The following is a 50,178-nucleotide window of genomic DNA, read 5'->3' on the forward strand; positions in this document are numbered from 1 at the left end:
TCCAACACCCCACCCCGCGCCGAGCTCCCCGCCCACCCCGCTCGTCATAGACGTTGGCCTATCCAGATGACTTCGATCGCCGAAAAGTCATCCGGATAGGCCAACGTCTATTGCGGACACGGTGCGCCACGCCGTCACCGTGGCGCGGGGACCGATAGTTTCGGGGCCGTGGACGAGCCAGGGCAGTTGCGGGAGGCTGGCCGTCATGTCTGTGACGCGTACCGCTGAGGTCTTCGTCGATCCGCACTTCACCATCGGTGAGGTTGATCCGCTGCTGTTCGGCTCGTTCGTCGAGCACCTGGGCCGGTGCGTGTACACGGGGCTGTTCGAGCCCGGCCATCCCGCCGCCGACGCCACCGGCCTGCGCACCGACGTGCTCGCGCTGATCCGCGAGCTGGGCGTGACCATGGTGCGCTATCCGGGCGGCAACTTCGTCTCGGCATACCGCTGGGAGGACGGGGTCGGCCCGGCCGACCTGCGGCCCCGGCGGCTGGACCCGGCCTGGCGCACGGTCGAGACCAACCGGTTCGGCCTGGGCGAGTTCATGGCGTTCACCCGGGCCGCCGGGGTGGAGCCGATGATGGCCGTGAACCTGGGCTCGCGGGGCATCGCCGAGGCGGGCGACCTGCTGGAGTACTGCAATCATCCGAGCGGCACAACGCTGTCGGACCTGCGGGGCGCGCACGGCTCACCGGAGCCGTACGGCATCCGGTGGTGGTGCCTGGGCAACGAGCTGGACGGGCCATGGCAGGTCGGGCACAAGACCGCCGACGAGTACGGCCGCCTGGCCGCCGAGACCGCCCGGCTGATGCGGCTGATCGACCCGTCGGTGCGGCTGACCGCCTGCGGCAGCTCCGGGTCGGGCATGCCGACGTTCGGCGAGTGGGAGTCGACGGTGCTCACGCACGCGTACGACGAGGTCGACTACCTGTCCCTGCACGCCTACTACGACCCCGACGCCACCGATCAGGCCTCCTACCTGGCCAGCGCGGTGGACATGGAACGGTTCATCACCGACGTGATCGCGCTGTGCGACGCCGCCCGCGCCCGCCGCCGCTCAGCCAGACGCCTGTCGCTGTCCTTCGACGAGTGGAACATCTGGTACATGTCCCGCCAGCGGCCCGGCCAGGGCGAATGGCCGCGCGCGCCGCGGTTGCTGGAGGACGTGTACACGGTCGCCGACGCGGTGGTGCTCGGCAGCCTGCTGATCACGCTGCTGCGCCACTGCGACCGGGTGACCGCGGCGTGCCTGGCCCAGCTCGTCAACGTCATCGCACCGATCACGACCGAACCCGGCGGCCCCGCCTGGCGGCAGACCACCTTCCACCCGTTCGCCCAGGCCGCCCGTCACGGCCGCGGGCAGGTGCTCCGGCTGCACGTCACGTCGCCGACGTCGGAGACCGCCAAGTATGGCGACGTGCCGCTGCTGCACGCCACGGCCGTACACGGCGAGGACGGCACGCTGACCGTCTTCGCGGTCAACCGCGACCCCGCGGCGAGCCTGCCGCTGACGGTGCACCTGGGCGGCTTCGCCGCGTCCGGGCCGGTCACCCACTCAGTGCTGGCCGACGCCGACCCCACCGCCGTGAACACGATGGCCGAGCCGGACCGGGTGACGCCACGGGACCGGCCCGCACCACCGGTCGAGAACGGACGCCTGGCCCTCACCCTGCCGCCGCTGTCCTGGAACGTGATCCGGCTGCCGCTCGCGTGAGACAAGGAAGGGCACCTTTCCACATCGCGCAGCGATAGGAAGGTGCCCTTCCTTCAGGTCACCAGCGGTCGTGGATCTGGGGGCGGATCAGGTCGTCGTAGACCTCGGTGACCACGCGGAGCTGGTCGGGCAGCAGGGCGGGCAGGTCGGCGGCCGCCGCGTTGGCGCGGGCCTGCTCGGGGTTGCGGGCACCGGGGATGACGACGCTGACGCCGGGCTGGTCGATGATCCAGCGCAGCGCGAACTGGGCCATGGTCGCGCCCTCGGGCACCAGCGGGGCCAGGCGGCGCACCGCGGCCAGGCCGGTGGCGAAGTCGACCCCGGAGAACGTCTCGCCGACGTCGAACGCCTCGCCGTGGCGGTTGTACGTGCGGTGATCGTCGGCCGAGAACGTGGTGTGCTCGTCGTACCGGCCCGACAGCAGGCCACTGGCCAGCGGCACGCGCGCGATGATGGCGACGCCGGCGGCCGCGGCGGCGGGCAGCACCCGCTCCAGCGGCTTGAGCCGCAGCGCGTTGAGGATGATCTGCACGGACGCGACGTTCGGCCGCGCGATGGCGGTCAGCGCCTGGTCGCACGTCTCCACGCTGACGCCGTACGCCGCGATGCGCTTCTCGTCGACCATGGCGTCCAGCGCGTCGTAGACGGCGCCGTCGGCGTAGACCTCGGTCGGCGGGCAGTGCAGCTGCACCAGGTCCAGCGTGTCCACGCCCAGGTTGGCCCGGGACCGGTCGTTCCAGGCCTTGAAGTTGTCCACGTGGTAGTTGGCGGCCTCCTGCGCGACCCGGCGGCCCATCTTGGTGGCCACGGTGATCCCATGGCCGGGTCCGCGCTCGCGCAGGAACCTGCCGATCAGGGTCTCGCTGCGGCCGTCGCCGTACACGTCGGCGGTGTCGACGAAGTTCACGCCCGCGTCGACCGCGGTGGCGAGCACCGCCAGGGCGTCGTCCTCACTGACGCTGCCCCAGTCCGCGCCGAGCTGCCACGCGCCGAGCCCGACCACGCTCACGTTCCGGCCTGTCCGGCCGAGGATTCGCTGCTGCACCCGCACAGCCTACGGCGGGCGGCGGCGACCCACCTCGGTCAGTCCCGGTCGCGGCTGTGGCGGCGTCCGGCGTCGTTGGCCTTCTCGATGGCGCGGGCCAGCTCGGCCTTGGTCATGTGCCACCGCCCGGTGATGTTCATCTTCTTGGCCACCCCGAGCAGCTGCTCCTTGGTCTGACTGGACTGGAACCGCAGCTTGCTGCGCATCTCCCGTTGGATCGGCATCGGGCCTCCGCTCGCTCGCACTGCCTACTCGATCCCCAGCGTGCCGTCGCGGGGACGATCCGGTCCGCCGACCTCGGCGTTGAACTCGTACCGCTTGTCGAGGTGCGGGGTGTCGTCGTACTCGAAGGTCAGCGCGTTGACCACGTCGACCACTCCGGGTACGCCGCGCACCAGGCGCTCGGCGATCTGGGCCGAACTGCGCCGGCCGGTGCCGCCCAGCAGCGTCACCACGCCGTCGTCGACGGCCGCGTCGATCTCGGGCGGCTGCACGAACAGCATGCCCGCGATGATGTCGTGCACCACGTCGTGCCGGATCGCCTCGTCCGAGCGCCGGTACGTACGCAGCAGGTCGCGCCGCGACACGATGCCCACCAGCAGCCCGTCGGCGTCGACCACCGGCAGCCGCTTGAGCCGCTCGTCCTCCATGATCCGGGCGGCCGCCACCACGGACGCGCCCGGCGCGACCGTGATCACCGGGCTGGTCATCAGGTCCTCGGCCTGGTCGCCCCCGGCCTTGGCCCGCGCCACCGCGCGGCGCTTGCGCTCGAACAGGTGCCGCTGCGGCTCCTCGCCGCTCAGCGCCAGCTTGTGCAGCAGGTCGGCCTCGGAGACGATGCCGACCACGACACCGGCCGGGTCCAGCACCGGCACCGAGCTGATCCCGTGCTCGGCCAGCCGGTCGATGATCTCCTTGTACGGCGTCGCCGTGCCGACGCTGACCACCGGAGCGGACATCACCTCCCGCACGGTCCGCACCGCCATCGCCCGACCCCCTCATTCGGCCGCTGTCCCCCGCCCGCGCAGGCCAGACTGGAGAGGTGAGCCATCGCGGCCGGTGGGTACATGCCCACTGTGATCGTACCGAGCCGGACGTGCCCGTCCGGCCCGGTTGACCCACCCGGAGGTGCATGATGAGGTCCGACGTGGCCTACCGCAGCGGTATTCCCGCCGCGGCGCTGAGCAACCACGAGCTGTCCCGCGAGCTGGCGTCGCTGCACCGCACCCGCCACGACACGTTCGTGCACGGGTCGGACAGCGCGCTGGCCAACCATGATCACCGCAGCCGCGAGCTGGAGCTGGAGTACCTGCGCCGGTTCCCCGAGCGCGATCCCGATCCGCGGCGGTTGCGTCCCGTCGGCTGACGAGGGCGGCCCGGCCGGCCAGCCCTCCCACCACAACGGACAAAATCGTCCATATCGCACCGATGAAGCGCGTGTCCGGTCAGGTCAGTGACCCGTGAAGAGGACCTTCACCCGCTGGTGTCCCCGCTGCACGCCGTCCCCGGCGGTCAGCCGACCGGCGAGGGTGTCTGCGGCGTCACGGGAATCGGTGGCGTGCTCGGCGTCGCGCGGCTCTGGCCAGCGCAACTCGTCTCGTCCACCACTATTCGGGTCAAGCGGACGAACGCGGCTCACCACGACAATCCACTTGCCGGCGGCCGCCTTTCGCCTCCTCCACCAGAACATCTCTGCCTCCGTATCCGCGTACGCCGAGTGCCCACCGTACCGTGGCTCGTTTAAAGGAACAGCCCTCGGTTGCGGGGTACGTTGGGAGACCCACCGACCTCATCGAGGAGGGCAAGGTGACAGGCCTTTTCGCTTCGATAGGCGTCGACCTCGCCCGGGAGGACCTGCGGCAGTTCACCATGTCGGTCGTCGCCGCCGGGATCGCCGTGCCGCTGTCCCGCCGGTTCTGCGACCACGTGTGGACCGATGTGTCCGGCGCCCGCGTGGTCGCCCGCGCCCACTGGGGCCGCGTCCACCACCTGCAGCCGTCACTGGCCGGTGGTGCGGTGGCGGTGGCCTGCGAGAACATCCGCCTGATCGACGACCGTACGGCGGTCATGGACCTGCTCGACGAGACCGGCGGCGGCCTGGTCTGCCCCGTCGCGGTGCACCTGGAGGACCACACCGCCCTGCACGTCGCCGGTGGCGGGCTGGCCCGTGGCCAGGTGACCCTGTCCGCCCTGGCCGAGACCTTCGAACCGCCCGCCGAGGGCACGGCCGCACCCGCAGCGTCCGGCCTGGTCAGCGACGACCTCGTCCGCGCCGGCCGCGCCGCGCCCGGCTGGACCCCCACCGCCCGCGCCCGCCTGCACGGCACCGTCCGCCTGGCCGAGCTGCGCACCAACACGCTGACCGGCAGACCCTTCCACTGGTTACGCCTGCGCGTCCACCCCACCATCGACATCGACGTGGCCGCCCCCAGCTCGACCCTGCCCACGACTCCCGCCCCCGGCACCTCCCTGCGCGCCCGCGCCGTCCTCACCGGCCGTCTGGACCTGCAACCCGACACCCTGAGGAAAGGAAGGGCACCTTCCCATCGCTCCGCGTAGCGCATGGGGCCCTGTCACCGCTCGACCCGCCGCGACGTGCGGCGATACAGTCCGGGACCTGTCTCACCATGCAGAGACAGGTCCCGCCTGACGCCTCCAGGTCGTGCCCAGCGTGGTTGCGCCGTGTCCGGGGACCTCGTGGGACCCGGCCGCCGGCGCGGCTGAGATCTGGCGCCATCATCACACCCGGCGATTACCGGCGCGTCCCCCGTCCGACCATGCCCTGGCGTTGCTTCGGCCTAGGTCACCGACCCGTGATCAGCCGCAGCGTGGGGTGCGCGACGGGCGCGAAGCCCAGCGCCCGGTAGAGCGGCTCCCCGTCGGCCGTCGCCCGCAGATCGACCGCCGAGACCCCACGCCCGGCGAACCAGTCCAGCAGCGCGGTCATGCAGGCCCGCGAGAGACCCCGGCGGCGGTACGCCTCGTCGGTCACCACGTTGTACACGTACCCGGTGCGCCCCGACGGGTTCGCGGGCCCGCCCAGCCGCTCGTCGATCGCCCCGACCGCACACGCGGCAAGCCCGTCCGCGCCGTCCACCACGTACGCCGCCATCGTCGGCCCAGCCTCCGCCAGCCGCCTCCGCAGCAGCGCCCGGGAGTGCTCCTGCCAGGGCCCCGGCTCGACGGGCTGCCCCGCCATCGCGCCGAGCATCACCGCACGCAGCCTCACCAGCTCCGTCGCATCGGCCGCCGTCGCCCGCCTCGTCTCGATCACGCACCGCAGGCTAGCCGAGACGGCCGCCCCGGTCAGGTCACATACGGGCAGTGGCGGCAGCCTCGGGTGCAGCAGAAGCCCCGCTTGGCCAGGAACCCGGCGCTGAGCACGAACAGGCCCGACGACGGGTCCAGGTAGCCCGGGGTGCCGTCGCGCAGCGCCACGTCGTGCCGGGCCAGGATCTCGGCGCGGTCGGGGTGGTCCTCGCCGAGCCGGGACGGGTGCGGTTCGTCCAGCTCACGCGGTGCCAGGGGCCATCGTTGCCGAGGTGCGGGCATCCGGCGACGATATCGTGCGGTCCCCGGCGCATCGACGCCTGGTGACATCATCGACCTCATGACCGCCATCGAGATCGTGCTCGGCGACATCACGGCCCCCTCGACGCCCTGAACGGCTGACGGCTCAGGCGGGCGGCCCGTCGGCGGCGACGCGGGCGTACAGCAGCATGTCGCGGCGCTGCCCGCCCAGCTCCATCCAGCTGCGCAGCAGGCCCTCGCGCTGGAATCCGGCGCGCTCGGCGGTGCGCACCGAGGCCGTGTTCCACGGCTCGACGTGCAGGTGTACCCGGGGGATGGCGAGGTCGGTCAGCGCCCAGCGGGCCACCGCGGCCAGCGCGTGCCCGGCCGCGCCGCGCCCGCGGGCCGACGGCGCGATCCAGTAGCCGGTCGCCGCCCGGCCCTCGGTCATCTCCGTGACCCAGAGCCCGATCTGGCCGACCGCGCGGTCCCCGGCCCGGTCGGCGATGGCGAAGGAGTAGCCGACGCACTCCCGTGCCCGGTCGTGCTGGCGCTGGACGAACGCCAGTCCCTCGGCCTCCCGGTACGGCACCGGCACCGAACTGATCACCGGGATGTACGGATCAGCCGACGCCTCCTGGAGCAGCGGCAGGTCGCCGACGTGGAACGGGCGCAGCAGGAACGGCCCCGCGTCGAGCTCGGGTATCACCAGTCCGTCGGTCACCGCGCGAGTCTGCCACGCGCGGCGACGCCAAGACCGCCCTGTCGCAGGCGGCCATGGAGCGGCGAAGATCGCCGTTTCCGGTCAGAACCTCGGGTCAGACCCCAGCTTTTGACCGGAAACAGCGATCTTCGCGGCGGGCCCCAGCGGGCCCGCGTCGAGCGGCCCCAGCAGGGTTCAGCGGGTGAGGTAGGTGGTGGTGGTGAAGTCGGCGGGCAGGGCGTTGCCGGTGAGGTCGTGGGCCCAGAGGCCGACGAAGGCGCCGGTGAAGCCCCAGATCTGGAAGACGCCGTCGGGGCTCGCCTCGATGGCGTGCTCGTCGGACAGGATCCGGGCGTCCAGCGCCGTACCCAGCGGCTGCCAGGCCTGCCCGTCGGCGGACCAGCTGAAGCGCAGGTCCGGCAGTTCCAGTTCGGCGCGCAGGTGGACGGGGCCGTCCGGCGGGACCGGGATCGGCACGTGCGGTGGGCGGTGCAGCCGTCCCCGGTCGCAGGACAGCAGCTCCAGGCAGCGGCCCAGCCCCTCGCGCCAGGTCAGGTACGCGTAGTGCCAGTTGCGCGTGTTGTAGTACGCCGTGATCCCGGCCAGGTGCTGCGGCGTACGCGGATCGGCCTCGACCGACGCGCTGAACGTGCACGACGCCGCGGTGACCCGGCGCGCCACCAGGCTGGTGTCGAACCGCGACGACGGCGAGCGCCCGCCGTGCAGCCGCAGGTGGCCGGGCCGGGCGTGCAGCGACGCCCAGTCGGCGTGGAACGGCCGCCGCAGCGTGCTCCACTGCGGGCCGAGCACCGGCGCGTCGAAGGAGTCGGTCTCCGGTTCGCCGGGCCACGGGTGCGCGGGCAGGTCCGGGGCCGGGACGGTCAGGGCGGGCCGTGCTCCCTCGATGCGCGGCCAGCCCTCGGCGGTCCAGGTCACCGGGGCCAGCGCGGTCTCCCGCCCCAGCACGCAGTCGTCGCGTTCGGTCAGCGGCCGGCCGACCAGGTACGCCAGGTACCACTCTCCCGCCGGGGTGTCGACCAGGCTGCCGTGCCCCGCCTTCTGCAGCGGCAGCCCCGGCTCGCGGGCCGCGCTGAGCAGGGGCGTGTCCGGGTCGACCTGGTACGGCCCGAGCGGCGAGCGCGAGCGCGCGACCGTCACCTGGTGGTCCCAGCCGGTGCCGCCCTCGGCGGTGAGCAGGTAGCACCAGCCGTCGCGCCGGTAGATGTGCGGGCCCTCGGTGTAGAGCGCGGGCGTGCCGGAGAAGATCGTGACGGGTTCGCCGAGCAGCTTGCCGGTGGCCCGGTCGAACTCCTGCGCGATGATGCCCGCCGACCAGTGGTGGCCGGGCCGCCAGTCGAGGTCGTTGCTGAGCAGCCAGCTCCGCCCGTCCTCGTCGTGGAACAGCGACGGGTCGAAGCCGCGGGCGTGCAGCGGCACCGGGTCCGACCAGGGCCCCTCGATCGAGGTCGCGGTGACGACGTAGTTCGGCACGTCCCAGAACCCGCCCGCGTACCCGGCGACGTTGGTGAACACGACGTAGAACACCCCGTCGGCGTACGACAGGCACGGGGCCCACACGCCGCCGGAGTCGGGCGTGCCGTTCAGGTCCAGCAGCCGCGGCTCGGTGAGCACGCCGCCCAGGGTGCGCCAGTGCACCAGGTCGCGCGAGTGGTGCAGGCGCACCCCCGGCATCCACTCGAACGTCGACGTGGCGACGTAGTAGTCCTCGCCCACACGCAGGATCGACGGGTCGGGGTGGAAACCGGGCAGGATCGGGTTGCGGATCATCCCTTCACCGCACCGGCCATGATGCCGCCGACGATCTGGCGAGCCAGCAGCAGGAACACGGCGAGCACCGGCAGCACGCCGAGCAGCGCGCCGGTCAGCATCAGCGCGTAGTCGGTGTAGTAGCCGCTGGCCAGTACGGACAGCGCGACCTGCACGGTGGGGTTCTCCGGGTTGAGCACGACCAGCGGCCAGAAGAAGTCGTTCCACGCGCCCATGAAGGTGAACAGGCCGAGCACCGCCGCGGCGGGCCGGATGCCGGGCAGCGCCACGTGCCAGAAGATGCGCACCAGCGAGCAGCCGTCCATCATCGCGGCCTCGACCAGTTCGTTGGGCACCGTCTCGTCGACGGCCTGGCGCATCCAGAACACGCCGAACGCCGACACCAGCGCGGGCACGATCAGCGCCTGCAGGTGGCCGGTCCAGCCGAGCTTGGTGGTGAGCAGGTAGAGCGGGATGATGCCGAGCTGCGTCGGCACCATCATCGTCGCCACGACGGTGACCAGCAGCGCGTTGCGGCCGCGGAAGCGCAGCCGGGCGAACGCGAAACCGGCCAGCGCAGAGAAGAAGACGTTGCCGACCGCGACGGTGGTCGCCACGATCGCCGAGTTCATCAGCGCGAGCGCGAACTCGGAGCTGTCGAAGACCCGGCTGATGTTCTCCATCAGGTTGCCGCCGGGCACCAGCGGCGGGGTGGCCTCGCCGATGGCGCTGTTGTCGGAGCTGGCCACGACGAAGGTCCAGTAGAGCGGGAAGATGGACGAGGCGAGCACGGCGGCCAGCAGCATGTAGATCAGCGGCTTGCCGCGGCCCCCGGCCGGGCGGGCCCGCCGTCGGCGGCGGGTCACGGCGGTAACTGCGGTGGTGGTCATCGAGGGCTCCTCAGCGGCTCGCGACGGTGCGGCGTACCACCGCGAAGTTGATCAGTGCGAAGACGGCGACGATCAGGAAGAGCACCCAGGCGATGGTCGCGGCGGAGCCGGCGTCGAAGAGCGTGAAGCCCTTCTCGTACAGGTACATCGTGATCGTCTGGTACTGCCGGTCGGAGCCGCCGGTGCCGGTCGAGGCGCCCTTGGACTCGAACAGCAGCGGCTCGGCGAACAGCTGCAGGCCGCCGATGGTGGACACGACCGTGGTGAACAGGATCGTCGGGCGGATCATCGGCACGGTGACGGTCCAGAACGCCTTCCACGTCGACGCGCCGTCCAGCCGGGCCGACTCGTACAGGTCGCTCGGCACCGCCTGCATCGCGGCCAGGTAGATCAGCGCGTTGTAGCCGGTCCAGCGCCACGTCACGATGGCCGCGATGGCCAGGTGCGAGGACCAGACGTTGGCGGGCCAGTCGACCGGGTCGAGCCCGACCAGGCCGAGCAGCCAGTTGACGATGCCGAAGTCGCGGCCGAAGACCTGGGCGAAGACCAGTGCCACCGCCACCACGGACACGACGTTGGGCACCAGCACCCCGGCGCGCCAGAAGGTGCGCCCGCGCAGTTTCGTGTTGAGCAGCGCCGCGAGCCCGAGCGCGATGAACAGCTGCGGCACCGTCGAGATCACGAACAGGCTCAGCGTGTTGACCAGCGCGTTCCAGAAGTCGGGGTCGGCGAACAGCTCGCTGTAGTTGGCGAGGCCGATGAAGCCGGCGTCGCCGTTGATGAGGTGCCAGTCGTGCAGCGACATCCACAGCGTCGCCAGCAGCGGGTATGCCCCGAACACGGCGAACAGCACGAAGAACGGTGCGACGAACAGGTACGGGGTGAGGTGCCGGTCGAGGCGCCCGCGCATGTCAGCTCCTGGAGGGGGAAGAAGGGGCGGCACGGCGTCGAGAGGTAACGCCGTGCCGCCCGGGTCTCACTTGCCGAGGGCCTTGCCGGCCTCGGTCAGGGCCTGCGTCCAGGCGTCCGCCGGGGACTGCTTGCCCTGCTCCACGCGGGCCAGGGCTCGGCCGAAGACGGGGCGCACGTCGGCGTCCTTGGTGCCGCGGTAGTTCGGCTGCAGGGTCTCGCCGGACTTGGCGTAGATCTCGCCGACCGGGGCGTTGCTGAAGTACTCGTTCTTGAAGCCGATGACGGCCGGGTTCTTCAGCGTCTCCGGCTGCGAGGGCAGCGAGCCGACGCTCTGGAAGATCTTGGCCTCGGAGTCCGGGGAGGTCAGGAACTTCGCCAGCTCGTACGACTCCTTGGCGTGCTTGCCCTGCTTCGGCACGGTCAGGAAGGAACCGCCCCAGTTGCCGCCGTTGCCGGGGATCTTGGCGATGTCCCACTTACCGGCGTTGTCCGGGCCGGAGCCGTCCTTGATCAGGCCCAGCATCCAGCTCGGGCACGGCAGCGTGGCGAACGTGCCCTGCTTGAAGCCGACGTTCCACTGCTGGCTGAACGGGTCGAGCTTGGCCGACATGCCCGGCTTGTTGGCCACGGCGGCGACCTTGTCGAACGCCGTCTTCACGGCCGGGTTGCTGTCGCCGACGTAGGTGTCCGAGGTGTCGAAGTAGCCGTACGGGGTCTGGTTCATCATGGCCTGGTAGATGTTGCCCACGCCGTCGAACCACTTGGCCTTGCTGCCCGAGCCGATGAACCTGTCGCCGACCGCGAAGTACTCGTCCCAGCCGGTCCACAGCGCCGACACCGCGTCACGCTCGACCGGCAGGCCGGCCGCCTTGAACAGGTCGGAGCGGTAGCACAGGGCCAGGCCGCCCATGTCGGTGCCCAGGCCCATCACGAAGTTGCCGTTGTCGGCCAGGCTCTGCTCCCACTTCCAGGGCAGCCACTGCTGGGACAGGTCCTTCGCGCCGAGGTCGGCGAGGTTGACGAACTTGTCCTTCGACTGGCGGAACTGCGGGATGTAGCCCTCTTCGACGGCCTCGATGTCGGCCGCGCCGGCACCGGCGCCCAGGCGGGTGGCCAGCTGCTTGTGGTGCTGGTCGAACTCGGTCACCCGGAGCTTGACCGTGATGTTCGGGTGCGCGGCCATGTAGTCCTTGACCAGCGGCTCGTACCCGAAGTCGCTGAACGTGGCCACGGTGAGGGTGATCTTCTCGCCGTCACCGGTGCTCTCGTCGCCGCTGCCGCAGCCGGTGAGCGCGAGCGCTCCGGCGACGAGACCGGCGGCCAGGCGAACGCCCCTGCGGGCGAACACGCCTCCTGCTGCCATGCGTTCCTCCTCGATGAACGGGCCGGCGGGCGGCCCGGAAAGTTGAGTCAGGGAGCTCCCGCGCCGCCGGGAACCCGAGGAGTTCCGGCAGCGGCGCGGTGACAGCAACCTAGGAGCGGGCGAAACAAACGAGAACAAGTTTCGAAACATGGTGGTCACTCGCCCGATGGTGTTGCGAAACTGTCCGGGTGACCGCCGTACCCGAAACCCCAGGCCGGACCGTCTCGCCCCGGTGCACCCTCGGTGACATCGCCCGCGAGGCGAACGTGTCCGTGCCGACCGTGTCGAAGGTCCTCAACGGCCACAGCGACATCTCGCCGCAGACCCGCCGCCGCATCGAGACCCTGCTCACCCGGTACGGCTACCAGCGCCCCCGCGCGCCACGGCGCAAGACCCAGCGCGGGGACCTGATCGACCTGGTGATAAACGAGCTGGACAGCGCCTGGGGCCTGGAGATCCTCACCGGCGTCGAGCAGGTCGCCGAGGCGGCGGGGCTGGGCCTGGTCGTCTCCGCGGTGCACAACCGGGCCAGCCTGACCCGCCGCTGGCTGGAGGGGCTGATCTCGCGCGGTTCGCAGGGCGCGATCCTGGTGCTGTCGGACCTGTCCGAGGACCAGCGCGCCGAACTCCAGCGCCGTACGCTGCCGTTCGTCGTGGTCGACGGGGTCAGCCAGCCCCCGCCGGACGTGCCCAGCGTCGGCGCGACGAACTTCTCCGGCGGGTACGCCGCCGCCGAGCACCTGATCAAGCTCGGGCACCGGCGGATCGGCGCGATCGGCGGCCCCGAGCAGCTGCTGTGCAGCCGCGCCCGGATCGCCGGCTACCGCGCCGCGCTGGAGTCGGCGGGCCTGCCCACCGACCGCGACCTGGTCCGCTACGGCAACTTCCAGCACAGTGGCGGCCTGCGCGCCGCCCAGCAGCTACTGGCCCTGCCCGACCCGCCGACCGCGATCTTCGCGGGCAGCGACCAGCAGGCCACCGGTGTCTACGAGGCGGCCCGCCTGGTCGGCCGCCAGATCCCGCACGACCTGTCCGTGGTCGGCTTCGACGACCTGCACTACGCCCAGTGGACCGCCCCTCCGCTGACCACGATCCGCCAGCCGCTGCACGAGATGGGCGCCTCGGCCGCGCGGCTGCTGCTGCGCCTGGTCAACGGCGAGCACCTGGAAGCTCCCCGCATCGAGCTGCACACCGAGCTGATCCTGCGCAACAGCACCGCCGCGTTGCGCTGAGCCCTCACTGACCGCAACGCGGGGCGTGCGTTGCGGTGCATGTTTCGAAACTTCACGACACCTGTCCGTAACAGGCCCTAGCGTGCCCAGCCATCGATCCTTCGCTCCGGAAGGCAAGGCACTCATGGGCTCTTCGCTCCCCCGCCGCGGTCGCGCCGCGCTCGGGGCAATACTGGCCGCCACCCTGGCCGCGGCAGGGGCGCTGGCGTTCGCGCCGGCCGCCGGCGCCGCGGTCAGCGGCCGCAACCTCCCCGCCGACGGCAAGATCCGCTTCTTCATGGGCCAGGACAGCACCACACTGGCCGAGTACAAGTCGGCCGTGCTGGACACCGACGCGACCGCACCCCGCCCCGGCGGCGTCACCCTGTACACGAACATCGTCTTCCCGGACGCCCTGGCCGGGGTCAACTCCGGCGTCGACTACGGCTCGGGCCTGGTCGACTTCAACGCCACCCTGGGGCAGTACCCGGGCGCGGCGCTGGCCGTCGGGCTGTACCTGTCCGACACCAAGACCGGCTGCTACAACCAGCCGCTGCGGGCCATCGCGGGCACCGGCGACGCCGACGTGGTGACGCTGACCCCGCAGTACCGGGCCAAGGTCGACGAGCTGATCACCTGGTTCAAGAACACCGGGCGTGAGGTCTTCCTGCGTATCGGCTACGAGTTCGACGGCCCCTGGAACTGCTACAGCGCCGGCTTCTACAAGCAGGCGTTCCGCTACATCAAGGGCCGCATCGACGCCCTCGGCGCGAGCAAGGTCGCCACGGTGTGGCAGTCGGCCGCGTGGCCGCTCAACGAGCACACCGACCACCCCGAGTGGAACTACGTCGTCACCGCCGCCAACCACTACGACGTCTGGTATCCGGGCGACGACGTGGTCGACTGGGTCGGCATGTCGGCCTTCTACGGCAGCACGTACGCCGCGTACCAGTGGAGCTGCCGGGGCGTGGACACCTCGCCGCGCGCGCTGCAGGACCGGGTGCTGACGTTCGCCCGGGGCCACGGCAAGCCCGTCATGATCGCCGAGTCCTCGCCGCAGGGCTTCACCACCGGCACCCGCACCGCGAGCTGCATCCTGAACAAGGCCCCGCAGTCGGTGACCGCCGACCAGATCTGGAACACCTGGTACGCCGACTTCTTCGGCTACATCGCCGCGAACGCCGACGTGATCCGGGCCGTCGCCTACATCAACACGCACTGGGACGCCCAGACGATGTGGCAGTGCTCGGGCTCTGCGGGCACCGCGGGCTGCGCCAACGGCTACTGGGGCGACTCGCGTATCCAGGCGGACCCGACGATCAAGTCGCGCTTCCTGACCGAGCTGCGCCACGCCCGCTACGTCAACGGCACCGGCACGTACTCCCCGCCGCCGACCCCGAGCACGGGCCCGTCGCCGTCGGCCCAGCCGTCCCCGTCGACGCAGCCGAGCCCGTCGGCCAGCCCGACGGCGTCCCCGAGCCCGTCGCCGTCCGGCGGCACCGGCGGCAACCCGTACGGCCAGCTCCAGGCCGAGTCCGCGAACGCGCTCAACCAGGCCTCGATCGTCTCCGACGCGGCCGCGTCCGGCGGCGCGAAGGTGCGCGCCAACACCGGCGGCGCGTCGCTGACCTTCACCAACCTCAACCTGGGCTCGCCCGCGCCGACGCAGATCAAGCTGCGCTACTCGTCGCAGCGGCCCACCAACTCCGCCTTCACCATCGAGGTCCGGTCCGGTTCGGCGACCGGCCCGGTGCTGGCCTCGCCGGGCGTGCTCGGCACCGGCTCCTGGACCACCTACCAGGACCTGACCTACAACCTCAGCAACGCCCCGACCGGCACCACGACGATCGTGATCGTGTTCCGGTCCAACGACTCGTCCCCGGTCGCCGACCTGGACTACGTGACGTTCGTCGGCACCGGCGGCTCGGCGACCAACCCGCCGCCGTCGCCGTCGACCTCGCCGACGGCCGGGCCCAGCGCCTCGCCGAGCCCGTCGCCGACCACCACGCCGGGCACCGGCCGGCGGCTGATGCTGGCGGGGCAGTCGACCGCCGGGTCCTACCAGGACATGGACAGTGTCGTGGACACCCCGGACGGCGGCTCGGTCTACTACGAGGTCAAGTCCGGCACCTGGGTCAACACCAACCACCGCGACTACGCCACCCAGCTCGCCCAGCGCGGGCAGGTCATCCAGGTCGGGGTGAGCTGGAAGGACAACCCGCCCGGCTTCACCGGCGGCGACGAGAACACCAAGGCGGCCCGCTCCCGCGCGGTCACCCAGGAACTCGCCAACGGCCAGCACGCGGCGCAGTTCACGAACCTGATCAACTTCATCAAGGCGTATCCGGCCGCGACGTTCCAGCTGCGCATCGACTACGAGGTGAGCAGCTTCTACCACTGCACGGACGCGTCGTGCGCGTCGTACAAGAACGCCTTCGCCAGGATCCGGCAGCTCATCGCCGGGCAGGTCGGCAACAACGTGCGCTACCAGTACCACCCGGTGCGCGGCGAGTACGAGCAGCTCTACCCCGGTGACGCCGTCACCGACTGGATCGGCGTCTCGATCTTCGCGCACGAGCTGTGCATGCCGATCCACGACAACGGGTATCTCTACAACGGCACCCCGCCCGCCAACTACGACGTGACCACGTCGCAGTGCCGCAACGCGTACCTGGCCAAGGACGCGTACGGCAACGACACCGCCGTGTGGAAGAGCTGGGACCACGACGGCAACGTGCTCAAGATGATGAAGTTCGCCAAGGACCACGGCAAGCCGATGATCGTGTCGGAGTCCGGGATGATGAACTTCACCGCCGACGGCTCGGACACCTCCGGCCTGGAGCCGGTCGCCGGGGACAGGTGGATGCAGCGCCTGTCCAGCCTGCTGGCCTACAACGGCCCCATCCCGAACCAGTCCGGCACGTACGACCTGAGCAACGTCATCAAAGCCGTCGTGTACATCAACCTGGACTTCCGCTACGGCTGGGACGGCATCGCCGACGGCACCTTCGACTTCCCGGTCAACTCGACCTGGTTCGCCGACGGCCGCCTGACCCGCTACACCGCCGCCAGGTCCACCTTCTGCACCATGCTCGCTACCCGCGACTTCCACTCCCGCTGCTAGCAGCCGGTTGGTTCGAAGGAAGGGCACCTTCTTAACGCGCTCAGCGGTGCGGAAGGTGCCCTTCCGCACGCGACAGGCCGTGCGTCCCGTACGTCACGCGCTGAAGCGGTGCAGGGTCCAGCGGGTGGGCGGCGAGGTGGCCGGGTCGCCGTCGGTGCTCCACTCGGTCACCGAGCCGGGCGCGACCACCGTGTCGAACGCGCGCAGCAGCGGCTGCATCCCGAGCACGTGGAAGGCGCTGTTGACGGTCTCGCTGTGCCCGACCAGCACCACGGTCTCACCCGCGTGCCGGTACGCGATGTCGATGATCGCCCGCCCGGTCCGCACCACCAGCTCCGCCCAGCTCTCGTTCTCCCGCTGGAACGGCCGAAACACACCCCCGCCCGGCAGCTCCGCACCCTTGAGCACGGACAGCGGCTGCCCATCGGCGTACGCCGGATAGTGCCAGGTGCACAGGCCACAATCGGTGTCCGCCGGCACACCCAGCGCCGCCGCGATCGGCGCGGCCGTCTCCACCGCCCGCCGCAGCACCGACGAGTACACCGCGACCGGCCCCGAAACCTCCCCCACCAGCCGCCCCGCGACCGATACCGCCTGCTCACGCCCCCGAGGCGTGAGCCCCCGGCACCCCGCACTCCCACCGACGAACCGCTCGACCGAATGCACCGACTCCCCATGCCGCACGAACATCAACCGGGTCCGCATCGGACCGATGCTACGTCCCATCCGTCAGGCAGGCGCCTCAGTTAATGATCAACCTTGAAGGACCTTCCCCAGAGGGACCGCGGGGTCGGTGAGGCGGGCCGGGTCGGCGGGTGTGCCGGAGAGGCCTGCCTTGACCAGGGCGGACAGGTCGTCCTGGACGTCCCAGATGTTGATGTTCATGGCGGCTACCACGCGGTCGTCGTCGGTGAGCCAGAACGCGACGGCCTCGGGGGCCTTGCCGTCGCGGACGGCCGGGTCGCCCCGGAAGACGACGCGGGCGTAGTCGCCCGGACCGGCCCAGCCGCAGTACTCCATGCCCAGGTCGTACTGGTCGGTGAAGAAGTAGGGCACCTGCTCGTACGACACGTCCTGGCCGAGCATCGCCTTGCCCGCCGCCTTGCCGCCCGCCCGCGCGTTGGCCCAGTGCTCGGTGCGCAGGTGCCTTCCCAGCAGCGGGTTCAGGGTCGAGGCCACGTCACCGCAGGCGAAGATGTGCGGATCGGAGGTACGCAGGTCCGGGCCGGTGACGATCCCGTTGTCGACGTCCAGTCCTGCCTGCTCGGCCAGCTCAGTGGCGGGCCGGATGCCCACCCCGACCGCGACCAGGTCGGCGGCCAGCTCGGTGCCGTCGTCGAGCACCACGCTGCGTACCGCCCCGTCCAGGCTGCCGAACTCGCGCACCCCGGTGCCGAACCGGAAGGTGACCCCGTTCGCCTCGTGCATCTGCTGGAACAGCGCGGCCAGCTCGTCGCCGAGCACCCGGCGCAGCGGGGCGCGGTCGGCCTCCACGACGGTGACCGGGCAGCCGTAGCCGCGCGCCGCAGCGGCGATCTCCAGCCCGATCCAGCCGCCGCCCACGACCAGCACCTCCGGCTTCGGGTCGGCCGTCAGCGCCGCCCGCAGCGCCGCCGAGTCCGGATAGGCGCGCAGGTAGTGGATCCCGTCGGCGTCCCCACCCGGCACGTCCAGCCGCCGCACGACCGAACCGGTGGCCAGCAGCAGCTTGTCGTAGGCGAACTGCTCGTCGCCGTCGAGCGTCACGGTGCGCGACTCCGGGTGCACCGCCACCACGCGGCGGCCGAGCATCAGCTCGATGTCCTGCTCGTCGTACCACTCGCGCGGGTGCACGTACGCCTTCTCGCGGGCGTCCTTGCCCTGCAGGAAGCCCTTGGACAGCGGCGGGCGCTCATACGGCACCTCGTCCTCCTGCCCGATCAGCAGCACCCGGCCGGTGAAGCCCTCGGCTCGCAGCGCCTCTGCGGCTCTGGCCCCGGCCAGCGCCGCACCGACGATCACGAATACCTGCTCGTCCGCACTCATGCCGTCCACCCTCTCGCATCGACGGCCCGCCGGTCCACCGAAACCCGGCAGTCGTCCGGAAACGCGCTCGGGCAGGCGTGCCGTCCCGCTGCGCCGTAACCTCGGCGTCCACCCCGCGAAAGGAGCCGGGAACATGGACGGCCGGTGCGGGCAAGTACAGGCATGACCGTGACGACCCAGCACGACCCGCCGTCGGCTGCCGACCCACCGCCCGGCGACGCCGAGCCGGACCCGGCGGACCTGGGCGCGATGTTCGACGCGTACGCGCGCGACCTGCTCCGCTACGCCGGGCGGCGGGTCGGCGAGCAGGTCGCCGAGGACGTCGTGGCGCAGACCTTCCTCATCGCGTACGAGCAGCGCCACCGCCACGACGCGACCCGTGGCCCGATGCTGCCCTGGCTGTACGGCATCTGCGGCAACCTGCTGCGCCGCCACCAGCGCACCGAGGTCCGGGCGCTGCGCGCCGTGGCCGCCGCGCAGTCCCACGCCGCTGACGAGGACGCGCCGGACGCCCGCTCCGCGGAGCGGGTCGACGCGCAGCGCACCGTGGCCCGCGTCGCGACCGCGCTGGCGAAGCTGCCCCGCCGCCAGCGCGAGGTGCTGCTGCTGTTCGCCGTCGCCGACCTGGAGTACGCCGAGATCGCCCAGGCGCTCGGCATCCCGCTGGGCTCCGTGCAGTCCGCCCTGCACCGCGCCCGTACGAAGATCAAGTCCGCGCTCTCCGCCCCCGGAGGTCCCCGATGAACCGCACCGACCCCGACCTGACCGCCGTACGCGACCTGCCCGCCCTCGACCCGTCCGACGAGTCCGTCTCCCGCACCTGGTACCTGCTCAACGCCCGGCACACCGCGGCCCGGGGCCGCAGCCCACGGCGGCTCGCCCGCTGGCTCGTGCCGGTCACCGCGGGACTGGTCGTCACGATCGTCGCGCTCGGCGCGGTGACCGTCGGCGGCCTCGGCGGACACCGGTTCGCCACGCCGAACATCGCGCTGGTCAAAGCCTCCCACCAGCCGCCGCCGACGGCCCTCGGCACGAACCCCATGCTGTCGAAAACCACACCGGAAGCCGTCGCGGCGCTGGCGGAGCTGGCCCGCACCGCCGAGCACACCGCCGCCGCCGACCTGCCGCCGGGACACCTGGTACACGTGCTCACCGAGGGCTGGGCCTCCTCCCTTCGCAGCGACGACCGCACCGGCAAGGTGGTGTTCCAGCCACGGGAGACCTGGCTGGACCCGCAGGGCATGATCATCCTGAAGCTGCTCGACGGCGACCAGAACCTGTTCGACGGCCTGCACAGCAACCACGAGGGCGAACTCGCGCAGGCGCGGACCTTCCTGAACGACAACGGCCCGAGCATCGCGTTCCCGACGCCGCAGTGGCTGGCGCAGCTGCCGACCGAGGCGGAGCCACTGCTCACCGAGCTGCGCGCCGACGTGCCCGACGGCGGCCAGACCTGGACCAGGGACCATGCGCTCTGGGACGCGATGGCCGGGCTCTACCAGGCGTGCGACCTCCTGCTCAGCCCACAGCTGCGGGCCGGGCTGCTACGTGCCTTCCAGGGCATGGACGGGCTGACCGCCGGCACGGTCACCATCGACGACATCGAGCTGGTCGCGATCCGCCACACCGACGGCCGGTCGGCGGTCGAGATCCTGTTCGACCCGGTCACGGCCTGGGCCGTCGGGCGGCGCAGCATCGACCTGTCCGGCGAGGTGACCCTCGTGCCGCCGGACCCCGGCCCGAAGTTCGAGCCGCTCGTCAGCTACCACGGCACCTGGCGGCAGAGCATCGTCGCCACCGTCGACGAACGCTGACCCCGCCCGGGGGTGCGGGAACCGGCCGAGCCCGGCTCCCGCACCCTCACCGGTCGAGGGGGTATGAATGAGACATGTCTGAGTTGGGCGAATACCTGTCGAGTGAGGTCGTCGTCGACTACGCCGACGGCCTCATCTCCCGCCGCGAGGCACTGCGCCGCCTCGGCCTGCTCGGCGTCGGCGCGGCCGTGGCGACCCCGCTGCTGGCCGCCTGCGACGCGCAGCGCGACACCACGACACCCCCGCAGACCGCGCCGACGCCCGCAGCCACCGGCCCGGCAGGCCCCACACCCCTGCCCACCGAGCCGATCACCTTCCCCGGCCCGAGCGGGCAGCTCCAGGGCCGCTGGGCGGCCGCGGCCGATCCCAAGGGCTCGGTCCTGGTCGTACACGAGAACAAGGGCCTGACCGACCACATCGCATCGATCGCCGGGCGGCTCGCCGCCGCGGGCTGGTCGGCGCTGGCCGTCGACCTGCTGTCCGAAGAGGGCGGCACCGCCACCTTCACCGACCCCGCCCAGGCCACCGCCGCCCTGAACGCCGCCCCACCCGCCCGCTTCATCGCTGACATGAAAGCCGGGATCGGCGAACTGCTGCGGCGCAATCCCGGCCACACCGTCGGCGCGATGGGCTTCTGCTTCGGCGGCGGCATGGTCTGGTCCCTGCTCGCCGCGGGCGAACCACGCCTGCACGCCGCGATCCCGTTCTACGGCCCGTTCCCCGCGAACGCCTCGATGGCGCGGTCCCCCGACGCCGCGGTGCTCGGCGTGTACGCCCAGCTGGACGACCGGGTCAACGCCACCCGCGACGCCGCCCGCGAAGCCCTGACCAAGGCGGGCCTGACCTTCGAGATCGCCACCTACCCCGACGTCAACCACGCCTTCTTCAACGACACCGGCGCCCGCTACAACGCCCCCGCCGCCACCCGGGCCTGGACCAGACTCACCACCTGGCTATCCGAACACCTCACCTGACCACCCCGACTCACGCCGCTCGGCGTTTGGCTGCGACGAAGGCCTTGAGCGTGGTCAGGGTCCACGCGTTGATCACGTCGGCCGGGGTCAGCCAGCCACGCTGCGCGATCGCGATCCCGAACCGCATCATGTCCAGGTGCACCGTCGAGTGCGCATCCGTGTTGATGGCGAACTTCACCCCGCGCTCCCGCGCCCGCATGATCAGCTCATCGGGCAGGTCGAGCCGGTCCGGGAACGCGTTCACCTCCATCGCCGTACCGGTGGCCGCCGCCGCGTCGAACACCGCGTCCCAGTCCGGCTCGACCTGCTGACGCCGCCCGATCAGCCGCGTCGTCGGATGCCCGATGATGTTGACGTACGGGTTCTCGCACGCCTTCACGAACCGGCTCGTCAGCTCCGCCGGCGTCTGCGTGAAGTGCGAGTGGACCGAGGCGACACAGATGTCGAAACCCGCCAGGAACTCCGCGTCCCAGTCGACGCCGCCGTCGGGGTCGATGTTCAGCTCGCTGCCGTGCAGCAGCGCCATCTTCCCGCCCTCGGCCAGCGCCCGCAGCTTCTTGCGCTGCGCCAGCATCTTCGCGTCGGTCATCCGCTGCATCGGCATGTCCTTGGCGTGGTCGGTGACCGCGTAGTAGCGGTAGCCCCTGGCCCGCGCCGCGGCCAGCATCTCCTCCAGCGTGGACACCCCGTCGGTGAGGTTGGTGTGGGTGTGCAGGTCACCACGGAGGTCGGCCTCGGTGACGAGCTGCGGCAGGCGGCCGTCGCGGGCGGCGGCGACCTCGCCCCGGTCCTCGCGCAGGGCGGGCGCGATCCAGGGCAACCCGAGCTGCTCGTACACCTCCTGCTCGGTCTCCGACACCAGCAGCGTGTCGTCCTCGGCGCGGAACAGCCCGTACTCGGACAGCTTCAGCCCCCGGCGTACGGCGATCTCGCGTACCCGGATGTTGTGCTCCCGGGAGCCGGTGAAGTACTGCAACGCCGCGCCCCACGACTCCGGCGGGACCACCCGCAGGTCGACCTGGAGCCCGCTGTTCGTCCGGATCGACGTCTTGGCCGGGCCGCCCGCGATGACCTCCCCGACGAGCGGCAGCTCCGTGAACGCCGCCATGATCGGTTTCGAGTCGTGCGAGGCGACCAGGATGTCCACGTCGCCGATGCTGTCCCGCCCGCGCCGCAGCGACCCGGCGTACGTGCACTTCTCGCAGCCGGGCAGCGCCGACAGCGCCGCGATGACCTCGTCGGCGACCTCCAGCGCGGCGGACACCAGCACCCGGCCGCCACTGTGCCGCAGCACCTCGATGCCGTGCAGGATGTTCGCGGCGGTCTTGGCCCCGAACCCGCGCAGGCCCGCCAGCCGTCCGGCCTCGATCGCGTGGACCAGCTCGTCTATCGAGGAGAGGCCCAGCTCGCGGTGCAGGGTCATGGCCTTGGCCGGTCCGAGGCCGGGGATCGCCATCAGCTCCCGCACCCCGGCGGGCACCTTGGCCCGCAGCTGCTCCAGCACCTCCATCCGGCCGCTGGAGAGGTACTCGACGATCTTCTCCGCGGTGGACTTGCCGACGCCGGGGATCCGCTCCAGACCCTTCAGGTCGAGCGTCGCGACGTCGGCGCCGTATCCGGCCACCGCGCGGGCGGCCTTCTCGTAGGTGCGGGCCCGGAAGGCGTCGCCGCCGGTGATCGCGATGAGATCGGCGTACTCCTGCAACGCCGCCGCGACGACCTCGTTTGGCCGGGCCATGCCGTCCAGTCTACGGTGGTCACATGATCCGCAGGCGCGTTGTGGTCTCCGGCGAGGTGCAGGGCGTCTACTACCGCGACGGTTGCCGCCAGCAGGCGCAGGCCGCCGGGGTCGCCGGCTGGGTGCGCAACCGGCCCGACGACACGGTCGAGGCCGTCTTCGAGGGCACGCCCGACGGCGTGGACCGCCTCGTCTCCTGGACAAGGCACGGTCCCGAGCTGGCCGTCGTCGACGGCGTGGCCGTCTATGAGGAGACCCCCGAGGGCCTGTCCGGCTTCGCGATCCACCCCACCGCCTGACCTGTCCGTCCGCGTGCGGGCGGTGACGGTCCGGACACGGATGTCCGCGCGATGGCGGGGCGTCGATAGGATCGCGGCGGCTAGTCGAGTTCCTGGGGAGGCCACACCATGGTGGATTACACGAGCACGCCGCCGCGCAAGCCGGGGGCGCCCGTCTGGGTGTGGATCGTCGTGGGGCTGGTGCTGCTGCTCTGCTGCTGCCTGGGCGTGGGCGGCGGGCTGTACTACTACCTGCGGCCCGGCACTGGTCCGGTCGCGGTCGCGCCGACGGGGACCTGGCAGCAGCAGCTCGCCTCGATCGACGGGGTGCGCAACTATCTGGCCGAGGGCGCGCTGAGCCAGGACCACGCCCAGGGCCCGGTCGTCTACCCGCAGCAGCCGCCGGTCGGCGGCCAGCACAACGGCACCTGGCAGACCTGCACCGGCATCGTCTACGACGCGCCGATCGCCAGCGAGCGGGCCGTGCACAGCCTGGAGCACGGCGCGGTGTGGATCACTTACCGGCCGGGCACCGGTGACGGTGACGTCCGGGCGCTGGCCGCGAAGGTGACCGGCCGCGACTACCTGATGCTGAGCCCGTACCCCGGCCAGGACGCGCCGATCTCGCTGCAGGCGTGGGGATACCAGCTGAAGGTGGACCGGGCCGACGACCCGCGCGTCGACTTCTTCATCACCGCCGCCCGCCGCAACGCCGCGCCCGAGGTCGGCGCGCCGTGCTCCGGTGGCACCCGGGAGACCGGCGAGCTGCCTCCCGCCGGGACCGCGGCGTGAGCGGACGGCGCACAGGCACCGGGGCCCGTTCCCGTTCTTGACAGCCCTGATCCTTCCTGCATAGATGTATTTATTGTTAACGCAGCTATACGCCGCGTTCGCATAACGTCTCATCAGGACTTTCGTCAGGAGTGAACCGGTGCTTCGTGCCTATTTCGCACGCCACAAATCAGCATCGACCTGGGCCAGGTCCATCCTGCACGAGGCGGCGTTCGCGCTGGACCTCAAAGTCGACACGGTCCACGTGCCGGAGCAGTGGGCCCCCTACGACTCTCTCGGCGACTACGTGCGCGCCACCCGACCCGACCTTCTGATCATGACGAACGCGAAGCCGGAATGGGTGGACACGCTGCCCGAGCACCGGGCGTTCCACCTGATCCGCGACCCGCGCGACATCGTGGTGTCCGGCTACTTCAGCCACCTCAACAGCCACCCCGAGGTGGTCGGCGGGGTGCCGTGGCCCGAGCTGGTCGAGCACCGGCGCAACCTGCGCACCCTGGACGAGCCCGGCGGCCTGCTGGCCGAGGTGGAGTTCAGCAGCATGTTCCTGGACCCGATGGCGCGGTGGGACTACACCCGGCCCGGGATGCTGGAGCTGCGCATGGAGGACGCCATCGTCGACCCGGTGAAGTCCTGGACCGCCATCCTCGGGCACCTGGACCTGCTCACCCCCGACGGCTCCGGGCCGGAGAAGGCCCGCATGGCCGCGGCGCGCTGGAACGTCGCCGCGCGCCGGGGCACCCCGCGCTGGCTGGCCTACCCGCGCCACGTGCTGCCCCGGCTGCCGCTGCACCGGCTGCCCGGCGCGTACGTGACCAGCGCCTGCGAGCGCTTCTCGTTCAGCCGCCTGGCCAAGGGCCGCGAGCGCGGGCAGGAGGATGTGCACAGCCACTACCGCCGCGGCGTCGCCGGCGACTGGCGCAACCACCTCACCGCCGAGCACCTGGCCGCGTTCCGCGCCCGCTACGGCGACCTCGTGGAACGCCTCGGCTACGAGTGGTGACCGGCCGCCTCGGGCCGGTCGCGCACCGGCCCGAGGCGGCTACGGCCCTGCCGTCAGCCGTGGTCGGCGGGTGGTTCGCCGTTGACACGCAGGGCGGCCCCTGCGGCGTCCAGCGCGCGTTCGCACTCGCGCCGGGTGGCCGCGACCGCGGTGGCGTACGCGACCCGGCCGTTGACCGTGCCCTCCGGCGGCGGGGAGCGCCGGTCGCCGGGGTCGGCCAGCAGGGCCAGTTCGTCGACCGCGCTCGGCAGCCCGGCCCGCTCGAAGGCCAGGGTCTGCACGACCGTGTCCGGCCGCGCAGGGTAGAAGAAGCGCACCGCCGCTACCTGCTTGCGGTCGGGCGCGGCGACCGGCGGCTGCCCGCAGGCGACCGCCGCGGCGGCCAGCGCCACGTCGACTCCGGTGGCCCGCAGTCCCAGGTACGGGATCATGTCGCCGCCGAGCCGCCCGTTGACCTCGATGATGCGCGGCCCGCGCGAGGACAGCTTGATCTCGGTATGGGTGACCCCGTCGCGGAACCCGAGCGCCGCGTGCGCGTCCTGCAGCAGCCGCCGCAGTTGCGGATCGTGCAGCAGCGGGTCGTCGCCGTGTACGTAGTGGCCGATCTCGATGCAGTAGGGCTGGTGCCCGATCTCCTTGCGGGCCAGGCACAACAGGGTGACCTCGCCGTCGTGCACGGCCGCGTCGACGCTGATCTCCTCGCCGTCGACGTACTCCTCCAGCAGCACCTGTGGACGCCAGTCGGGCAGCGCGCCGTGACGCACCGCGCTGGTGAACTCGTACGCCGCGGCCAGCTCCTCGGGCCCCGCCACCTTGATCACGCCGACGCTCAGCGCCAGGTCGCTGGGCTTGAGTATCACCGGGTAACCGATCCGGGCGGCCTCGGCGAAGGCCTGCGCCAGCGAGCCGACGGGCACCGACGCGGGCTGGGCGACCGCGGCGGCGGCCAGCGCCCGGCGGGTCAGCAGCTTGTCGCGGCAACGGGCGGTCACCGCCGGGTCGCCGGGCAGGCCCAGCTCCAGGGCCAGTTCCGCGGTCTGCGGGGTGCGCGCCTCGTCCCAGGTGAACACGCCCGCGACAGGCCCGCCGGACAGCCGCCGGGCGGCCTCGGCCATGGCCTTCACGTCGAGCAGCGGGCCCAGTTCCGTGGCTCCGGCGATGTACTCCAGCTCCCAGGTGGGCGCGACCCCGGTGAACAGGTGCACCCGGTAGGCCGGGGCCAGCGAGCGCAGCAGGTATTCCCGGAACTCGCGCTTGCCGGTGCGGACCATCAGCAGCAGCGGACGGTCGTCGTGGACGGTCATGCTCTCCCTCTCGACCCCGTGGCGTTGTGTCCGACAAGCGGGATCGGCACGCACAGCCTCACGTGCCGATCCCGCCCTGTCAACAGCCGTACGTGCGCCTACGCGCACACCGTCGGTTCAGGACACCAGCCACAACGGCACGAAGTCGGCCATGGCCTGGTATCCGGTGTCGTTGGGGTGGATGTGGTCGCCGCTGTCCCACTCGGCCCGCAGTTTGGACGGTGCGGCCGGGTCGCGCAGCAGCTGGTCGAAGTCGACCACACCGGTGAACTCGGCCCGGTGCGTACGGATGTACTCGTTGATCGCCAGGCGGCTCTGCTCCTTGTCCGGCGTCCAGGAGGAGAAGCCCTCGAACGGCGTGATCGTCGAGATCACCACCTCGACGCCGGCGAGCCGGGCCTGGGCGGTGATCTGCCGCAGCCCGCCGATGACCTTCTCCGGGGCGTCGGCGTAGATCTGCAGGTCGTTGATGCCGAGCGCGAGCACGACCGTCTGCACGCCGGTCTGGCTGAGCACGTCGCGCTGCAGCCGGGCGAGCCCGTTCACGCCCAGCTCGGCGTACCCGATCTCGGTGCCGTCGTGGGTGACCGCGTTGCCGGCCAGGCCCTGGTTGAGCACGCCGATCTCGGAGTGCGGCGAGTGCCCGGCCAGCAGGCGGGCGGCCAGCCGGTCGGTCCAGCGCGCGTTGCCGTTGATGGTCGACTGGCTGCCGTCGGTGATCGAGTCGCCGAGCACCACGACCGCGCCGGGCGACTTGCGGCTGAGCACGTCGACGCCGGTGAGGAAGAACCAGGAGTTGCGGGTGCCGGTCAGGCTCGCGCCGGTGGGTTCGGCGACGGTGTCGCCGGTGCCGTAGTACGCGGCCTGCCGCGAGGTCCAGTGCCAGGTCGCCGGGCCGGTCGCGACCGGCAGGTAGATGCTGACGACGAGGTCGGACAGCTCCGGCACGGTCACCGGCAGCGGGTCGCTGACGACCTGGCCGCCCTTGGGGATGGTGATGCCGGGCGCGCCGTTGAAGGTCAGCTCGGCCACGCTGGCGGGCAGCACGTCGGTGAGCGCGGGCGTGGCCGCGTCGGGGCGGGCCACGGTGGCGTGCCCGACGGTCACCGCGCCGGTCCCGAAGGTGTTGGACAGCCGGATCCGTGCCGCGCTGCCGCCCACCGAGGTGTGCACGATCATGCGGATGGTCTGGTCGGCGAAACCGGTGCCGGACAGGCCCGCGCCCGCGCCGGTGGGCGCCGCCGACCAGGAGCCGACCCATTCGTCCTTCGCGCCCGCGGTGGCCCCGCCACCGGGTCCGGCCAGCACGCCGAGGGTGGTCGCCAGCAGGGCCGCGGCGAGCAGGGCCCGACGCGTCGAGGGGTGCTTCACAGGGGAGAACCTCCTTGGGCGCGGCCGCGGGCCGGGCGCCGTCGTGGGGTGTGCGGCACTCAAATTACGAAGAAATGTTTGCACGAGTCAATATCTGCCGACTCAGCTGAATGGACGGTCCGGACAGGTTTCCCGCCTGGCGGTGTCACCGGTGGAGCACACCGAGTTGCGGCACTATGGTGCGAACATGGACCTTCGTGATCTGGACCGGCGTGCCCTCGCCGCGGCCGCCGCGGCCGTGAACCGTGTCAAGCGCGCCGATCTCGCCCGGCCCACGCCGTGCGGCGACTGGACTCTCGGCCAGTTGCTCGGGCACATGATCGGGCACAATCGCGGCTTCGCCGCCGCGGCGGCGGGCAAGCCGACCGATCCGGCCGTCTGGGACGACCTGACCCCGCCCACCGATCCGAGACGCGCCTTCGCCGACTCGGTCACCCTCGTCACCAAGGCGTTCAGCGCCAAGACGCTGCTGGACCGCAAGATCGAGGTGTACGGCTACGGCACCTTCACCGCCCCGACCGTGCTCGGCATGCACTTCGTCGACTTCCTGGTGCACGCCTGGGACGTCGCGAAGGCGACCGGCACGGACGCCGCGCTCGACCCTGACCTGAGCGCGTCGGCCATGAAGATCGCCCTGCGCTGGCCCACCGACCGGCCCAGCAAGGCCTTCGGTGAGATGGTCGAACCGAGCACCGACGCCCCGCCCGGCGACCGGCTGGTCGCCTACCTGGGCCGCTCCCCCGGCTGGTCCGGCGGCCACTGAGCCGCCCGCAGCTCGGTCAGCGTCGACTCGAGCGCCCGCAGGTTCGCCCGCACCGCCGCCGCGCGCCGCTCGTCGGCCCGGCGGCGGGCCAGGTGCACCTGCTCCACCGTCTCGTACACCTCGGGCAGCTCCAGCGCGGCGACGTGCCGGAGCGCCAGCTCGGACGAGACGGGCACGGGCCGGGCCAGCCGCCGCCTGCCGCGCCGCGCGGTGACCGTCCAGCCGCCCCCGGCGTAGGCCAGCGTCACCGACACCGGCACGGCCGGACCGGTGTCCACCAGGCCCATCCGGCGGCCCAGCTCCGACGCGTACTCCTGCCACAGCGGCGCGTCCGGGGCCGCCTTGCCCGGCTTGATGTCGTTGATCTGCTGCCACAGCCGCCAGCCGAACACCGGCGTCAGCGTGGCCGCGAAGTACGCGATCCCGGCCAGCCACAGCCCGCCCGACAGCCCGAGCGTCTCCACCGCCCACGCCCCGACGATGCCGCCGAGCGGGATGCCGCCGAACGTCACCGCTCCGGTCAGCCCGAACACGCGGGTCTGCATGGCCCGGGGCACCCGGTCGAACATCAGCAGCCCGTACGTCGGGTTCACCGAGGACATGGCCACCCCGGACACGAACGACACGACCAGCGCGACCCGCAGGTCGTCGCTGAGCGCCAGCACCAGGAACCGGGGCGCCCCGCCGACGAAGTATCCGATCACGAGCGTCGCGTACCGGGGAAGCCTGGTAACCAGCGCCGCGAACGCCGCCCCGCCCGCGATCGCGCCGAGCGCGAAGGCCCCGCCGATCCAGCCCAGGGCCACCGGCGAGTCGAGGTGCTCGCGTACCCAGATCGGGATGAACACCACCGCGCTGGCCTGGTTGAACAGGTTCGTCACGAACATCATGCCGACCAGGCTGCGCAGTAGCCGCTCGCGGCGCACGAAGCCGAACCCGGTGCGCAGCCCCTGCCAGTACGACTCCTGCGTGCCACGGGCCGGATGGTTCTGCTCGCGGCTGATGCGCACCAGCCCCAGCACCACGCCCGCGCAGGCCGCGAAGGTCGCCGCGTCGGCCCAGATCGCGCCGACCGGGCCGAGCCAGGCGATCAGCACGCCCGCCACGGCCGCGCCGATCACCATCGCCATCCGGTTGAGCGCGGAGAAGACCGCGGTGACCCGCGCCATCGGAGTGCCCGACAGCTCCACGACCGGCGGCAGCAGCACCCGTTTGGACTTGTCGCCGACGCCGCGCAGCGCGCCCAGCGTCGCGATCAGCGCGACCAGCACCGCGAAGTCGCCGCTGCCGAACGCCGCGATCGCCCCCACCACGACGGCGCTGGCCAGGTCGGTCACGATGGAGACCTCGCGCACCCCGAACCGGTCGGCCAGCGGCGTGCCGAAGATTCCGGCCAGGATGTACGGCATCGCCTCGGCGAACGCGACCACGCCGACCTTCGTCGGATCGTCGGTGGTCACCAGCACCAGCCATGGGATGGCCAGGAAGGACATGCGCGAGCCGACGGTCGACACCAGCTCGGCCCCGAGCAGCCCGATCAGCGCCGCTCTGCGCTGCATCGCCACCTCCCGCGACATCACGCCACACCGGACGGCCGCGGCGGGTCAACAGACCCTACCGACGGGTTTCGATCTCCGTCCACCACCGATCGGGCCGGGTGCGACACCTTCACGTGCCGCCGGTGCGGCCATAACATCAGCGGGTGAGGTTGGAGCTGCGGCACCTGCGGTTGGTCTGCGCTATAGCCGACGCCGGCAGCGTCACCAAGGCGGCGGCCGGGCTCGGCCTGGCCGCGCCCGCCCTCACCACCCAGCTGCAGCGCATCGAGCACGCCTTCGGCGGACGGCTGTTCGAGCGCGACCGGCGCGGCGCGCGGCCCACGCCGCTCGGCGAGCTGGTGCTGTCGCGGGCCCGGGTGCTGCTGCCCGCGGTGCAGGGCCTGCAGGACGAGGCGGCCCGGTTCGCGGGGCTGGCGCACGACTCCGGCGGCGACGGGCTGCCCGGCTACCGCATCGGCGCGGTGAACGGCCCGCTCGTCGGCGGGGTGATGCACCGGCTGGCGGCGGCGCAGCCCAGCGCGCTGCTGAGCACCTATCCGTCGTGGTCGTCGGCGGAGCTGGCGGCGATGCTGGCCGACGCCCGGCTCGACTTCGCGTTCATCGGCACCTGCGGCGAGGCCAACCCGCCCGACGACAGCCGCCTGGTCTGGCACACCGTGGCGACCGCCCCGGTCTTCGTGCTGCTGCCCGCCTCCCACCCGTACGCCGACGCCGACGAGGTGGACCTCGCCGACCTGGCCGGCTCGCGGTGGGCGGCCACCCCCGGCGACGGCTGCTTCGCCGGATGCTTCGCCACCGCCTGCGCCCGTGCCGGGTTCACCCCCAGCCCGATCCACGAGAGCGACCTGGGCGGCTGCTCCGACCTGGTCCGCGGCGGCAGTGTCGTCGCGCTGTGCCAGCCGACCTTCCGCGAGATCGCGGGCGTACGCGCCGTGCCTCTCGCGGGCACCCCGCTGCGCTGGCGGCACCTGCTCGGCTGGCACCCCGGCTCCCCCGCCGCCCGCGTCGCCCCGCTTCTGATCAGCTACGCCGAAGAGTCCTATGGCGACGCCATTCGCCTCAGCCCCACCTACACCCGCTGGCTCACCCATCACCCGGCCTGACCAGGCTGATCACCACATCAAGGCACGGCGGCGACGATGAGCGGCGTCCACAAATTCATGGTCAACATGCGGCCGGCAGTCGTGGTGATCCCCACGGATGCCCTTAGCCTGGCTAAGGTGTGACGGTGATCGGATTCCGTGCGCCGGTGACGGCGGCGCTCGCAGTCGTGACCATGCTCAGCCTGCAGGGCTGCATCGGCGTCGGCGATTCGTGGGCGCGCGACCAGGCCGCGCCGAGCGTCGCCACGTCGCCCGCCGCCGCCCAGCCCAGCGCGAACGCACCCGGCGCCACCTCGGCCGCGGGAGCCACCATCAGCCGGGTGGAGTCCAATGTGGCCGCGGTCGGCAACCCGACCTGCGGCGGCGTGCTCCCCCCGGCCGTGACCATCACCGCCGAGATCGCCGACGGCGGCACGCCGGTGACCGCCCAGGCGCGCTACGCCATGACCGGGGGCAGCTACACCGGCGAGCTCGCCCTGACCCGCGACGCGACCATGGCCCGCTACACCGCGACCCTGCCCAAGCTGGAGAGCAAGCACTTCACCAGCGCGTCGACGAACATCTTCGTGACCGTGACGATCCAGGGCGGGGCGCAGCCCGGCTACACCTCGATCACCGTGACCCCCTGCGGCGGCAGCAACCGGGTCTGACCGGCCGCCGTCAGCGCGTCACCGACGGCAGTTGCCGCAGGAACCGCCGGTCCGCCGGGGACACCTGGGCGACCGGGCGGCTCGCGGCCAGCACGACGTCGAGCGCCCTGTCGGGGTCGGCGGCGTAGTGGCCGCTGGCCCAGGCCGCGTTGGCCTCGATCACCGCCCACTCCGGACGCCCGGTTCCCGCCTCCTCAACCAGGCCCACGTCGACCACCACCGCGCCCGGCAGCTCCGGCACCCCCGCGCCGAACAGCCCCGACGCGAACCCGGCCGCCTCTGCGCACCGCGCGTCCTCGGCGGCCGTCGCGAGGTCCAGCTCACCGTCCACGGCATACCGGCTGACGGCCCGCACCCGCCCCGCCGCCACGAACAGCCGGTACTCCGCCCGGAACGCCACCACGTCGCTGACCAGCACCGCCGTGTCGGCCTCCAGCACGTCCGGCCCCGGCAGATCGGCCCCGGTCGGGTAGACCCGCGCCGGGAAGCTCTTGTCGTCCGGCGGTTTGACGAACGCGGGCCGGTCCAGCCCACGTGCCCGCGCCAGCGTGGTGAAGACGACCTCGCGGCGGGTCCACCGCCGGGGCAGCCGGGCCAGCCAGTCCTGGTCCGGCTCCAGCAGCCCGGCGCCGAGCTCCGCGCCGACCGCGTCGGCGAACAGCGGCCCGGCGTACAGGTGCGCCCCGGCGTGCCCGGCCAGGTGCTCCGGCAGCCGCCAGGTGCGCAGCGTCTCGACCCGCATCCCGCGCCGCCGCGCGGCGTCGGCGAGAGCAAGCCCGGTCTCGGTCACCCGCGGCGGCAGAATCAGCACTCGGTCCACGACGCGCCATGCTGCCAGCCCGCACCCTTCGACGACCAGCCGTTTCTGACCCGTCGCGGCTCGCCGCCGGGTGGTCAGGCCGCTTTCGCGGCGGCGGGCGTACGCCGCACCGCCCCCGCCCCCGGCCGCGTGACCACCTCCCGGGGCGAACCGACCTCGTGCCCGTCCTCGCAGCTCAGGTGCGTGCGCACGGGCGATCCGCAGTCCCGGTGCACCATGTCGACGGGCGGCCCCGCGGGGTCGGCCAGATACCGGTCGCCCCACTCCCGTACGGCGACCAGCACAGGATAGAGGTCGAAGCCCTTCTCGGTGAGCCGGTACTCGTGGCGCTCGCGCTCGCCCGGCTCCCGGTAGGGCACCCGGCGCAGCACGCCCTGCTCGACGAGCATGTGCAGCCGGTTGGTCAGCACCTGGCGGGGTATGCCGCTGTGCTCGCGCATGTCCTCGAAGCGGCGGATGCCGTTGAAGACCTCCCGCAGCACCACCAGGGTCCAGCGTTCGCCGAGCACGGCCATGGCGCGGGCGACGGTGCAGTTCTCGGCCGACCAGTCGAGTGCGGTAGGTCTCACTCCTCCAGGCTAAGTCTCGTTGACAGACTCAGCAACAGACTGCCAGGCTGAGTCCATGACGCAGACCCAGACCGAGCCGGCCGCCGGGCCCGCGACCCCGGAGCGCACCCGCACCTTCTCCTGGTCCGACCCCCGGCGCAACGCCGCCGAGCTGGGCCAGCTCAGCGGCCTGGAACTGCTGCACGCGATGGGCCGCGGTGAGCTGCCCGCCCCGCCGGTCATGCACCTGCTCGGCATGGACAGCGTGCAGGCCGAACTGGGCCGCGTCGTGGTCACCATGCGCGCCCAGGAGTTCCACTACAACCCGCTCGGCGGCGTACACGGCGGCATCCTGGCCACCCTGCTCGACACCGCCGCCGCCTGCGCCGTGCACAGCACGCTGCCCGCCGGGATCGGCTACACCTCGCTCGACCTGAACACGAAGTTCCTGCGCCCCGTCAGCATCGACTCCGGCCTGCTGACCTGCGAAGGCACCGTCATCTCCCGGGGCCGCCGAACGGCCCTCGCCCAGGCCCAGCTCACCGACGACCGGGGCCGCCTGCTCGCCCACGCCACCTCGACCTGCCTCATCTTCGACGCGTAGGACGAAGGAAGGGCACCTTCCCATCGCTGCGCGACGTGGAAGGTGCCCTTCCTAACGAGCCCTGCTCAGAGGGCGTTGGCGCGGGTCACGTCGCGATACCAGAGGGCCGAGTCCTTCGGCAGGCGGCGCTGGGTCTCGTAGTCGACGTACACCAGGCCGAAGCGCTTGTCGTAGCCGAACGCCCACTCGAAGTTGTCCAGCAGCGACCAGGCCAGGTAGCCGCGCACGTCGGCCCCGGCGGACAGGGCCGCGTGCACCGCGCGCAGGTGGCCGTCGAAGTAGGCGATCCGGTCCGGGTCGGCCACCCGGCCGCCGGACAGCTCGTCGGCGTACGCCGCGCCGTTCTCGGTCACCATCAGCGGGGTGCCGGGGTAGTCCTGGGACAGGCGCAGCAGCAGGTCGGACAGGCCGGTCGGGTCGACGGTCCAGCCCATGTCGGTGACCGGGCCGGGCTGCGGCACGAAGGCGACCCCCTCACTGCCGGGGTACATCGGATGCGCGGGCGAGCCGACCTGGGCGCGGACCAGGGCGGGCTGGTAGTAGTTGATGCCCAGCAGGTCGATGGGGGCCGCGATGACGGCCAGGTCCCCGTCGGCGATCGCGTCCGCCGCGCCGAACCGCTCGAACAGGCCCAGCATGTCCAGCGGGTAGCGGCCGCGCAGCACCGGGTCGAGGAAGATGCGGTTGAGCACGCCGTCCACGCGCCAGGCCGCCGCCACGTCGTGCGGGTCGGCCGGGTCCTCGGGGCTGACCCGGGCCAGGTTGACGGTGAGCGACAGCTCGCGTACGCCCGCCGCGCGCAGCGCCTGCGCGGCCAGCCCGTGCCCGAGCAGCAGGTGGTGGGCGGCCCGGAACGCGGTCCGGTTGTCGGTGTGCCCCGGCGCGTGGTCGCCGCTGGCGTAGCCGAGGAACGCCGAGACCCACGGCTCGTTGAGCGTGGTCCAGGTGCCGACGCGGTCGCCGAGCCGGGCCGCGGTCACCGCGGCGTACTCGGCGAAGTGCGCGGCGGTGTCCCGGTCGCCCCAGCCGCCCCGCCCGTGCGACTGCAGCGCCAGCGGCAGGTCCCAGTGGTAGAGCGTCGCCATCGGCGCGATCCCGTGCGCCAGCAGCTCGTCCACCAGCCGGTCGTAGAAGTCCAGCCCGCGCACGTTGACCGGGCCCGTCCCGTCGGGCTTGACGCGCGGCCAGGCGATCGAGAACCGGTACGTGCCGATGCCCAGCTCCGCCATCAGCGCGACGTCCTCGCGGTAGCGCCGGTAGTGGTCGCACGCGACGTCGCCGGTGTGCCCGCCGAACACCCGGCCGTCGGCGCGGGCGAAGCTGTCCCAGATGGAAGGCCCGCGCCCGTCCTCGGTGGCGGCACCCTCGATCTGGTACGCCGCGGTGGCCGCACCCCACCGGAACCCCTCCGGGAACCGCAGCGGTCGCGCTGCCACCGCCATCTGTTCACTCATCGGTTCTCCTCATGGGGCACGGGCAGGCAGACAGGACGACGCCCCGCCTCAGGGCATCGCCAAGAGACCCGGCCATCGTCAGGACGACGGCGACCGGGCTGCGAGAGCGCTCTCAGAGCAGAGAATGGTGTCGATTCCGCCCTCTGTCAAGGATCTGCCCGCCGCCTCGTCGCGCCGGTATGCAACCGCTCTCAATGTGCACGCGCGCTCACGTGCGGCCCTACGTGCCGCGACCGCGAAGGGGTAGGGTCACCTTCGGCGGACCCGCCCCGGCGCGGGTCGCACGGGAACTAGGAGCGGTGCGATGAGCCAGGCACACGAGCGGCCCACGCTGGAGGCGGTGGCTCGCCTGGCCGGGGTGTCCCGGGCGACCGTCTCCCGCGTGGTCAACGGGTCGCCCAAGGTCGCCGAGCCGATCCGCAGCGCGGTGCGCCGGGCCGTGGAGGAACTGGGCTACATCCCCAACGCCGCCGCCCGCAGCCTGGTCACCCAGCGCACCGACTCGATCGCGCTGGTCCTGCCCGAGAGCGCCAGCCGCGTCTTCTCCGACGACCCGTTCTTCCCCAGCATCATCCACGGCGTCAGCCAGGAACTCGACGCCGCCGACAAGCAGCTCGTGCTGATGATGACCAACACCGTCGCCGGTTACGAGCGCGTCGAGCGCTACACCACCGCCCGGCACGTGGACGGGGTGCTGTTCGCCTCCACGCACGGCGTCGACCCGCTGCCCGGCCAGCTGTCCCGGCTCGGCGTGCCCGTCGTGGTCACCGGCCGCCCGCTGGGCCGCTCCACGGTGCCCTACGTCGACGTCGACCACGTCGGCGGCGTACGCGCCGCGGTGCGGCACCTGCTGGAGACCGGCCACTCCCGCATCGCCACCATCGCCGGGCCGCAGGACATGGTCGCGGGCATCGACCGGCTGGCCGGATACCGCGCCGAGCTGCACGGGTCGGACCGGCGCTCGATCGTGGCCGTCGGCGACTTCACCCGCGAGTCCGGCGCGACCGCCATGCGCCAGCTGCTGGAGGACGACCCGCTGCTCGACGCGGTCTTCGTGGCCTCCGACCTGATGGCGCACGGGGCCATCACCACGCTGCGCGAGCTGGGCAGGCGCATCCCCGACGACGTGGCCGTGGTCGGCTTCGACGACTTCGACATCTCCCGCTACACCGATCCGCCGCTGACCACCGTCCGGCAGCCGATCCTGGAACTGGGCCGCGAGCTGGCCCGCCAGCTGCTGCGGGTCATCGCGGGCGAGGACGTCGACCAGGCCGTGGTCCTGCCGACCGAACTCGTGGTACGCGCCTCCGCCTGACCGGATTCGGATATACAGGACTCATGGCTGAAGAGGTGGACGTCATCGTCCTCGGCATGGGCGTCGGCGGCGAGGAGGTCGGCGGACGGCTGGCCGACGCCGGGCTGAGCGTGCTGGGCATCGAGAACCGGCTCGTCGGCGGCGAGTGCCCGTACTGGGGCTGCGTGCCGAGCAAGATGATGATCCGCGGATCCGGCCTGCTGGCGGAGGGCCGCCGGATCAACGGCATGGCGGGCACGGCGGAGGTCTTCCCCGACTGGGCCCCGATCGCCAGGCGCATCCGCGAGGAGGCCACCGACTTCTGGGACGACAAGGTCGCCGTCGACCGCTTCGTCAAGCGCGGCGGCACGTTCCTGCGCGGCACCGGCAGGCTGGCCGGGCCGAGGCGGGTCGAGGTCGACGGGCAGACGTACACCGCGCGCAAGGGTGTGGTCGTGGGCACCGGGACCAAGGCCGCTGTCCCGCCGGTGCCGGGGCTGGCCGAGGCGGGGTTCTGGACCAACAAGGAGGCCATCGAGGTCGAGGAGCTGCCCTCGTCGCTGACGGTGCTCGGCGGCGGCGCGATCGGCCTGGAACTGGCGCAGATGTTCCAGCGCTTCGGGGTGCGGGTCACCGTCATCGAGGCGATGGACCGGCTGATGGCGTACGAGGAGCCCGAGTCCTCGGCCCTGATCACCGAGGTGCTCCAGCGCGACGGCGTCGCCGTGCACACCGGCTGCCGGGCGGTCCGGGTCGACGGCAGGGCCGTGCACCTGGCCGACGGCCGGGAGTTCGTCTCGGAGAAGCTGCTCGTGGCCACCGGCCGCACCGCCGACCTGCACCTGCTCGGCCTGGACACGGTCGGCCTGGACCCGGCCGCGAAGGCGATCACCGTCGACGGGCACATGCGCGCCGCCGACGGGCTGTGGGCCGTCGGCGACTGCACCGGCCACGGCGCGTTCACGCACATGGCCATGTACCAGGCGGCCATCGCGATCCGCGACATCCTCGGCCAGGACGGCCCGCCCGCCGACTACCGGGCCCACCCCCGGGTCACCTTCACCGACCCCGAGATCGGCTCGGTCGGGCTGACCGAGGAGGCGGCCCGGCACGAGGGCATCCACGTGCAGACGGCGTACACGAAACTGCCCGAGTCGACCCGCGGCTGGATCCACAAGGTCGGCAACGACGGGTTCATCAAGCTCGTCGCCGACCGCGACCGGGACGTGCTGGTCGGCGGGACGTCGGCCGGGCCGACCGGCGGCGAGGTGCTCAGCGCCCTGGCCGTCGCGGTGCACGCGCAGGTCCCGGTGCACGTCCTGCAGCACATGATCTACGCGTACCCGACCTTCCACCGCGCCATCGAGGCGGCCGTGCAGCAGCTGGAGGTCTGAGGGACACTGCCGGTATGCGACAGGTGATCGTCCGGCTCGGACTGGCCGGCATGGCGGTGGTGCACCTGTGGTGGGGGCTGTGGGCGTACGCGGCCCCGCGCCACTTCTTCAGCACGTTCCCCGGCTTCGGCCACCACTGGACGGCCGCGTATCCGCCGTACAACGAACACCTGACCGCCGACCTCGGCGCGACGTTCCTGACCCTGGCGGTCCTGCTGGCGGTGCCCGCGATCCGCTACCGCCGCGCGACGGCCCGGCTGGCCCTGGCGGGCTCGATCACCTTCAACGCCCTGCACCTGGGCTTCCACACCCTCCACCACGGCACGCTCACCGGGATCGACCTCGCCGGAAGCCTGTTCACCCTGGTCGCGGGCCTCGGCGTGCCGGTGGCGCTCCTCCTGATCGCCCCGAAGGAAGGGCACCTTCCCCACGCCACGAGTAGCGGAAGGGCACCTTCCTAACCTTAGGTAAGCGCTGAGCTGCGGTTCAGGCGAGCTGCGCGGACTGCAGCCGGGCGTACGCGCCCCGCCGGTCCAGCAGCTCGCCGTGCCGCCCGATCTCCTCGATCCGGCCGTCGCGCATCACGACGATGCGGTCGGCGTTGCGGATCGTGGACAGCCGGTGCGCGACCACGAACACGGTCCGTCCCGCGACCAGGCGCTCCATCGCCTGCTGGATCAGCGCCTCGGAGTGGGTGTCCAGGGCGGAGGTCGCCTCGTCGAGGATCAGCACACGCGGGTCGCGGATCAGGGCACGCGCGATCGCCAGCCGCTGGCGCTGGCCGCCGGACAGCCGTGCCCCGCGCTCCCCCACGACCGTGTCCAGGCCGTCGGTGAGCTGGTCGACGAAGTCCAGCGCGTTCGCGTCGGCCAGCGCCCGGCGTACCAGGTCCAGCGGCACGTCGGCCATGCCGTACGTGACGTTGTCGAAGATGCTGCCCTCGAACAGGATCGGCTCCTGCGGCACCACCGACACGAAGCGCCGGTAGGTGCGCAGGTCCAGGGTCTCCATGTCGCGGCCGTCGAGCAGGATGCGGCCCGAGGTCGGCCGCAGGAAGCCGATGACCAGGTTCAGCACCGTCGACTTGCCCGCACCGGACGGGCCGACCAGCGCGATCCGCTCACCCGGCGCGACATCGAGGTCGAGGCCGCTGATCGCGCTGCCGGACGCGCCCTCGTACGCGAAACCCACGCCCTCGAACCGCACCCCGCCGCGCACCTCGTCGACCTGCCCCTTGCCCGCGTTGACCTCCAGGTCGGGGGCCTGCAGCAGCTCGCCCGCCGAGCGCACCGACTCCAGCCCCTTGACGAAGATCGGCCCGAGGCTCATCAGCGTCATCACCGAACCGGTAAGCGTGGTGAAGTACGCGCTGAGCATCACCACGTCGCCCTCGGTGATCGGGATCCAGCCGTAGTACGCGACCAGCGCCGATCCGGCCAGGCAGGCCACGCTCAGCACCTGCATCTGGGTCCAGGCCAGCGCACCGAAGCGCCCGTTGAGCAGATCCAGGCGCAGACCCGCACGCAGTACGCGGTCCAGCGAGCCGTCGACCCGGCGCAGCGCGTCGCGTTCCAGGCCGTGCGCCCGGGTGATCGGGATCAGCGCGGTCATCTCGGCGACCCTTGACGACAGCCGCTCGACCTCGCGGCGAAACGACTCGTTGTCGGTGCGCATCCGGTTGCGCAGCCTCATCACCAGCAGCGCCGCGCAGGGGACCAGCACCAGGAAGACGGGCAGGAACAGCGGGACCCGCAGCGCGATCACGACGGCACCGCCGAGCAGCATCATCAGCGCGCCCACGCCGACGTCACCGGCCTGCTGCACCATCTGCTCGATCGCCTCGACGTCGCGGATCACCTTCGACTGCAGCACGGCCGCGCTCGATCGGGAGTGGTAGCCGATGGACAGCTCCTGCATGCGGCGGCACAGGGCCGAGCGCAGGCGGGTGCCCATGCGGCGTACTGAGCCGCTGTGGTTGCGTACGAACAGGACGTGGAACGGGTAGTTGAGGCTCAGGCAGGCGACCATCAGGCCCGCGTTCCACCACAGCCGCTCGACGGGCTCGTGCCGCACCACCACGTCGATGACGTTCGCGGTGACCAGCGGCAGCAGCCAGGTCGGGCTGTGCTTCACCGCGAACGCCAGCACCCCCAGCAGCAACCGGAACCGGTCCTCACGCAGCAGGTAGGCGACGGTGCGCACCGGGTGCTCGCCCCGGTAGCGGTGGTCAAGGGGGTGCTGGGCCAGCGCCATGTTCGTTTACCTGCCTCGCCGGGCAGCCCACGTGCGAAGGGGTCCGTCGCCACGACGCGCTGCCCTTCGCCTTCGAAGTCCACCCCGAGCCTAACCGCCCCACCCCCACCCCCCGGCCGCCCCACCCCGCCGCCGTCCTACCCCCGGCCGCCCCACCCCCGGCCGCAACTCTTAAAGAGTTGCGGCCTCAGGGGTCGTCGGAAGGCGCGAGTCTTTAAGAGTTGCGGCCGGGGTGGGCGGCCAGGGGTGGGGCGTGACGTTGGGGAGTCGCGGTCAGGAGGAGGGGGTGGCGAGGGACTGGACGACTTCGAGGGCGCCGGTGACGTGTTTGCCGATGTTGGCCTGGGAGGAGAAGACGTGGCGGACGACGCCGTCGCGGTCGATGACGTACGTGACGCGGCCGGGGAGGATGCCGAAGGTCGCCGGGACGTCGTACGCCTTGCGCACCTCGCCGCCGTTGTCGGCCAGCAGCACGAACGGCAGTTTGTAGCGCTGGGCGAAGCCGTCGTGGGACTCGACCGAATCCGAGCTGACGCCGATGACCTGCGCGCCCGCCTCGGTGAAGACCTCGTAGCTGTCCCGGAAGGAGCAGGCCTCGGCGGTGCAGCCGGATGTGTTGTCCTTCGGGTAGAAGTACAGGACCACGGTCTGCTTGCCCCGGAAGTCGCTGAGCCGCACCGTCTGCCCGTCCTGCGACGGCAGTTCGAACTCGGGGGCCAGCTCGCCCACCTGCGGACCACGTGCTTTCGCCATGCCTGCCTCCACTGTCACCGGATCATCCACCGTCGGACCCGAATCGTATTCGTGTCCGTTCGGCCGAACACACACCCGGTGCTGGTTGTTCCTCCGTCGCGGTCAGGCCCGCTTGGCGTAGTCGGCGATCTCGCCGAAGTCGAGGAAGACCACAGGCTCGTCGCCGACGACCACGGCCTCGTGGCCGGGCTTGATCGCCACCAGGTCACCGGTCGTGAAGTCCTGGGTGCTCCCGTCGTCGTCCATGGTGATGCGCATGGTCCCCGACACGCAGTAGCCCAGGTGGGAGGTCTGGCAGGTGGCGGTGCCGACGATCGGGCCGACGTTGGCCGACCAGCGCCAGCCCGGCTCGAACCGGGCCCGGCCGACGGTCTTGCCGGCGACCCGCACGAGATCCATCCGGCCCAGCCCCTCGAACTGCCGGGACTCGTCGGGCCGGTCGAAGTTCTTCAGCTCCATGCCGCTCATCGCGGACCGCCTCCTTCAGCGTGCGCACGTCGGGGCGTACCCCCGAAAGGCCCTTTATCGACCTTATGCCCCGCGACGCGCGAGCGGACGCAGGACGGCCGACGAGCCGGAGGGCCGGTGCGGATTCCGCACCGGCCCTCCGTTGCCGCCCAGCCGGGCCGTGCCTCAGCTGCAGGTGACGTTGTTCAGCTTGAACGCGGTCGGGTTGGTGTTGGTGCCGCTGTACGAGGCCTGGAAGCCGAAGCTGGCCGTGCCGTTCGTGGCGATGCTGCCGTTGTGCCCGGCGTTGCGGGCCGTGACGTTGGCCCCGCTGGCCGTGACCGTCGCGTTCCAGGCGCTGGTGACCGCCTGGTTGCCCGCGTAGGTCCAGGTCAGCGTCCACGAACTGATGGCTGGGCCGCGGTTGGTGATGACGACCGAGACGACGAAGCCGTTGTTCCACTGGCTGTCCACCCGGTAGCCCACCGAGCAGGCACCCGTGCCCTGGCTCGGAGACGGCGAGGGCGGGGTAGACGGCGAGGCCGACGGGGACGGCGGAGCCGAGGGCGACGGCGACGGCGGCCGTGACGGGGACACCGACGGCGACGGGACGGTGGACGGGCTCGGCGGCGGGCTGGTCACGATGCCGTTCTGCGCCAGCGAGTACGCCAGGTCCGGCATGAACTGCCCCGCCGGTCCCGCGCAGCCGTCCGCCTCACCCGGCGGCTTGATCCAGACGAACGCGTCGACGGTCGACTCGTTGGTCGCGGTCGTCGGCGCCTGGCCGGTGCCCCGGCCCGCCGGGTCGCACCACTCGCTGCCCAGCGCGCCCTTGCCGTTGCGGGCCGTGTCGATGACCTGGTGCAGGTTGCCGTTGCCCAGGGCGTTCAGCACGTTGCGGCCGAAGTTGACCTCGTCGGCGGTCCAGCGGAAGTTGGACGCGTTCGAGTAGAAACCGGCGGCGTTGGACACACCCGCCGCCTGCAGCCGCGAGGCCGTGTCGGCGGCACTGTTCCAGGCCGAGTGACCCGCGTCGAGGTACACCTTGACGCTCGGGTTGACCTGCTTGAACTTCGTCACCGCGTAGCTGATCGCGGAGTTGCGGTCGGCCTTGTCGGTCGACGACAGGCAGGTCTGCAACGCCAGCGAGTCCGGCTCCATGATGATCACTGCGGTACGCGAGCCGAGGCCCGCGGCGAAGTTGTCGATCCAGCTCCGGTACGCGCTGATGTTCGGCGCGCCGCCCGCGCTCGCCCCGCCGCAGTCGCGGTTGGGCAGCATGTACGGCACCAGCACCGGGATCTGGTTCACGCTGTTCGCGGCGCTGACGTACGACGTCACCTGGGACTGGATCGTGCTCGGCTGGTAATTGGCGAACCAGCGCGCCTGCGGCTGGCTGCCGATCCGCTGGCTGATCAGCGAGGCGCGCGAGTCGTTCGGGTTGGCCGCGAGCCACACGTTCACATTCGTCGTGGGGTCGCGGTAGAAGCTGCCGGTCAGCGTGCCTGCCGAGGCTTCGGTGGTGGCCAGTAGAACTCCGGCCAGGGTCGTGGCGGCGGTCATCGCGGCGGCTGCGGCGAGCGCGACCAGGCGGCGGTCAGCCCTGCGGCGATGGCGCGGCGATGAGGTGGGATCGGGGATCAACGCGTCTCCTTGGGACGTCTGTGCATGGTCTGCGTGCAGTTATCTGCCCGGACCCGGCTACGACAGACGTCACGGCCTCGCGCTGCCCGCACTTCCTGCCCTCGTACGGCAACGCCCAACTCCCGCGCCCATCATCCCCCGCCCCCTCCTTGAAAGGAAGGGCACCTGCACATCGGTCCCGGTAGCGCTAGGGCACCGCGTCAACGCACCACCGTGCGTGAGCAGCACGGACCGTCAGGCCGGGCCGAGGAGCCACAGGATCAGGGTGAGGGTGCCCATCGACAGCAGGCTGGAGAACAGGATCGCGTCCCGGCTCAGCGCGGTCGAGGCGCGGAACTCCGACGCGTACACGAAGGTGTTCTGCGCCGTCGGCAGGCCCGCGACCAGCGTGACCGCCAGCAGCGCCGCGCCGTCCAGGCCCAGCAGCCACCGCCCGATCAGGTACGCCGCGACCGGTTGCGCAACCACCTTGAGCAGCACCGCCGTGGTCACCTCCCGCCCCGGCAGCCGCCACGACGACGCGTCCGTCTGGTGCAGCGACATGCCCAGCGCGAACAGCGCCGCGGGCACCGCCGCGCCGCCCAGCAACTCCAGCGGCCGCAGCAGCCACTCCGGCGGCAGCCACCCGGCCGCACTCGCGGTCACCCCCGCCATCGACCCCAGAATCACGGGTGTACGCAGCGGCAGCATCGCCAGCCGCCGCCAGCGCGACGTGACGGCCACTCCCCCTCGGCCGCCCGCATCGGTCGCACTGTTCACCCCGCCGTCCGCCGCGTGGTCGCCTCCGGCAGAGGTGCCGCCCCCGGGCGTACCCGCGAACGCGACCTGCGCCATGTCGGCGGCGCGGTCCGTGCCGACGCGAGCGACGTCGGCGTGGGCAACGTCGGCGTGGGCGGCGTCGGCGTTGGCAGTGTCGGCGTTGGCAGCGGCGGCACGGATGGCGGCGAGCCCGGCCAGGTCGGCTCGGTAGGCCGAGGCGTCCAGCCGTCCGACGATCAGCGGGGTCAGCAGCATCGTCTGGAAGACCAGCACCGCCATGATCAGCGAGACGTCGTCGAGCACGTACACCGCGACCGGAACGCCGAGGTTGCCCGCGTTGAGGTACGCCGACGCCATCGCCGCGATGACCCGGTCACCGTCCGGGCCGGGCATGAGCCGCCGCGCGACGAAGTACACCGACAGCCCGATCAGCAGCGTGCTCGCCGCGATCGCGGCCAGCGGCCGCAGCGGCAGGTCCCCGAGCGGCACCTTGACCAGCGACGTGAACAGCACGCACGGGATCGCGATGACGAAGGTGAAGTTCGCCAGCGCCTGCTGGGTGGCCCGGGTCAGCACCCCGAACCGCATCGTGCCCCAGCCCAGGGCGGTGATCATCCAGATCGGAGCGAACGCGGCGAACACCTGGTCACGCTAGTCCTCCACCGGCGATTCCCCACACCCGGGTGCCCGCCCACCCCACGGAGATGACGTGAAAGATCGCCGTTTCCGGTCAAGATATGCGGTTGGACCACACTCCTTGACCGCAAACAGCGATCTTCCCGTCGCGCCCGTTAAGAAGGTGCCCTTCCTTCGGCCGGGTCGGCCGGGGGCGTCAGAGCTGGGCGCGCAGATCCTTGCGGAGGATCTTGCCCGACGCGCTCTTGGGGATCGTGGCGACGAAGGTGACGGCGCGGACCCGCTTGTACGGTGCGACGCGCTCGGCGACGTAGTCCTTCACGTCCTGGGCGGACAGGTCGGCACCGGCGGTGACGGCGACGAAGGCGTGCGGGATCTCCTCGCCGTCGGCGTCGTGGCCGGCGACCACGGCCGCGTCGGCGATCTGCGGGTGCCCCAGCAGCACCGCCTCCAGCTCGGCCGGGGGCACCTGGTAGCCCTTGTACTTGATCAGCTCCTTGACCCGGTCGACGATGAACCAGTCCCCGTCGGTGTCGACCAGGCCGACGTCGCCGGTGTGCAGCCAGCCGTCGGCGTCGACGGTCGCGTCGGTGTCGGCGCGGCGGCCGAGGTAGCCCTGCATCACCTGCGGGCCGCTGATCCAGAGTTCGCCGGGCTCCCCGACGCCGAGGTCGTCGCCGGTCGCCACGTCCACGACGCGGGCCAGCGTGTTCGGGATCAGCGGGCCGACCGTGCCGGGCTTGACCCGGCCGTCGCCGTGCACCTGAGCATGGGAGACGGGTGACAGCTCGGTCATGCCGTAGCCCTGCTGCACCAGGCAGCCCAGCCGGGCCGCGCAGGCCTGGGCCAGCTCGCCGTCCAGCGGGGCCGCGCCGGAGAACACGACCCGCAGCGCGGACAGGTCGTACTGGTCGACCAGCGGGTGCTTGGCCAGCGCCAGCACGATCGGCGGCGCGACGAAGGCGCGGCTGACCCGCTGGTCCTGCATCGCGGTAAGGAACTCGGCCAGGTCGAAGCGCGGCAGCACGACCAGTGTCGCGCCCTTCGACAGCGCCATGTTCATCAGCACGGTCAGCCCGTAGATGTGGAAGAACGGCAGCACGGCCAGCACCCGGTCGGCCGGGTCGTACTTGACCACCTCCTGGGTCTGCGCGATGTTGGCGACCAGGTTGCGGTGGGTGAGCATGACGCCCTTGGCGACCCCGGTGGTGCCGCTGGAGTACGGCAGCACGGCCAAAGTCGTGGCCGGGTCGATGTCGACCACGGGCGCGGACTCGGCCGTGGCCATCAGCTCCTGCACCGAGCGGTATCCCTCGGCGCTGTCACAGACGAGGATCTCCTGCACCTGGGCGGCGGCCGCCGCGGCGCGGTCCAGGAACGGCGACACGGTGACCAGCATCTTCGCGCCCGAGTCGCTGAGCTGGGTGGTCAGGTCCTTCTCCGTGGCCAGCGCGTTGACGGTGGTGACCGTCGCGCCCGCCGCCAGCGCCGCGTGGAAGACCACCGGGTAGAGCAGCGTGTTCGGGCTGAACAGGGCGAGCACGTCACCCGGCCGCAGCCCGGCCCCGGCCAGCCCGGCGGCGAGCCGGTCCACCATGTGCGCGAGCTGCGCGTAGGTCAGCGTCTGCCCCGTGCGGCCGTCGATCAGCGCCGGATGGTCGCCGCGCGCGGCGGCCGGGCCGATGACGAGCTGGGGGACGGAGACCTCGGGGATCTCGACGTCGGCCAGGGGGCTGGAAAAGGGCATCGTCGCCTCACTCTCGTACGCGGTGCACGTCGAAGTTCCGTCATCATGCGTGCACGTTCACGGTTCGGCAATACCCCGGCAATCCTGGGCGGCGATCCGGTCCGGACGGTCGCTGCGCGTCGCGATGATCGCCGGACCGCCCTGCGATACAACTAGCACGAGGCTGTGAGCTGCGCATTCATCGCGCGCTCGGCAACGGCCATTCATGTCGTACATCAGCGGGGGAACTTACATGCGACCTGTCACGACAGGACTGCGCGCGCTCGGCGTCGTCGCGGTCTCCACCATGATCGCCCTGGCGGCGCCCCATGCCGCCGGTGCGGCCGGGCCCCAGGGCGGCGGCAGCAACGGCGGCGGGCACGGCAAGCCCAAGCCCGCGCCGCAGGTGCCCGTCGCGGGCGTCGAATCGTGGGGCTTCAACGACTCGGGCCAGCTCGGCGACGGCACGCTGGTCACCCGGCCGAGCGCGGTCAGCGCCGCCGTGCCGGACGAGGTCCGCGACGTCGAGGCCGGTGGCCGGTTCAGCCTGGCGCTGCTGCACAACGGCACGGTCAAGGCGTGGGGCTCGAACAGCGACGGCCAGCTCGGCGACGGCACCACCATCAACCGGCCGATCCCCGGCTCGGTGCCGAACGTACGGGGCGTCAAGGCGCTCGCCGCCGGTGGCGCGCACAGCCTCGCCCTGCTGGCCAACGGCACCGTGCTCGCCTGGGGTGACAACGCCCGCGGCCAGCTCGGCGACGGCACCGTCGACGACCGCACCGCTCCGGTCGCGGTCACCGGCCTGGCCGGGCTGAAGGTCGTCGGGATCGCGGCCGGTTCGCAGTTCAGCCTGGCCCTGCTGGCCGACGGCACGCTGCGCGCCTGGGGCGACAACCGCTCCGGCCAGCTCGGCACCGGCGCGGTCAGCCCCGCCCCGCAGACGACCCCGGTCACCGTCAGCGGGCTCGCGGGCGCGAAGGTCAAGCAGGTCGACGCGGGCGACAGCCACGCGCTGGCCGTGCTCGGCAACGGGACCGTACGCGGCTGGGGCGAGAACTCGCGCGGCCAGGTCGGCAACGGCACGGCGAGCAACACCCCCGTGCCGACCCCGACCCCGGTCGTCGGCCTCACCGGCGTGAAGATCGTCAACGCGGGCGGCTTCTCCAGCCTGGCGATCGGCGTCAACGGCCGGGTCAAGGGCTGGGGCGCCAACGGCGACGGCCAGCTCGGCGACGGCACCACGGTGACGCCGCGGCCGAACCCGGTCGACGCGATCGGCCTCACCGGCGTCGTGGACATCTCCACCGCGGGCTCGGGCGCGAGCCTCGACGGCGGCTTCACCGTCGCCATCAGCAACGGCGTCATCAAGGCCTGGGGCGACAACAGCTCCGGCCAGGTCGGCATCGGGTTCACCGGGTTCGACCCGGTGCTCACCCCGGCCACCGTGGTCACCGGGCTGGACAAGCCGAAGGACGTGTCGGTCGGCTTCCAGTTCGCCCTGGCCACCTGAGCGGCGTACAGCAAAGGGGGCGGCACGCCAGGCGTGCCGCCCCTGCGGTCTGTCTCAGCCTTCGGCCTTGTCGCCCTTGCTGTGCTCGGCGAGGAAACGCTCCAGCTCCGCGCCCAGCTCGTCGGCGGTGGGCAGCGGCGCGGGCTCGGTCAGCAGGTTGCTGCCCCGGCCCCGCATGAACGCGTCGTACTGCTCCTCCAGCGCCTTGACCACGGCAGCGGCCTGGTGGTTGTCGGTCAGCTGGCGCTCGATCTCGGCGCGCACCCGGTCCCCGGCCTCGCGCAGGTCCTCGGTCGGCAGCAGCAGGCCGGTGGCCCGCGACACCGAGGTCAGCAGCAGCTCGGCGGCCTGCGGGTACTCGCTGTCGGCGAGATAGTGCGGCACGTGCGCCGCGAAGCCCATGGCGTCGTGCCCGGACTGGCCGAGCCGGTACTCCAGCAGGTTGGTCATGCTCGCCGGGACCTGCACGTCGGCGATCCACGGCTCGTGCCCGACGACCAGCTCGGAGCGGGTGCCGTGCGCGGTGATACCGGCGGGGCGGGTGTGCGGCACGGACATCGGGATCGCGTGGATGCCGATGGTCAGCCGGACCTGGAGCTGCTCGATGAGCCCTGTCGTCGCGGCCACGAACCGCTCCCACTGGAAGTCCGGCTCGGGGCCGGTCATCAGCAGGAACGGGGTGTCGTCGTGGTCGCGCAGGGCGTGCAGCTCCAGCTTGGGCTCGTCGTACGCCTCCCAGTGGTCGGCCGAGAAGTGCATCAGCGGACGGCGGGAGCGGTAGTCGTAGAGCTGGTCGAGGTCGAACTCGGCCACCACGGTCGAGTCGAGGGTGTCCAGCAGGTGCTCGCGGGCGAGCTTGCCGGCCGCACCGGCGTCGACGAACCCCGAGAGCGCGTGCAGCAGGACCGGACGGCCCAGCTCGGGCAGTTCGTCGCTCAGCTGGTAGAGCTTCTGTGGGTCGAGCACGTCGTTCGCCTCCTGCAGATGGTCGTTCCACCGGAGCCAACAACGCGTGCGCGGAGCGCATTCCTGTTCCGGAACACGATCGTCTCGGATTCCCGCACCGCGTCGTACGGGAGCGCCGCGCGCGGGCGGGCGCGCCCGGCGTACGTCAACTCAGGCTGCCACCGTAGCGCCGAGACGGCCGCCCGCCTCGTGCGCCTCCGCCCCTCCGGCGCGACCTGCTCCCCGCGCCTGCCCCGGCCCCCACCGACCAGGCCGACCCCGATGAAAACCCGCGAGACTACTGACAAGAGCTGAGACTCAGCCATACGGCTGTAACCTGCGGGATTCCTGCAGTGTATGCGGGCTTCGTTGACTGATGACTCAGTCAGCAAGTAATCTTGACCATGGAGCCGGGGGCGTCGGCATGGCCCCTTTCCTTACTTCCTGCTCGGAGACCTTCCATGTCCGGCCTCGCGGTCGTCACCGCTGCCCGCCGTTACCGTGCCCTCATCGCCAGCCCGGGTGTCGCCCGGGTGGCCCTGCCGTCCCTGATCGGCCGCCTGCCCTACGGCATGGCGACCCTCGTGTTCATCCTCGCCGTCCAGCACGGCACCGGCTCGTACGCCGTCGCGGGCATCGCCACCGGCGCGCACTCGGCGATCACCGCGTTCACCTCGCCCTGGCTGGGCAGGCTGTGCGACCGCGGGCACGCCGTGGCGGTGCTGCGCGTCACCGGCGTGCTCTACGCGCTGATGCTGTCCGGCATGGTCGCCGCGCTCTGGACGCACCAGCCCGTGGCGCTGATCATCGGCCTGGCCGCGCTGGCCGGAGCCGTGAACCCGCCCGTCGGCGCGGTCACCCGGGTGGTGCTGCCCGGCCTGGCCCCGGCACACGTACAGACGGCGTACGCGTTCGACGCCATCACCGTCGAGCTCACCTACGTACTGGGCCCGGTGCTGATCGCGCTGGTCACCGCGGTCAGTAACCCGTACGTCGCGGTGATCGTCACCGCCCTGCTGGCCACCGTCGGCTCACTCGGCCTCGCCGCCGCACCCGGCCTGACCGCCCGCTACCGCGAGGTACGCACCGCCGCGCTCGCCCGCGCCGCGACCGCCGGGGTCACCACCAGCGCCGCCCTCGAACGCGCCCTCAAGGCCAACCGGCTGATGCGCCTGAGCATGGTCGTCGTGCTGGTCGTCGGCGCACTGGAGGCCGCCGCGTACGGCGTCATGGAGGTGGCGATCCCGAAGTACGCCGCCGACCTCGGCGCGCCGCAGGCCGCAGGCGCGGTCGTGGCTGCCTGGAGCGCGGGCTCCATCCTCGGCGGCGTCTGGTTCTCCGGCATGAACCCCAAGCTCAGCCAGGCGAAACTGTTCGCGCTGCTGCTGTGCCTGAACACGGTCGGCTTCGCCGCGATGCTGCTCGCCTTCGGCCTGCCCAGCCTCGCGCTGATCCTGTTCCTCGGCGGCATGGTCATCTCCCCGACCACCGCGGTCGAGTGCTCGCTGGTCACCCGGATCGCCCCCGCCGGGCGCAGCACCGAAGCCTTCACCTGGGTCGGCACCGGCATCTACGTCGGCTTCGCCGCCGGCTCCTCGCTGTCCGGCCTGGTCATCAACCAGGGCACCAGCCTGTCCACCGTCATCCTCATCGCCACCGCCATGGTCGCCACCGGTGCCCTCCTGGCCCTCGCCGCCAGCCGCCGCATCACCACCGACGCCGCCACCAACCCCGTCCCCACCACCCTCCCCACCCCCGCCCCCGCCCACTGACCC

The 50,178-nt window shown here is 71.9% G+C and carries 46 protein-coding genes; 20 read left to right on the plus strand and 26 right to left on the minus strand.

The window, feature by feature from the left end:
* The first annotated feature begins 205 nt into the window (after window positions 1-205).
* Window positions 206-1,714 (plus strand): arabinosylfuranosidase ArfA, encoded by a 1,509-nt coding sequence (arfA, locus tag HAV40_RS35695; RefSeq protein ID WP_166388723.1) that lies wholly within the window; start codon window positions 206-208, stop codon window positions 1,712-1,714.
* Between the two features lie 58 nt (window positions 1,715-1,772).
* On the opposite strand, the gene HAV40_RS35700 is transcribed toward arfA, so the two are convergent.
* From HAV40_RS35700 to HAV40_RS35710, 3 genes are read right to left on the minus strand one after another with little or no spacing between them, the layout of a single operon-like run.
* The gene (locus HAV40_RS35700) at window positions 1,773-2,759 is read right to left on the minus strand and encodes an aldo/keto reductase (RefSeq protein WP_166388724.1); all 987 of its coding nucleotides are present in this window, start codon (window positions 2,757-2,759) and stop codon (window positions 1,773-1,775) included.
* A 38-nt stretch (window positions 2,760-2,797) separates the two neighbouring features.
* Entirely contained in the window at window positions 2,798-2,983 is a 186-nt protein-coding gene (locus tag HAV40_RS35705; protein WP_166388725.1) for a hypothetical protein, read from the minus strand.
* A 24-nt stretch (window positions 2,984-3,007) separates the two neighbouring features.
* Window positions 3,008-3,745, minus strand: a complete 738-nt coding sequence (locus HAV40_RS35710) for a CBS domain-containing protein (protein ID WP_166388726.1) — start codon at window positions 3,743-3,745, stop codon at window positions 3,008-3,010.
* 149 nt (window positions 3,746-3,894) lie between these two features.
* Between HAV40_RS35710 and HAV40_RS35715 the strand changes: the two genes are divergently transcribed.
* Both HAV40_RS35715 and HAV40_RS35720 read left to right on the plus strand, forming a co-directional pair.
* The gene (locus tag HAV40_RS35715) at window positions 3,895-4,125 is read left to right on the plus strand and encodes a DUF6158 family protein (protein WP_239086634.1); all 231 of its coding nucleotides are present in this window, start codon (window positions 3,895-3,897) and stop codon (window positions 4,123-4,125) included.
* A gap of 440 nt (window positions 4,126-4,565) precedes the next feature.
* Entirely contained in the window at window positions 4,566-5,318 is a 753-nt protein-coding gene (locus HAV40_RS35720) for a hypothetical protein (protein ID WP_166388727.1), read from the plus strand.
* Window positions 5,319-5,562: 244 nt separating this feature from the next.
* Here HAV40_RS35720 and HAV40_RS35725 read toward each other — a convergent pair whose 3' ends face one another.
* From HAV40_RS35725 to HAV40_RS35755, 7 genes are all read right to left on the minus strand, one after another.
* On the minus strand, window positions 5,563-6,033 hold the full coding sequence (locus HAV40_RS35725; RefSeq protein ID WP_166388728.1) for a GNAT family N-acetyltransferase: 471 nt from the start codon (window positions 6,031-6,033) through the stop codon (window positions 5,563-5,565).
* 32 nt (window positions 6,034-6,065) lie between these two features.
* On the minus strand, window positions 6,066-6,311 hold the full coding sequence (locus HAV40_RS35730; RefSeq protein ID WP_166388729.1) for a DUF5522 domain-containing protein: 246 nt from the start codon (window positions 6,309-6,311) through the stop codon (window positions 6,066-6,068).
* Window positions 6,312-6,435: 124 nt separating this feature from the next.
* The gene (locus HAV40_RS35735) at window positions 6,436-6,993 is read right to left on the minus strand and encodes a GNAT family N-acetyltransferase (protein WP_166388730.1); all 558 of its coding nucleotides are present in this window, start codon (window positions 6,991-6,993) and stop codon (window positions 6,436-6,438) included.
* Window positions 6,994-7,167: 174 nt separating this feature from the next.
* A complete protein-coding gene (locus HAV40_RS35740; protein WP_166388731.1) occupies window positions 7,168-8,760 on the minus strand; it encodes a glycoside hydrolase family 43 protein in 1,593 nt (530 codons plus the stop codon).
* Window positions 8,757-9,545 carry a carbohydrate ABC transporter permease gene (locus tag HAV40_RS35745; RefSeq protein ID WP_239086684.1) on the minus strand — a complete coding sequence of 263 codons (789 nt, stop codon included), beginning with the start codon at window positions 9,543-9,545 and terminating at the stop codon, window positions 8,757-8,759. Before HAV40_RS35745 ends, HAV40_RS35740 begins: the two co-directional genes overlap by 4 nt.
* A 94-nt stretch (window positions 9,546-9,639) precedes the next feature.
* On the minus strand, window positions 9,640-10,539 hold the full coding sequence (locus HAV40_RS35750) for a carbohydrate ABC transporter permease (protein WP_166388733.1): 900 nt from the start codon (window positions 10,537-10,539) through the stop codon (window positions 9,640-9,642).
* Window positions 10,540-10,605: 66 nt separating this feature from the next.
* On the minus strand, window positions 10,606-11,904 hold the full coding sequence (locus HAV40_RS35755) for an extracellular solute-binding protein (RefSeq protein WP_166388734.1): 1,299 nt from the start codon (window positions 11,902-11,904) through the stop codon (window positions 10,606-10,608).
* A gap of 188 nt (window positions 11,905-12,092) precedes the next feature.
* Between HAV40_RS35755 and HAV40_RS35760 the strand changes: the two genes are divergently transcribed.
* The gene (locus tag HAV40_RS35760; RefSeq protein ID WP_166388735.1) at window positions 12,093-13,136 is read left to right on the plus strand and encodes a LacI family DNA-binding transcriptional regulator; all 1,044 of its coding nucleotides are present in this window, start codon (window positions 12,093-12,095) and stop codon (window positions 13,134-13,136) included.
* Between the two features lie 124 nt (window positions 13,137-13,260).
* Complete coding sequence (locus HAV40_RS35765; RefSeq protein WP_166388736.1) at window positions 13,261-16,239, plus strand: carbohydrate-binding protein; 2,979 nt, start codon at window positions 13,261-13,263, stop codon at window positions 16,237-16,239.
* Between the two features lie 93 nt (window positions 16,240-16,332).
* Here the strand turns inward: HAV40_RS35765 and HAV40_RS35770 are convergent, their stop codons facing one another.
* Window positions 16,333-16,965, minus strand: coding sequence for a histidine phosphatase family protein (locus tag HAV40_RS35770; RefSeq protein ID WP_338076456.1), 633 nt, complete (start codon window positions 16,963-16,965; stop codon window positions 16,333-16,335).
* 27 nt (window positions 16,966-16,992) lie between these two features.
* Complete coding sequence (locus HAV40_RS35775; protein ID WP_166388738.1) at window positions 16,993-18,264, minus strand: NAD(P)/FAD-dependent oxidoreductase; 1,272 nt, start codon at window positions 18,262-18,264, stop codon at window positions 16,993-16,995.
* A 162-nt stretch (window positions 18,265-18,426) separates the two neighbouring features.
* Between HAV40_RS35775 and HAV40_RS35780 the strand changes: the two genes are divergently transcribed.
* The 3 genes from HAV40_RS35780 to HAV40_RS35790 all read left to right on the plus strand — a co-directional run bounded on the left by HAV40_RS35780 (window position 18,427) and on the right by HAV40_RS35790 (window position 21,052).
* On the plus strand, window positions 18,427-19,008 hold the full coding sequence (locus HAV40_RS35780; protein ID WP_166388739.1) for an RNA polymerase sigma factor: 582 nt from the start codon (window positions 18,427-18,429) through the stop codon (window positions 19,006-19,008).
* The gene (locus HAV40_RS35785) at window positions 19,005-20,078 is read left to right on the plus strand and encodes a hypothetical protein (protein WP_166388740.1); all 1,074 of its coding nucleotides are present in this window, start codon (window positions 19,005-19,007) and stop codon (window positions 20,076-20,078) included. Before HAV40_RS35780 ends, HAV40_RS35785 begins: the two co-directional genes overlap by 4 nt.
* Window positions 20,079-20,152: 74 nt before the next feature.
* Window positions 20,153-21,052, plus strand: a complete 900-nt coding sequence (locus HAV40_RS35790; protein ID WP_166388741.1) for a dienelactone hydrolase family protein — start codon at window positions 20,153-20,155, stop codon at window positions 21,050-21,052.
* Window positions 21,053-21,062: 10 nt separating this feature from the next.
* Here the strand turns inward: HAV40_RS35790 and polX are convergent, their stop codons facing one another.
* Complete coding sequence (polX, locus tag HAV40_RS35795; RefSeq protein WP_166388742.1) at window positions 21,063-22,790, minus strand: DNA polymerase/3'-5' exonuclease PolX; 1,728 nt, start codon at window positions 22,788-22,790, stop codon at window positions 21,063-21,065.
* Window positions 22,791-22,813: 23 nt separating this feature from the next.
* Between polX and HAV40_RS35800 the strand changes: the two genes are divergently transcribed.
* The 3 genes from HAV40_RS35800 (at window position 22,814) to HAV40_RS35810 (ending at window position 24,863) form a co-directional block, all read left to right on the plus strand.
* Window positions 22,814-23,089, plus strand: a complete 276-nt coding sequence (locus tag HAV40_RS35800; protein WP_203671575.1) for an acylphosphatase — start codon at window positions 22,814-22,816, stop codon at window positions 23,087-23,089.
* 108 nt (window positions 23,090-23,197) lie between these two features.
* Window positions 23,198-23,860 (plus strand): DUF3105 domain-containing protein, encoded by a 663-nt coding sequence (locus HAV40_RS35805; protein ID WP_166388743.1) that lies wholly within the window; start codon window positions 23,198-23,200, stop codon window positions 23,858-23,860.
* A 139-nt stretch (window positions 23,861-23,999) separates the two neighbouring features.
* Window positions 24,000-24,863, plus strand: a complete 864-nt coding sequence (locus HAV40_RS35810; protein ID WP_166388744.1) for a sulfotransferase domain-containing protein — start codon at window positions 24,000-24,002, stop codon at window positions 24,861-24,863.
* Window positions 24,864-24,916: 53 nt separating this feature from the next.
* On the opposite strand, the gene HAV40_RS35815 is transcribed toward HAV40_RS35810, so the two are convergent.
* On the minus strand, window positions 24,917-26,167 hold the full coding sequence (locus HAV40_RS35815; RefSeq protein WP_166388745.1) for an ATP-grasp domain-containing protein: 1,251 nt from the start codon (window positions 26,165-26,167) through the stop codon (window positions 24,917-24,919).
* Between the two features lie 117 nt (window positions 26,168-26,284).
* Complete coding sequence (locus tag HAV40_RS35820; RefSeq protein ID WP_239086628.1) at window positions 26,285-27,538, minus strand: SGNH/GDSL hydrolase family protein; 1,254 nt, start codon at window positions 27,536-27,538, stop codon at window positions 26,285-26,287.
* Between the two features lie 187 nt (window positions 27,539-27,725).
* Here HAV40_RS35820 and HAV40_RS35825 point away from each other — a divergent pair, with 187 nt between their 5' ends.
* Window positions 27,726-28,301, plus strand: a complete 576-nt coding sequence (locus HAV40_RS35825) for a TIGR03086 family metal-binding protein (protein ID WP_166388746.1) — start codon at window positions 27,726-27,728, stop codon at window positions 28,299-28,301.
* Here the strand turns inward: HAV40_RS35825 and HAV40_RS35830 are convergent.
* Entirely contained in the window at window positions 28,262-29,860 is a 1,599-nt protein-coding gene (locus HAV40_RS35830; protein ID WP_166388747.1) for an MFS transporter, read from the minus strand. The genes HAV40_RS35825 and HAV40_RS35830 overlap by 40 nt on opposite strands.
* A 143-nt stretch (window positions 29,861-30,003) precedes the next feature.
* On the opposite strand from HAV40_RS35830, the gene HAV40_RS35835 reads away from it, so the two are divergent.
* Both HAV40_RS35835 and HAV40_RS35840 read left to right on the plus strand, forming a co-directional pair.
* Window positions 30,004-30,963 (plus strand): LysR family transcriptional regulator, encoded by a 960-nt coding sequence (locus HAV40_RS35835; RefSeq protein WP_166388748.1) that lies wholly within the window; start codon window positions 30,004-30,006, stop codon window positions 30,961-30,963.
* A 125-nt stretch (window positions 30,964-31,088) separates the two neighbouring features.
* On the plus strand, window positions 31,089-31,613 hold the full coding sequence (locus HAV40_RS35840; protein WP_166388749.1) for a hypothetical protein: 525 nt from the start codon (window positions 31,089-31,091) through the stop codon (window positions 31,611-31,613).
* 10 nt (window positions 31,614-31,623) lie between these two features.
* On the opposite strand, the gene HAV40_RS35845 is transcribed toward HAV40_RS35840, so the two are convergent.
* Window positions 31,624-32,433 carry an ATP-grasp domain-containing protein gene (locus tag HAV40_RS35845; RefSeq protein WP_239086627.1) on the minus strand — a complete coding sequence of 270 codons (810 nt, stop codon included), beginning with the start codon at window positions 32,431-32,433 and terminating at the stop codon, window positions 31,624-31,626.
* A 74-nt stretch (window positions 32,434-32,507) separates the two neighbouring features.
* Complete coding sequence (locus HAV40_RS35850) at window positions 32,508-33,002, minus strand: winged helix-turn-helix transcriptional regulator (RefSeq protein ID WP_166388750.1); 495 nt, start codon at window positions 33,000-33,002, stop codon at window positions 32,508-32,510.
* Window positions 33,003-33,057: 55 nt separating this feature from the next.
* Here HAV40_RS35850 and HAV40_RS35855 point away from each other — a divergent pair, with 55 nt between their 5' ends.
* Window positions 33,058-33,585 (plus strand): PaaI family thioesterase, encoded by a 528-nt coding sequence (locus HAV40_RS35855; protein ID WP_166388751.1) that lies wholly within the window; start codon window positions 33,058-33,060, stop codon window positions 33,583-33,585.
* A 65-nt stretch (window positions 33,586-33,650) separates the two neighbouring features.
* Here the strand turns inward: HAV40_RS35855 and HAV40_RS35860 are convergent, their stop codons facing one another.
* A complete protein-coding gene (locus tag HAV40_RS35860; protein ID WP_239086624.1) occupies window positions 33,651-35,039 on the minus strand; it encodes a GH1 family beta-glucosidase in 1,389 nt (462 codons plus the stop codon).
* A gap of 304 nt (window positions 35,040-35,343) precedes the next feature.
* Here HAV40_RS35860 and HAV40_RS35865 point away from each other — a divergent pair, with 304 nt between their 5' ends.
* The 3 genes from HAV40_RS35865 to HAV40_RS35875 are packed head-to-tail and all read left to right on the plus strand — an operon-like array spanning window position 35,344 to window position 38,188.
* Window positions 35,344-36,354 carry a LacI family DNA-binding transcriptional regulator gene (locus HAV40_RS35865; RefSeq protein WP_166388752.1) on the plus strand — a complete coding sequence of 337 codons (1,011 nt, stop codon included), beginning with the start codon at window positions 35,344-35,346 and terminating at the stop codon, window positions 36,352-36,354.
* Between the two features lie 23 nt (window positions 36,355-36,377).
* Complete coding sequence (locus HAV40_RS35870; protein WP_166388753.1) at window positions 36,378-37,727, plus strand: dihydrolipoyl dehydrogenase family protein; 1,350 nt, start codon at window positions 36,378-36,380, stop codon at window positions 37,725-37,727.
* 14 nt (window positions 37,728-37,741) lie between these two features.
* Window positions 37,742-38,188, plus strand: coding sequence for a hypothetical protein (locus HAV40_RS35875; RefSeq protein ID WP_166388754.1), 447 nt, complete (start codon window positions 37,742-37,744; stop codon window positions 38,186-38,188).
* 25 nt (window positions 38,189-38,213) lie between these two features.
* Here the strand turns inward: HAV40_RS35875 and HAV40_RS35880 are convergent, their stop codons facing one another.
* The 6 genes from HAV40_RS35880 to HAV40_RS35905 all read right to left on the minus strand — a co-directional run bounded on the left by HAV40_RS35880 (window position 38,214) and on the right by HAV40_RS35905 (window position 45,966).
* Entirely contained in the window at window positions 38,214-39,980 is a 1,767-nt protein-coding gene (locus HAV40_RS35880; RefSeq protein WP_166388755.1) for an ABC transporter ATP-binding protein, read from the minus strand.
* 273 nt (window positions 39,981-40,253) lie between these two features.
* Window positions 40,254-40,733, minus strand: a complete 480-nt coding sequence (locus HAV40_RS35885) for a peroxiredoxin (protein ID WP_166388756.1) — start codon at window positions 40,731-40,733, stop codon at window positions 40,254-40,256.
* Between the two features lie 102 nt (window positions 40,734-40,835).
* Window positions 40,836-41,201: a cupin domain-containing protein gene (locus HAV40_RS35890; RefSeq protein WP_166388757.1), complete on the minus strand. Its 366-nt coding sequence runs from the start codon at window positions 41,199-41,201 to the stop codon at window positions 40,836-40,838.
* Window positions 41,202-41,366: 165 nt separating this feature from the next.
* The gene (locus HAV40_RS35895) at window positions 41,367-42,824 is read right to left on the minus strand and encodes a glycoside hydrolase family 6 protein (protein ID WP_275413493.1); all 1,458 of its coding nucleotides are present in this window, start codon (window positions 42,822-42,824) and stop codon (window positions 41,367-41,369) included.
* Window positions 42,825-43,058: 234 nt separating this feature from the next.
* On the minus strand, window positions 43,059-44,225 hold the full coding sequence (locus tag HAV40_RS35900; RefSeq protein ID WP_166388758.1) for an AEC family transporter: 1,167 nt from the start codon (window positions 44,223-44,225) through the stop codon (window positions 43,059-43,061).
* A gap of 190 nt (window positions 44,226-44,415) precedes the next feature.
* Window positions 44,416-45,966, minus strand: coding sequence for an AMP-binding protein (locus HAV40_RS35905; protein WP_166388759.1), 1,551 nt, complete (start codon window positions 45,964-45,966; stop codon window positions 44,416-44,418).
* 232 nt (window positions 45,967-46,198) lie between these two features.
* On the opposite strand from HAV40_RS35905, the gene HAV40_RS35910 reads away from it, so the two are divergent.
* The gene (locus tag HAV40_RS35910) at window positions 46,199-47,458 is read left to right on the plus strand and encodes an RCC1 domain-containing protein (protein WP_166388760.1); all 1,260 of its coding nucleotides are present in this window, start codon (window positions 46,199-46,201) and stop codon (window positions 47,456-47,458) included.
* 54 nt (window positions 47,459-47,512) lie between these two features.
* Here HAV40_RS35910 and HAV40_RS35915 read toward each other — a convergent pair whose 3' ends face one another.
* Entirely contained in the window at window positions 47,513-48,424 is a 912-nt protein-coding gene (locus HAV40_RS35915; RefSeq protein WP_166388761.1) for a proteasome assembly chaperone family protein, read from the minus strand.
* Between the two features lie 440 nt (window positions 48,425-48,864).
* On the opposite strand from HAV40_RS35915, the gene HAV40_RS35920 reads away from it, so the two are divergent.
* The gene (locus tag HAV40_RS35920) at window positions 48,865-50,175 is read left to right on the plus strand and encodes an MFS transporter (RefSeq protein WP_166388762.1); all 1,311 of its coding nucleotides are present in this window, start codon (window positions 48,865-48,867) and stop codon (window positions 50,173-50,175) included.
* Window positions 50,176-50,178: the final 3 nt, after the last annotated feature.

This window comes from Catellatospora methionotrophica (assembly GCF_011297335.1).
Taxonomy (GTDB): domain Bacteria; phylum Actinomycetota; class Actinomycetes; order Mycobacteriales; family Micromonosporaceae; genus Catellatospora; species Catellatospora methionotrophica.

Bases quoted from the DNA above. Each gene is read 5' to 3' on its own strand.
- arfA (WP_166388723.1), top strand. From the start codon at position 206: ATGTCTGTGACGCGTACCGCTGAGGTCTTCGTCGATCCGCACTTCACC.
- HAV40_RS35705 (WP_166388725.1), bottom strand. From the start codon at position 2,983: ATGCCGATCCAACGGGAGATGCGCAGCAAGCTGCGGTTCCAGTCCAGT.
- HAV40_RS35710 (WP_166388726.1), bottom strand. From the start codon at position 3,745: ATGGCGGTGCGGACCGTGCGGGAGGTGATGTCCGCTCCGGTGGTCAGC.
- HAV40_RS35715 (WP_239086634.1), top strand. From the start codon at position 3,895: ATGAGGTCCGACGTGGCCTACCGCAGCGGTATTCCCGCCGCGGCGCTG.
- HAV40_RS35730 (WP_166388729.1), bottom strand. From the start codon at position 6,311: ATGCCCGCACCTCGGCAACGATGGCCCCTGGCACCGCGTGAGCTGGAC.
- HAV40_RS35740 (WP_166388731.1), bottom strand. From the start codon at position 8,760: ATGATCCGCAACCCGATCCTGCCCGGTTTCCACCCCGACCCGTCGATC.
- HAV40_RS35745 (WP_239086684.1), bottom strand. From the start codon at position 9,545: ATGCTGCTGGCCGCCGTGCTCGCCTCGTCCATCTTCCCGCTCTACTGG.
- HAV40_RS35750 (WP_166388733.1), bottom strand. From the start codon at position 10,539: ATGCGCGGGCGCCTCGACCGGCACCTCACCCCGTACCTGTTCGTCGCA.
- HAV40_RS35755 (WP_166388734.1), bottom strand. From the start codon at position 11,904: ATGGCAGCAGGAGGCGTGTTCGCCCGCAGGGGCGTTCGCCTGGCCGCC.
- HAV40_RS35765 (WP_166388736.1), top strand. From the start codon at position 13,261: ATGGGCTCTTCGCTCCCCCGCCGCGGTCGCGCCGCGCTCGGGGCAATA.
- HAV40_RS35770 (WP_338076456.1), bottom strand. From the start codon at position 16,965: ATGGGACGTAGCATCGGTCCGATGCGGACCCGGTTGATGTTCGTGCGG.
- HAV40_RS35775 (WP_166388738.1), bottom strand. From the start codon at position 18,264: ATGAGTGCGGACGAGCAGGTATTCGTGATCGTCGGTGCGGCGCTGGCC.
- HAV40_RS35780 (WP_166388739.1), top strand. From the start codon at position 18,427: ATGACCGTGACGACCCAGCACGACCCGCCGTCGGCTGCCGACCCACCG.
- HAV40_RS35785 (WP_166388740.1), top strand. From the start codon at position 19,005: ATGAACCGCACCGACCCCGACCTGACCGCCGTACGCGACCTGCCCGCC.
- HAV40_RS35790 (WP_166388741.1), top strand. From the start codon at position 20,153: ATGTCTGAGTTGGGCGAATACCTGTCGAGTGAGGTCGTCGTCGACTAC.
- polX (WP_166388742.1), bottom strand. From the start codon at position 22,790: ATGGCCCGGCCAAACGAGGTCGTCGCGGCGGCGTTGCAGGAGTACGCC.
- HAV40_RS35800 (WP_203671575.1), top strand. From the start codon at position 22,814: ATGATCCGCAGGCGCGTTGTGGTCTCCGGCGAGGTGCAGGGCGTCTAC.
- HAV40_RS35805 (WP_166388743.1), top strand. From the start codon at position 23,198: ATGGTGGATTACACGAGCACGCCGCCGCGCAAGCCGGGGGCGCCCGTC.
- HAV40_RS35815 (WP_166388745.1), bottom strand. From the start codon at position 26,167: ATGACCGTCCACGACGACCGTCCGCTGCTGCTGATGGTCCGCACCGGC.
- HAV40_RS35825 (WP_166388746.1), top strand. From the start codon at position 27,726: ATGGACCTTCGTGATCTGGACCGGCGTGCCCTCGCCGCGGCCGCCGCG.
- HAV40_RS35830 (WP_166388747.1), bottom strand. From the start codon at position 29,860: ATGCAGCGCAGAGCGGCGCTGATCGGGCTGCTCGGGGCCGAGCTGGTG.
- HAV40_RS35855 (WP_166388751.1), top strand. From the start codon at position 33,058: ATGACGCAGACCCAGACCGAGCCGGCCGCCGGGCCCGCGACCCCGGAG.
- HAV40_RS35860 (WP_239086624.1), bottom strand. From the start codon at position 35,039: ATGAGTGAACAGATGGCGGTGGCAGCGCGACCGCTGCGGTTCCCGGAG.
- HAV40_RS35865 (WP_166388752.1), top strand. From the start codon at position 35,344: ATGAGCCAGGCACACGAGCGGCCCACGCTGGAGGCGGTGGCTCGCCTG.
- HAV40_RS35870 (WP_166388753.1), top strand. From the start codon at position 36,378: ATGGCTGAAGAGGTGGACGTCATCGTCCTCGGCATGGGCGTCGGCGGC.
- HAV40_RS35875 (WP_166388754.1), top strand. From the start codon at position 37,742: ATGCGACAGGTGATCGTCCGGCTCGGACTGGCCGGCATGGCGGTGGTG.
- HAV40_RS35880 (WP_166388755.1), bottom strand. From the start codon at position 39,980: ATGGCGCTGGCCCAGCACCCCCTTGACCACCGCTACCGGGGCGAGCAC.
- HAV40_RS35885 (WP_166388756.1), bottom strand. From the start codon at position 40,733: ATGGCGAAAGCACGTGGTCCGCAGGTGGGCGAGCTGGCCCCCGAGTTC.
- HAV40_RS35890 (WP_166388757.1), bottom strand. From the start codon at position 41,201: ATGAGCGGCATGGAGCTGAAGAACTTCGACCGGCCCGACGAGTCCCGG.
- HAV40_RS35905 (WP_166388759.1), bottom strand. From the start codon at position 45,966: ATGCCCTTTTCCAGCCCCCTGGCCGACGTCGAGATCCCCGAGGTCTCC.
- HAV40_RS35910 (WP_166388760.1), top strand. From the start codon at position 46,199: ATGCGACCTGTCACGACAGGACTGCGCGCGCTCGGCGTCGTCGCGGTC.
- HAV40_RS35920 (WP_166388762.1), top strand. From the start codon at position 48,865: ATGTCCGGCCTCGCGGTCGTCACCGCTGCCCGCCGTTACCGTGCCCTC.